This is a genomic window from Bremerella cremea (assembly GCF_039541315.1).
Classification (GTDB): Bacteria; Planctomycetota; Planctomycetia; order Pirellulales; family Pirellulaceae; genus Bremerella; species Bremerella cremea.
On sequence record NZ_BAABFZ010000003.1, the window covers coordinates 2,131,449 to 2,189,119 of the forward strand.

At 57.1% G+C, this 57,671-nt stretch carries 42 protein-coding genes and 2 pseudogenes (1 of these 44 only partly in view); 22 read left to right on the top strand and 22 right to left on the bottom strand.

Translation table 11 applies throughout. The features are described from left to right. Positions 1 to 150: 150 nt before the first annotated feature. Positions 151 to 5,115 (bottom strand): PVC-type heme-binding CxxCH protein, encoded by a 4,965-nt coding sequence (locus ABD890_RS10860; RefSeq protein WP_345088684.1) that lies wholly within the window; start codon positions 5,113 to 5,115, stop codon positions 151 to 153. Between the two features lie 348 nt (positions 5,116 to 5,463). Next, on the bottom strand, positions 5,464 to 7,164 hold the full coding sequence (locus tag ABD890_RS10865) for an outer membrane protein assembly factor BamB family protein (protein WP_345088686.1): 1,701 nt from the start codon (positions 7,162 to 7,164) through the stop codon (positions 5,464 to 5,466). Positions 7,165 to 7,590: 426 nt separating this feature from the next. On the opposite strand from ABD890_RS10865, the gene ABD890_RS10870 reads away from it, so the two are divergent. The 5 genes from ABD890_RS10870 to ABD890_RS10890 all read left to right on the top strand — a co-directional run bounded on the left by ABD890_RS10870 (position 7,591) and on the right by ABD890_RS10890 (position 15,559). Continuing rightward, positions 7,591 to 11,601 (top strand): hypothetical protein, encoded by a 4,011-nt coding sequence (locus tag ABD890_RS10870; RefSeq protein ID WP_345088688.1) that lies wholly within the window; start codon positions 7,591 to 7,593, stop codon positions 11,599 to 11,601. Positions 11,602 to 11,670: 69 nt separating this feature from the next. Beyond that, positions 11,671 to 12,453 carry a segregation and condensation protein A gene (locus ABD890_RS10875; protein WP_345088690.1) on the top strand — a complete coding sequence of 261 codons (783 nt, stop codon included), beginning with the start codon at positions 11,671 to 11,673 and terminating at the stop codon, positions 12,451 to 12,453. 126 nt (positions 12,454 to 12,579) lie between these two features. Next, positions 12,580 to 13,419: an MBL fold metallo-hydrolase gene (locus tag ABD890_RS10880; protein WP_345088692.1), complete on the top strand. Its 840-nt coding sequence runs from the start codon at positions 12,580 to 12,582 to the stop codon at positions 13,417 to 13,419. A gap of 9 nt (positions 13,420 to 13,428) precedes the next feature. Then, a complete protein-coding gene (hemW, locus tag ABD890_RS10885) occupies positions 13,429 to 14,556 on the top strand; it encodes a radical SAM family heme chaperone HemW (protein ID WP_345088694.1) in 1,128 nt (375 codons plus the stop codon). A 373-nt stretch (positions 14,557 to 14,929) separates the two neighbouring features. After that, positions 14,930 to 15,559, top strand: coding sequence for a pentapeptide repeat-containing protein (locus ABD890_RS10890; RefSeq protein WP_345088695.1), 630 nt, complete (start codon positions 14,930 to 14,932; stop codon positions 15,557 to 15,559). Between the two features lie 15 nt (positions 15,560 to 15,574). On the opposite strand, the gene ABD890_RS10895 is transcribed toward ABD890_RS10890, so the two are convergent. The 8 genes from ABD890_RS10895 to ABD890_RS10930 all read right to left on the bottom strand — a co-directional run bounded on the left by ABD890_RS10895 (position 15,575) and on the right by ABD890_RS10930 (position 27,548). Continuing rightward, positions 15,575 to 17,011 carry a DUF1501 domain-containing protein gene (locus ABD890_RS10895; protein ID WP_345088696.1) on the bottom strand — a complete coding sequence of 479 codons (1,437 nt, stop codon included), beginning with the start codon at positions 17,009 to 17,011 and terminating at the stop codon, positions 15,575 to 15,577. Between the two features lie 4 nt (positions 17,012 to 17,015). After that, positions 17,016 to 20,120 carry a DUF1553 domain-containing protein gene (locus ABD890_RS10900; protein WP_345088698.1) on the bottom strand — a complete coding sequence of 1,035 codons (3,105 nt, stop codon included), beginning with the start codon at positions 20,118 to 20,120 and terminating at the stop codon, positions 17,016 to 17,018. 203 nt (positions 20,121 to 20,323) lie between these two features. Continuing rightward, the gene (locus tag ABD890_RS10905; RefSeq protein WP_345088700.1) at positions 20,324 to 21,679 is read right to left on the bottom strand and encodes a DUF1552 domain-containing protein; all 1,356 of its coding nucleotides are present in this window, start codon (positions 21,677 to 21,679) and stop codon (positions 20,324 to 20,326) included. 15 nt (positions 21,680 to 21,694) lie between these two features. Then, a complete protein-coding gene (locus tag ABD890_RS10910) occupies positions 21,695 to 24,010 on the bottom strand; it encodes a DUF1592 domain-containing protein (RefSeq protein WP_345088702.1) in 2,316 nt (771 codons plus the stop codon). Positions 24,011 to 24,357: 347 nt separating this feature from the next. Further along, positions 24,358 to 25,647 carry a beta-ketoacyl-[acyl-carrier-protein] synthase family protein gene (locus ABD890_RS10915; protein WP_345088704.1) on the bottom strand — a complete coding sequence of 430 codons (1,290 nt, stop codon included), beginning with the start codon at positions 25,645 to 25,647 and terminating at the stop codon, positions 24,358 to 24,360. Between the two features lie 285 nt (positions 25,648 to 25,932). Further along, complete coding sequence (locus ABD890_RS10920) at positions 25,933 to 26,478, bottom strand: 3-hydroxyacyl-ACP dehydratase FabZ family protein (protein ID WP_345088706.1); 546 nt, start codon at positions 26,476 to 26,478, stop codon at positions 25,933 to 25,935. A 100-nt stretch (positions 26,479 to 26,578) separates the two neighbouring features. Beyond that, positions 26,579 to 26,965, bottom strand: coding sequence for an acyl carrier protein (locus ABD890_RS10925; RefSeq protein ID WP_345088708.1), 387 nt, complete (start codon positions 26,963 to 26,965; stop codon positions 26,579 to 26,581). Positions 26,966 to 27,068: 103 nt separating this feature from the next. After that, positions 27,069 to 27,548, bottom strand: coding sequence for a 3-hydroxyacyl-ACP dehydratase FabZ family protein (locus ABD890_RS10930; RefSeq protein ID WP_345088709.1), 480 nt, complete (start codon positions 27,546 to 27,548; stop codon positions 27,069 to 27,071). Between the two features lie 388 nt (positions 27,549 to 27,936). Between ABD890_RS10930 and nadA the strand changes: the two genes are divergently transcribed. The 5 genes and pseudogenes from nadA to ABD890_RS10955 all read left to right on the top strand — a co-directional run bounded on the left by nadA (position 27,937) and on the right by ABD890_RS10955 (position 32,564). Continuing rightward, positions 27,937 to 29,073, top strand: a complete 1,137-nt coding sequence (gene nadA / locus ABD890_RS10935) for a quinolinate synthase NadA (RefSeq protein ID WP_345088711.1) — start codon at positions 27,937 to 27,939, stop codon at positions 29,071 to 29,073. A 275-nt stretch (positions 29,074 to 29,348) separates the two neighbouring features. Continuing rightward, the gene (locus tag ABD890_RS10940; protein ID WP_345088713.1) at positions 29,349 to 30,284 is read left to right on the top strand and encodes a hypothetical protein; all 936 of its coding nucleotides are present in this window, start codon (positions 29,349 to 29,351) and stop codon (positions 30,282 to 30,284) included. A 117-nt stretch (positions 30,285 to 30,401) separates the two neighbouring features. After that, positions 30,402 to 30,656: a 50S ribosomal protein L27 gene (rpmA, locus tag ABD890_RS10945; protein WP_345088715.1), complete on the top strand. Its 255-nt coding sequence runs from the start codon at positions 30,402 to 30,404 to the stop codon at positions 30,654 to 30,656. Between the two features lie 127 nt (positions 30,657 to 30,783). Further along, positions 30,784 to 31,785 (top strand): annotated as a pseudogene (obgE, locus tag ABD890_RS10950) (GTPase ObgE); the annotation flags it as partial. An 8-nt stretch (positions 31,786 to 31,793) separates the two neighbouring features. Next, positions 31,794 to 32,564, top strand: coding sequence for a type III pantothenate kinase (locus tag ABD890_RS10955; RefSeq protein WP_345088717.1), 771 nt, complete (start codon positions 31,794 to 31,796; stop codon positions 32,562 to 32,564). A 25-nt stretch (positions 32,565 to 32,589) separates the two neighbouring features. Here ABD890_RS10955 and ABD890_RS10960 read toward each other — a convergent pair whose 3' ends face one another. From ABD890_RS10960 to ABD890_RS10980, 6 genes and pseudogenes are all read right to left on the bottom strand, one after another. After that, on the bottom strand, positions 32,590 to 33,492 hold the full coding sequence (locus ABD890_RS10960; RefSeq protein WP_345088719.1) for an NAD-dependent epimerase/dehydratase family protein: 903 nt from the start codon (positions 33,490 to 33,492) through the stop codon (positions 32,590 to 32,592). Continuing rightward, complete coding sequence (gene gmd, locus ABD890_RS10965; RefSeq protein WP_345088721.1) at positions 33,489 to 34,475, bottom strand: GDP-mannose 4,6-dehydratase; 987 nt, start codon at positions 34,473 to 34,475, stop codon at positions 33,489 to 33,491. Before gmd ends, ABD890_RS10960 begins: the two co-directional genes overlap by 4 nt. A 5-nt stretch (positions 34,476 to 34,480) precedes the next feature. Continuing rightward, positions 34,481 to 37,282, bottom strand: coding sequence for a DNA gyrase subunit A (gyrA, locus tag ABD890_RS10970; protein WP_373355724.1), 2,802 nt, complete (start codon positions 37,280 to 37,282; stop codon positions 34,481 to 34,483). Positions 37,283 to 37,658: 376 nt separating this feature from the next. Then, on the bottom strand, positions 37,659 to 37,883 hold the full coding sequence (locus ABD890_RS10975) for a DUF6924 domain-containing protein (protein ID WP_345088723.1): 225 nt from the start codon (positions 37,881 to 37,883) through the stop codon (positions 37,659 to 37,661). A gap of 49 nt (positions 37,884 to 37,932) precedes the next feature. Continuing rightward, positions 37,933 to 38,049, bottom strand: a pseudogene (locus ABD890_RS25515) (DUF6924 domain-containing protein); the annotation flags it as partial. A 373-nt stretch (positions 38,050 to 38,422) separates the two neighbouring features. Beyond that, positions 38,423 to 39,163: a CPBP family intramembrane glutamic endopeptidase gene (locus tag ABD890_RS10980; protein ID WP_345088725.1), complete on the bottom strand. Its 741-nt coding sequence runs from the start codon at positions 39,161 to 39,163 to the stop codon at positions 38,423 to 38,425. Positions 39,164 to 39,325: 162 nt separating this feature from the next. Here ABD890_RS10980 and ABD890_RS10985 point away from each other — a divergent pair, with 162 nt between their 5' ends. The 4 genes from ABD890_RS10985 (at position 39,326) to ABD890_RS11000 (ending at position 42,406) form a co-directional block, all read left to right on the top strand. After that, entirely contained in the window at positions 39,326 to 40,000 is a 675-nt protein-coding gene (locus tag ABD890_RS10985) for an endonuclease III domain-containing protein (RefSeq protein WP_345088727.1), read from the top strand. A gap of 116 nt (positions 40,001 to 40,116) precedes the next feature. After that, positions 40,117 to 40,365, top strand: a complete 249-nt coding sequence (locus ABD890_RS10990; protein ID WP_345088729.1) for a hypothetical protein — start codon at positions 40,117 to 40,119, stop codon at positions 40,363 to 40,365. Between the two features lie 217 nt (positions 40,366 to 40,582). Further along, positions 40,583 to 40,870 (top strand): co-chaperone GroES, encoded by a 288-nt coding sequence (locus tag ABD890_RS10995; RefSeq protein WP_345088731.1) that lies wholly within the window; start codon positions 40,583 to 40,585, stop codon positions 40,868 to 40,870. A 408-nt stretch (positions 40,871 to 41,278) separates the two neighbouring features. Then, a complete protein-coding gene (locus ABD890_RS11000; RefSeq protein WP_345088733.1) occupies positions 41,279 to 42,406 on the top strand; it encodes a prenyltransferase/squalene oxidase repeat-containing protein in 1,128 nt (375 codons plus the stop codon). An 83-nt stretch (positions 42,407 to 42,489) separates the two neighbouring features. Here ABD890_RS11000 and ABD890_RS11005 read toward each other — a convergent pair whose 3' ends face one another. From ABD890_RS11005 to ABD890_RS11020, 4 genes are all read right to left on the bottom strand, one after another. Then, entirely contained in the window at positions 42,490 to 43,275 is a 786-nt protein-coding gene (locus ABD890_RS11005; RefSeq protein ID WP_345088735.1) for a class I SAM-dependent methyltransferase, read from the bottom strand. 82 nt (positions 43,276 to 43,357) lie between these two features. Further along, positions 43,358 to 44,917, bottom strand: a complete 1,560-nt coding sequence (locus ABD890_RS11010; protein WP_345088737.1) for an ABC transporter permease/substrate-binding protein — start codon at positions 44,915 to 44,917, stop codon at positions 43,358 to 43,360. A gap of 56 nt (positions 44,918 to 44,973) precedes the next feature. Then, complete coding sequence (locus tag ABD890_RS11015; RefSeq protein WP_345088739.1) at positions 44,974 to 45,735, bottom strand: ATP-binding cassette domain-containing protein; 762 nt, start codon at positions 45,733 to 45,735, stop codon at positions 44,974 to 44,976. A gap of 109 nt (positions 45,736 to 45,844) precedes the next feature. Further along, positions 45,845 to 47,260, bottom strand: coding sequence for a DUF2254 domain-containing protein (locus ABD890_RS11020; protein WP_345088741.1), 1,416 nt, complete (start codon positions 47,258 to 47,260; stop codon positions 45,845 to 45,847). A 414-nt stretch (positions 47,261 to 47,674) separates the two neighbouring features. Between ABD890_RS11020 and ABD890_RS11025 the strand changes: the two genes are divergently transcribed. From ABD890_RS11025 to ABD890_RS11050, 6 genes are all read left to right on the top strand, one after another. After that, positions 47,675 to 48,001 carry an ArsR/SmtB family transcription factor gene (locus ABD890_RS11025; protein ID WP_345088743.1) on the top strand — a complete coding sequence of 109 codons (327 nt, stop codon included), beginning with the start codon at positions 47,675 to 47,677 and terminating at the stop codon, positions 47,999 to 48,001. Positions 48,002 to 48,157: 156 nt separating this feature from the next. Continuing rightward, entirely contained in the window at positions 48,158 to 49,090 is a 933-nt protein-coding gene (locus ABD890_RS11030) for an SRPBCC family protein (RefSeq protein WP_345088745.1), read from the top strand. Between the two features lie 59 nt (positions 49,091 to 49,149). Then, positions 49,150 to 50,523 (top strand): sodium:calcium antiporter, encoded by a 1,374-nt coding sequence (locus tag ABD890_RS11035; protein ID WP_345088747.1) that lies wholly within the window; start codon positions 49,150 to 49,152, stop codon positions 50,521 to 50,523. A gap of 178 nt (positions 50,524 to 50,701) precedes the next feature. Continuing rightward, a complete protein-coding gene (locus ABD890_RS11040; protein WP_345088749.1) occupies positions 50,702 to 51,145 on the top strand; it encodes a tellurite resistance TerB family protein in 444 nt (147 codons plus the stop codon). A gap of 62 nt (positions 51,146 to 51,207) precedes the next feature. After that, entirely contained in the window at positions 51,208 to 51,654 is a 447-nt protein-coding gene (locus ABD890_RS11045) for a tellurite resistance TerB family protein (protein WP_345088751.1), read from the top strand. Between the two features lie 123 nt (positions 51,655 to 51,777). Then, on the top strand, positions 51,778 to 53,379 hold the full coding sequence (locus tag ABD890_RS11050; protein ID WP_345088753.1) for a glycoside hydrolase family 140 protein: 1,602 nt from the start codon (positions 51,778 to 51,780) through the stop codon (positions 53,377 to 53,379). A 4-nt stretch (positions 53,380 to 53,383) separates the two neighbouring features. Here the strand turns inward: ABD890_RS11050 and ABD890_RS11055 are convergent, their stop codons facing one another. Next, the gene (locus ABD890_RS11055) at positions 53,384 to 53,740 is read right to left on the bottom strand and encodes a YciI family protein (RefSeq protein WP_345088755.1); all 357 of its coding nucleotides are present in this window, start codon (positions 53,738 to 53,740) and stop codon (positions 53,384 to 53,386) included. 287 nt (positions 53,741 to 54,027) lie between these two features. Here ABD890_RS11055 and ABD890_RS11060 point away from each other — a divergent pair, with 287 nt between their 5' ends. Then, complete coding sequence (locus tag ABD890_RS11060) at positions 54,028 to 55,542, top strand: sulfatase family protein (RefSeq protein ID WP_373355718.1); 1,515 nt, start codon at positions 54,028 to 54,030, stop codon at positions 55,540 to 55,542. Positions 55,543 to 55,602: 60 nt separating this feature from the next. On the opposite strand, the gene ABD890_RS11065 is transcribed toward ABD890_RS11060, so the two are convergent. Next, positions 55,603 to 56,925, bottom strand: coding sequence for a flavin-containing monooxygenase (locus ABD890_RS11065; protein WP_345088757.1), 1,323 nt, complete (start codon positions 56,923 to 56,925; stop codon positions 55,603 to 55,605). A 518-nt stretch (positions 56,926 to 57,443) separates the two neighbouring features. Here ABD890_RS11065 and ABD890_RS11070 point away from each other — a divergent pair. Continuing rightward, a protein-coding gene (locus ABD890_RS11070) for a hypothetical protein (protein ID WP_345088759.1) crosses the window boundary here: on the top strand, positions 57,444 to 57,671 show its beginning. Its footprint extends 879 nt past the window's final position; 228 of the gene's 1,107 nt are visible here — the first part of the coding sequence; it begins with the start codon at positions 57,444 to 57,446; its stop codon lies beyond the right edge, outside the window.

Genomic DNA, 57,671 nt, shown 5'->3' on the forward strand with positions numbered 1-57,671 from the left:
ATTGTAGGTCGCAATTACCGGAGGGGCGAAGCACCAGAATGTAGAAAATTCCGCAGAATCGACAGAAAGCCAACAAAAAAGGCCGCCTGAACGTCGAAGTTCAAGCGGCCTGAGAATTGGATCTGCCATCGGAGAGGGGCGAGCAGATCGCTATTTTTTCAGCGTCGAAAGGTATTCGACGACGTCGACCAGTTCCTCAACGGTCATCAGTTTCTGCAGGTCGTTGGGCATGACCGAGAGCGAAAGTTTGCGGATCTCTTCGACTTCGTTCTTCGGAATCGTACGAGCCAGACCTTCCGCGTTGGTGATCGTGATTGCTTCGTCCGTTTCGCTCGTTTTCAAACCGGTCACCGCGGTACCACTGTCGGTCAGAACCGCCCAGTTCTCGTAGTTGTGGCTGATACTGGCACTGGGGTAAAGGATGGCCTCGTACATCGCTTCACGGCTCAGCTTCGAGCCGATTTCGCTCAGGTTCGGACCGACTTCCTTCCCTTCTTTCTGCACTATATGGCACTTGTTACAGGTACCAACCGTAGTGAAGATCTTCTTGCCATTCTCGACTGATCCGTGCATACGAACCAAGGCTTCCATCGGCGGCAATTGCTGATTGCCCTTGGATGGTGGCTGCGGGAAGACCTCGTTCGCCTGGCGACGGACGTCTTCCCACACGGCGACCTTCAGGGGAGACGCAGCGGCCTGCATCAGTTCCTCATCGAGCTTGCCTGCTTTGGCCATCTCGAGAAGCTGTCGAGCCGACTTCTGGTTGTTCGCCAACCCCTTTACGGCCGCACGACGCACTTGCAGGTCTTGCGAGGCATCGTTCAGCATGCGATTCAACCAGGCGTTGGCCTGACCGGTGCTGCTGTTCGAGATCGCCGTGGTCAGGGCCAACTTCTCTTCTGGCTTGCCTTCCTTCAGAACGGAAGCCAGAAGTTGATTCTGGCCACGTCGCAGCAGAACGCCGACGGCAGCGACGCCCGTATCCGATTGTGGCTCGACCAGCGCGGCTTGCAGCAAGTCGGCGTAGTGATTCTCGAGTTGGAAGCGATCGACAAGTTCGATGTACATCGGCGTACCAGCCAGCTTCTGCAAAGCCTTTTCCATCGAGGCCACCGTCTGGGCGTTGCCACGATCGAGCTTTCGCAAACGCTTGACCGATTCGGCAATGATCATCGTTTCGGCGGCATCGTGACGGGTATTGGCGAATGCCAACTGAGCCACGGCCGAGTCGACGCCATCCTTATTCGGCTGGAAGTCGAACGCGCGGAAGTATCGCGCCAGTCCATCGACGGGGTTGCTGGTGTCTTCGATCAGCTTCGCCAACAGTTCCGGCGTTTGTGCGGCACGGCTTCGCCAGACAATATCCTTGGTTGCCGGAGAGCTGAGGTCTCCGTTCACCTTGCTCAGGTAAGCAGCCAGACGCGAATCCCAGTGCAGATCGGCACCGATGCCCAAGGCTTCGAGGTACCAGCGATCTTTGCCGTCGTGCTGCTGAGCCAGTTCGGCCCACTGCTGCGAAGCGAGGTCGCTGCCATCGAAACGAAGCTCGATCGCGGCCGAACGACGCACCTGAGGGGATGGATCGCGAAGGACCTTGGCGACCACTTCGGTCGCGGGCAGCTTCAATTCGTGAGCCAGTCGCAGACCCACGATACGCAGGTCGGCGTCATCCGCCGATAGTGCCTGGTCGACGATTTGTTGCCCCTTCCCAGGAATCAACCCGAGCAGCCACAGCAGGCGGGCCTGGTATCGCGGATCGTCGGAAGCTTTGTAAGCGGCCTGAAGTGCGGCATCGGCAGCGGCACCTTGGTTGTGCAGGTTTGTCCATGCCATGTAGCGAACCGAGAGGCAAGGATTCTTGAGGGCTTCGATGCAGCCTTTGGTCGTGGTGAAGTCGAACTTCGGCACGTTGTACTTCGATCCTTCCGGAGCGACGCGGAACAAACGGCCCCGATCGAGATCGCGCTGACCATGACCGCCGACGCCTGGATCGTACCAGTCGCTGACGAAGATTGAACCATCCGGAGCAACGCAAACGTCGGCCGGACGGAACCAGTTGTCACGAGCCCCCTTCAGAATGTCGACCGATTCGGCCGAGTAGCCGGCACCATCGTTCTGAACCGGATAGGCGCGCACGATGCTTGGACCAGCATCGCAGTGGATGACCTGATTCTGGAACACCTTCGGCAGCAACGTGCCTTCGTAAACGCAGATACCGGTTGGCGAACCAGCGCCGGTTTGCAGCAGGTTCGGCACGACGCCGGGATCGTTCAAGTGCCAATGGCGAAGCGGGATCTCTTCTTCCATGTTCGTTCGTGGATCACGCCAACCGGCACCGGTCATCTGATCGCGATAGCCGAAGTTGCCGTACTGCATGACGTAGTTGATGCGGACGCCGCGGTTACCATCGTCGTCGTTATCGCTTTGCCACAAGGTGCCGAATGAGTCGACCGTCACTTCGTAGTTGTTGCGGAAGTTGTGCCCCAACACCTCGAAGTCGCTACCATCGAGATTGCAGCGGAATGGCATCCCACCGAAGTAAGGCTGACCATTGTCAACGACTTTGTTGCCGGCCAGATCGACGACCACTTCGCCGTTGGCATCGTGCACGTGCTGACCGGTATTACCGACGTTCCAGTACAGCTTGCCATCGGGGCCGAACAGGAAACTGTGGGCCGAGTGATCGTGCTGTGGTTGGCCGGTCTTGGTGAACAGCATCTCTTTTTTGTCTGGTGTGTCGTCGCCATTTTCGTCGGTGAACACGATCACGTTCGGAGCAGCCGAAACGATCACCTTGTTCCCCAGCACGCAGACCCCCATGGCCGAGTCGATGTCGCGCCCCTGATAGAAGACCTTGCTCTTCTCGGCGACGCCGTCACCATCTTCGTCTTCGAGGATCAGGATGCGATCCCCTTCTTTCCGCGAACCGTTGTTGCCGCGGTAGTTCATCACGTCGCAGACCCAAATGCGGCCGCGGTGGTCGATGTCGATATTGGTCAGGCTCTTCAGCTCTGGCTCGGCAGCGACCAGCGTGGCCTGCAGTCCAGGATAAACGTCCAAGTTGCCAACCGCAGATTCCGGACTACGTGATGCGTCGGAAGCGGATTGCGAAACATTGCCGGGGTCCTGCGTATAGACCGCGAACTGCACCGACGTATCGCTGCCACCATTTTGATTGGTGCCACCGTTGTCCAAACCACCGATGGCGGAGAACTTGGAATAACCTTCAGGGATGTCGAACTCGATGACCGAGTTGGCATGCGTCCCGAAGCCGTTTTCGTACTGCTTGTTGTTGACCATCAACGGCTGACCGTTGACGTTACGGTTCTTCTTCACGCCTTGCCAGTCGGTGCTGGCCTTGTTCCACTTCAGATCGGTCAGCGAAAGTTCCCCCTTCGAGCCTTCCAGCTTCGGGTTGATCCAGTCGGCCCAGTCGCAGCTGAAACCATTGCCACCGTCGGTGACGACCAGGTACAGCTTCTTCGCCCCTTGCAGGTCGACACGAATGTCGACCTGATGATTCGGGGTCGCCGAGGTGATCACAGGGCTTCGAAAGAGAGGCTTAACGTTACTGGAAACCTTCTTTGGTTCTGGCTTCTTCTTCGGCTGTGGCTTTGGCTCTGGAATCAGGCCTTCCATGTCGTCGCGCGTCAGCGAGTCCGATTCGACCCCCTTGGCAGGGACTTCTTCGTGGCTGATCCAGACGATCGCGTTGAGCACCACCTTGCGGAAGTTCGGGTCGGCCCAGTTCCAGTGATAGTGACCACCGGTGAAACCGAAACCGCGTCCGCCATCTTCGCGTTCCGATGCCCAAGCAACGTGCTGCGGTTGCCCCTTCATGGCACGCACATGTGGGTTGCCACTATGAGGACCATCGGGGCGGCTGAGGGTGCTTTCGGGTGGAATGGCAGTCAGGATCGGCGTGACCCCTTCCATGTCTTCACGAAAGCGCATGTTGTAGTACCACTCGTCATTGATGTCGAATGGCAGCACCCCGTTGGTCACGGGGTGCTGAGGAATCTGCGTGAAGGAAGCGGTCCAGTGTGGATTGACGCTCCAGTGCGTTTCAAAGTAGCCGCCGATCCAGTCGACGAACTTGTCGCCTGGCTTTCCCTTCGGGGTTTCCACCCCGTAGTGAATGCAAGCCAGGCCGACACCGTTGTCCATCAGCTTCTGGAATTCGTCGAGGTGGGCGTTGAGTAGATGACGTTCGCCACCATCGCAATAGACCACCACGGCATCGGCGTTGTCGAAAGCGGTGGGATCGTCTGGCCAGCCACCCTTGTAGATCGAGGCTTCAAACTGGGGCATGTTTTCGGTCAGCGCCAACATCAGCAGGCGGCAACCGGCGACGTGTTCATGATCGCCCCAAGCGTGGCTCGGGGTGCCTGGCACGAAGACAACCTTCTTCTTGCCATCTTCCATCGGAAGACGCTTGAGCTGGATGTCTTTGAACTGCACCTTCATCGGTGGACCGGCGTGCAACTGCAGAGCCAGGATACCGCTGGTTCGCGAATCCTTTTCTCCTTCGTCGATCACTTCCGAGGTCACGTTGCCGTTGATCTTGTGGATCAGGTGGTTGCCCTTGGCAATGATGTGGTACTCGTTCCAGTCATCCTTGTTGATCTTGGCTTGCAGGTCGGCCGACTGGGCGAAGCGTTCCGCCTTGTAAGGACCTTTGCCATCGGTGACGGTGGCCTTCTCGCCACGCTGGGCCAGAATACCGCGGCCACGTTCTTCGTAGTTGATACCGCTGTAGGTATCGCCACTGTCGATGTCGGCCTGGTAGCCTTTCGCGACGTGGTTACCCAGGTCGGTCGAACGATACTGGATGCCTGAGTTGCCGCCCATGATGCGGTACTTCAGCTTCAGCTCGAAGTTGTCGACTTTGCCCTGATCCCAGATCAGGAACGTGTTGCCCTTGGTTGGATTGTCCGGCGTGGTCGTTCCGGTGATCGCACCGTCTTCAACACTCCAGAACTTGTCGATACCACTCCAACCGTTGAGTGTCTTTCCATCGAAGATCGGCTTGAAGCCATCGTCTTCTGCCATCGCCAATCCGGCCGAGGCGACAAACAGATAACCGGCAAAGAGCCATGCCAAATGCTTGGTCATGTGATTCAAATCTCCTGCAAGGTGAGGTAGTTGCGGATGCGTGCGAATTGCCAACCGCGCGCAGTCTACGAGAAGCTTGATGAGGAATTTGGATTCGTCAGGCTGGCACCAAGTCGCTTGGGGATTCGCGACTTCGTGAACGACGAACGTACGGCTGGTTAGGGGTAGTTTAGCCCGGAACTCCCCTGAATTGCACTAACCTAAGTTGATTAATCCGTCCATTTTTGCCGAATGGTCAAGGACAATCTGGCGGTGAAGGGCAATTAGTTTTCCCTTCCGCAAAAGAAAAGGCCTTGTGTCCGTAACGAACGCAAGGCCTTTCAGAGTGACTTAGAAATCTCGGCGCGATTAGCTTCCGAACGGATCGCTCATACCAGCTCCCTCGTCGGAACCTCCGCCGAACGGATCGGATCCGCCGCCACCAAATGGATCGGAGTTGCCGCCGCTCGAACCACCGCCGAATGGGTCGGAGCTTCCGCCGCCAAACGGATCGCTCGAGCCACCACCGCCGCCGGAGCCGCCGAATGGATCGGCTGCGTTACCTCCACCACTGGAGCCTCCGAATGGGTCGGCCGTGCCGCCTCCGCCACCTGCGGGTGCGAATGGATCAACAACACCGCCACCACCAGCTGCCGGTGGAGCAAATGGGTCGACTGCTGGCTTGGCCGGGGCACCCTTGTCCCCTTCCTTGCCATCGCCCGCTTCGCCTTCTTCAGGCTTGGCAGGTGCTTTCACCTTCACGTGAACCATCGGGTATGGATCGGCAGCCGAGCGAAGCACCACCATGCGCCCCGTTGTTGTACCGAGGATGATCCGGTCGGTCTGGGAATTGGTATAGAAGAAGTCGTAACCACCCAGGTCAAGACCGCCAACACGGGCACCCGATTTAATATCGAGCACGACCAGGTTCTTGTTTTCGTCCAGGCAGTAGACGTACTGATCGTTGGCCGAGAGGAACTTGTCGACCCGCGGAACGAACCATTTCACATCCCCTTCTTCCAAGCCAAGCTTGTAGATCCCGCCTCGCTGCAGCGTAACGTAGACGCCATCATCGATTGCGATCGCCGAGCTGTTGATTGGCAGCCCGCACGAGAATCGCCACTGGATCGTCCCGTCGGTCGAGTAGATACAGTAGACGTAACCGGTTTCGGTCGTGAAGAACAAACGGAGTGGACCTTGGCTGCTGGGTGGAGCCAGGATCTCGCCGCTCGATTCGATTCGATAACGAACCAGCGGCCGATCGGCATAGCCGACATAGAAGTAGTTCCGGTCGGTAGCCCAGGCCACCGAAGTAGGCGTAGCCACCATCGGCTTCACAATGCGGCCAATCGACTTGTAGCGTGGCGTCAAACGAGGACCACCGTCGAAGTTGTAGGCGACCACGGTGCCATCGAGCAGCGGAATGTAAACGAACTCGTCACCCACCACAGGCCCGGCAATCGGCACGCCTTCGATCGGCTTGGTCCATTTGACTTCGCCGTTACCGCGGAAGAGGCAGTTCAGTTTGAAGTTGTTGATGACGAACACATACTTGTCGTTCGCGGCCGGAGCTGGCTGCGGAAAGCCTGGGCGACCATAGCTTTTGGTCCAGTCGAGCTTGCCGGTGCGGCCATTGACAGCCATCAGCGTGCCGGCGCTGCTTTGTGCCAGGAAGGTAACTTCCGGGATTTCCAGTCGATTGATGACTGGTTCGCCTTTACGGGTATCGAGCCGGGCCACGAACTGTTCGGCCTTCTTCTTGGCGCCTTCTTCCCCCAGCGGCTGGCCGAGCGTACCAAGCTCGTTAGCGCTGAATGTCGTCGTGCGGCCGGCGTGTTCAACCTCGAAGACCACCAAAGGGTCCCTCAAGCTAACCACCTGGCGGAAAGAATCGAGCTTCGAGCGCTCCGGATCAATGGGCAGTTGCCCAGACCACAGTTTCTCGAGACCAATCCGTTCCAGTTCGATCGGCGAGAAAATCCGCGGCCCCAACTGGGCCATAGCAGGAGTGGCGGCCATCATCACGACAGTAAAGATGGCAATCCGCGAAACGCATTTCTGAATTTGCATAGTTGGTCGTGCTTCCTTCAACTGGCACCCCAAACGGCCCAGCGTTCTCTGTGGAAACTACATCGGACAAGAACCTCCGCTGCGTGGGCAACGGCGGTCGTAGCGACAAGATTTAGGACAAGGAACGCCAAAAACAGCATCCCCTTCAAGCATAACACTCGATTGGGAAATACCTTGCCGAGTTTTTCATCTTAATTCAGAAGGACGAAAGGCGTCACGTTTTCGGCCCGGTTTTCACCAAATCCTCGTTTTTCAACGATTCCTGGGGCTGTTCATCGCCTAGACCCCAGCACAACTCCCCTCTACGATGAACTTCTACGGGAGAATCGACCACTCCAACGAGGGGTTCGACGATTCTTGTCCAGCTCCCGTTATCAGAGCTTTCTGAGATTTTTGGCGTCTTCTTTCTCTCGCAGCGGATGGTTCATGGGTGATCGAATAGAAGAGAATGGCTTGCTCGAGAAGATTCTCGGCTACTTCAATTTCTCTTCCGGAGACTACGACGCTCGTTTTGCCGCCGCAATGGACCAGCTTTTCCGGCATTTGCACGACGGATCGGCTGACACTCCTTATTGGCAGTGGGAAAAGGCTGGCGACACCCTGAAAGAGGGGCTCGAGCGACTTAAAGCGACTTCGGCCGCTCTCAAGCAAAGCGAACAAGCCGAAACCGCCCTGCGATATGTCTTCGAGGTGGTCCTGCCTGGCTACCTCGAATTCCATCACGACCTGCTCTTCCATCAGAGCGGCGGCAGTTTGTTCTCGCCTTACTTCGTCGTCCGAGCCACCCAGGCCGTTCTGACCCAATCGGCGGATTGGGAAAACGAGCCGCGGGTGCTGAAGAATTGCCTGCATCAGCTCAACGATTACATCGGACATCGCCCGGTCCCGGCTCTCGAAACGCGCAAGACCGAGCCCTACCCGCACGAATACTGCCGTCCGATCCCGATCTGGGTACGGGGAGCCGGTGCCTGCCTGGGCCGCCATCAAGAGATCGTCGAGAAGACGCTCGAGCTGCTGCAGGCCACCGACGCCGATATCTTGCAAGATGCGGGGTTCGATCCCGAGAACCTTGACGAACTGGCCATCGACCCGCGAGCTTACGATTTCGAGCACCCGGTCAACAAGCGACCGAACTATCAGTTTGGTCAGTGGGATCCAGACCACATCGACCTGAACGGCAACTACAGCCGGTTCGTCGTCCAGCAAGTCACGCTCGAAGCCCTGACCGATCGCGTCGATCGTAATCCGCCGGAAGATCTCTCGCACGAAGACCTTGTTTACGAGGCAGCCGCGGTGTTGGCTGGTGTCGTGCTGATGGGAGCCGGCATCTCCGGCAGTGGTCCTGGTGCCTACGATTCCGAGATGACCCTCTCGAAATTGGTTCCGGTGATCGCCAACTACCGAGATCGCTTCTACAACCAATTGCTCGATAGCTGCCCCGAGTCGATGTCGGTTCGCTTGAACGAAGAATCGATCCAGCGTCGGCAACCGTTCGGTGCCGCTCGCCAGCATCTCAATGGCTACCTGAGCAATCGCCGTGCAAAGCAACTGGCGCACGTTCGGCTAGCGTTGATCTACTCAAGGATGGGCTACCCTGACGCGGCCGGGCAACAGGTCGATATCGTGCCGACGGCTTCCGCGCGGATGCAATGCCGCATCGAGTGCTTCATCACGCTGGCCCATCAGGCAATGCGTCGAGGCGACTTGAACGAGACGATCGAATACATCCACAAGATCGTCGACCGTTTGCATCGGGCGATCGAATGTGGCGCGATTGTCGATCCTTGGAATATCCTTGGCTTCGACGGGCAGTTCAGTTTGTTTCCGGCCTACGAGAACAGCGTCCGCGATCATCGCGTCGACGACCTGGCCCGGATGATCGAACAGATTTTCGACCTGATGTCACAGGCCCTCAGTGAAGCGGCCGTTCGCGATGACGAAGCGGTCCGATCGAAAACAGCTTGGGCCTTCGAAGAGTTCTCGATGTGGTGGCATCAGTTCGCCACGCACGAACTTTCCAGTGTCGACAGCCCCAGCGGAGACGAAGCGTTCGCCGCGGCTCGTCGCGTGGCCGATGCCTTGCGGCTATGGCACAAAGTGGGTGCCGAAGCAGGCGACGTCGCTTTCTGGTCGCCACATGCCGAGATGTTCGATTCGCCGAAGGCGTATGGCCTGGTGATTCAAGCGTTGCTCGAACGAAACGACTTCGTCACGACGATGGCGCTGCTGATGCATTGGCTGGAACAAGCCGACGAGATCCCGCTGCATCATCTCGATACGTCCTACTTTGCGATGGCGACGCAGTGGATCCTTGCTTATCAAAAGCACCGCGAATCGCTTCCCAACACGGAAGAGAATCAGCAAGCGACCTGGCAAATGATCCGACGGTTCGTCGACTTTCAGGAAGCGAACGCCGGGGCCTATAACCAGGTACCAGGCTGGTTCTCGCAGCGCACCAAGAAGGGCCAGTTTGACGAAGAGCTCGACGCCTTGTTCCAAGGACAAGAACCCGGCGACGAAGACGACATCTTTCAGGCAGCCTACGAGGATGTCACCTTCACCGACAGCACCGACGACGGCAACGAAGGTGCTATCTTCGACGGTGGCAGCAGTTCGTCCGACAGCAGCGAAGACCTGCAGATCGAATCGCGCCGCATCAACATGCACATCTCGTTTCTGAGCTGTGTTGCCCAGCAGTGGCAGATGGCCGCCTTCCAGGCCATGCGAACCACCGGCGATCCGGCCGTGATCGAGAAGCTGTTGCAGTGGCGTGAACAAGCCATCAGCAACTATCGCGAACTGCTGGAACTGCTTCTGGTTGTGAACCAACACAAGCTGAGCGATATCAGCGGCAACCATCAAGAGATGGTCGAATACGACCGGCAACGCGCCGTGAAAGAATTCGTCCTGGAACGAATCATCACGACCACGGTCAGCACCGCTTCGGCCGCGAGAATACTTTCGTCCGCCGTCGCCGCCGTGGCCCCAGAACATAAGCAGTCGCTCGAGAACCTCGAGAAAGAAATCGGTGCTGAGCAGACCTTGGCTGTCGATCTGTTCGCCGCGATCCTCGCCGGCGATACCGATGCGGTTCAAGAACACTTTCCACCACTGCTCAACACGCTGAAAGACAAACCGCTCCTTTACGTGCCGATTGCCAAGCGTGGCGGTCCGCTGCGGATTGTCTCGACCCGCGTTCGCCAGTCGACCATTCGCGAGTTGCTGCATTGGTTGCCACGCGTCGGCCAATACGACCTGTCGCGGCAACTGCTCGACACGGCCCGCAAGATGGAAAACGACAACCCGATCGGTCCGGGGGCGATCACCGAATTCGATGCTTTGTTCGAGACCGGTTTCCTGGCGATCATCGACGCTGTGGTTGCTTCGTCGGAAAGCTGGGAAGTCGCGAAAGAGGGTGGCCAGGAACTCGACAACGCATTGGTCGAATGCCTGGAGCATGTGACGCAGAACTTGCTGATCGTCTGGCTCAATCACAGCCGAACATTGCGATTGTCGGCCGTCGAGAAGTTTGCCGACCCGAACCAATGGAAGCTGGTTCAAGCGTTTATCCAGCGTTATGGTGGCGATCTCTTCACGCAGCACTTCTTTAACCGAGGCAACATTCGCAGCATTCTGCATGGCGGAGTCGAGACCTGGATCGAGAAGGTTCGCCAGCAATGGCCGGAAGATCATTGGCCCCTGTTCATCCAGGCGATGGGCACGAACATCAATCGCACCGAGTCGATTGCCTGCTTCAGCATGGTGATTGAAGCGGTCCTCGAGAACTTCCCTGAGTATCGCGACTACAACAGCACCACCACGCAAAGCGATCGCGGCGAATACTTGTACATGTTCCTCGACTTCCTGCGACTGCGAACGGCCTACGACCGCGTGTCGTGGAACTTGAAGCCGATTGTCATGACGCACGAAGTGCTGGTGCGGACCGGGCACGCTGAAGCAGCCCAGATGTGGCGCAAAGCGCTCGCCGACCGCATCGAGGACGAAGCGGAGAAGTACGTTCGTCGTCTGCGGGAACTGCAGCGCGAATATGCCATGCAGATGCCGACCGTCGCCGACCGCATTAAAGAACGGTTCGTTCGTCCGCTGGCCGTCGATCGGATTTGCTCGCTCGTTTCCCAGGCGATGGTCCACATGGGCAGTGACGATGCCAACGTCGCCTTCAAGCTGCTTTACGACGAAGCCGAAGCTCTGGTCGAAGAACCCAGCGGCGTGGGGCTTGATATCCCCACCTGGCTGAAGGCCTTGGACGAAGAAGTGACCAAAGTCGAGCTCGACGCTAGCTTCTCCAGCGACAATGAATCGTGGCAACCTAGCGAAGCTATTCCGCTGAGAAAACTCTCGCTGGAAGAAGTTCACGACCAAATCGACGGCTGGACCACCCATTTCCCTTCCGGTGGGGACGACGAGGAGGAATAATTAATTCCACCTCCCCCGTCCGGACTTACCGCCGGGGATCTTACGTCGACGACAGACAAGGTACACCTGATGAACTTTCGAGTTGAAATCCCGATCTATCGCGGGCCACTCGATCTGCTTCTGTACCTGGTCCGTAAGCACGAGCTCGATATCGTCGACATCCCGATCGCTCAGGTTACCCAGCAGTACCTGCAATACCTGGAGATCTTGAAGGCGCTGGACGTGAACAGTGTGGCCGACTTTCTGGAGATGGCCAGTACGCTGATCGAGATCAAATCGAAGCTGGTCCTGCCGCAAGTTGAAGACGCCGACGAAGAAGAAATCGACGACCCGCGCGAACAGCTCGTCGAACGTCTCCTGGAATACAAACGCTTTAAAGACGCCGCCAGCTTGCTCGAAGACCAGGGCCGCAACTGGCAACGCCGCTTTACCCGTGTCGCCGACGACTTACCTCCCCGCAAAGTCGACATGGCCGACCAGCCGATCAACGAGGTCGAACTATGGGACCTGGTGAGCGCGCTCAATCGCTTGCTGCGCGATAACAAGGCGCAGCAGCCGACCAACATTGTGTACGACGACACCCCGATTCGCGTCCACATGAAGTACCTCCATCAGCGGATCGTCGACGAGGGGAAGGTACGTTTTCATACTCTTTTTCCGCCAGATGCCCAGAAGACTCGCATCATTGGCATCTTCCTCGCCCTACTGGAACTGATTCGGCACTATAATACGCTGGCCCACCAGGACGAGGACGACCAAGACATCTGGATCACCGCCGGCGAAGGGTTCCAGAACGAAGTCCAGTTCGAAGACGTCGACGAATACAACTCGGGAAAGCTGACCACCGACTGAACCTTTCCTGACCGATGCGGGTCCCACGTTTCCGGCGGCATTAGCTCGCTGGCACACAAACTTCGCCACGAGATCGGCTTGCCTGTCGTCAAGTGATTTGCCAACCACCGATACCCTTTTGACATCATGCTAGACAACGCCCCGCTGCGGAAACTCGAATTCAACGGACTGACGATCGAAGGGTATTCCCGCGCGGCCGTGCAAACCTATTGGCGAATCCCAGAGATGAAGCTCGGCTTCGATCTCGGCCTGCAGCCCTGGGATTTCATGGGTACCGCCACCTGGTTCATCTCGCACACGCATCTCGATCACATCGCCGCGTTGCCCGTTTATGTCTCACGGCGACGACTGATGAAAATGCCTCCTCCGGTGATCTACATGCCCGAGGTCGCCATCAATCCGGCGCTGCAGGTACTCAAGGCGTTCAGCCGACTCGACCGCGGCAAGATGCCATGCACGCTCGAACCTGTCGTGCCAGGGCAAGAGATCGAGCTCTCGCGCGAACTGGTCGTCAACGTTTACGCGACCAAGCACACGATTCCTTCGGTCGGCTACATCGTTTCGCAGCGACGACGCAAACTGAAACCAGAATTTCAAAGCCTGCCCGGCGATCAGATCCGCGACCTGCGACTTTCCGGGACGGAAGTCACCGAAGAGCATCGCCATCCGCTGCTGGCCTACCTGGGCGACAGCCGGGCCGAAGCGATGGACGACGCTCCAGAGTTCTACGAAGCCGACATCCTGATCATGGAGATGACCTTCGTCGCGCCAGATCATCGCAAGGAAAAGATCCACAAGATGGGTCACATCCATCTCGACGACGTCGTGGCCCGGCAAGATCGCTTCAAGAATCAGAAGGTGATCGCCTCGCACTTCAGTACCCGGTACAACAACCACCAGATCCAAGAGCACGTCAAGTCGAAGCTGCCCGGCATGCTGGATGGCCGACTTCACTTGTGGCTCTGATGTCGTGCCATGCTTGAAGCTCCTCGCAGTGCGTACCTTCACGTCCCTTTCTGCACACATCGCTGCGGCTACTGCAACTTCACGGTCGTCGCCGGTCGCGATGACCTGACAGGGGCTTACCTTGACGCGATCGAGGCTGAACTTCAGCAGCTGGGCCAACCACACCAAGTCGACACCATCTTTCTCGGTGGCGGCACGCCGACCCATCTCTCGCTGCCAGAACTGTCGCGGCTTTTAAACCTGGCCCGGCAATGGTTTCCGCTGGCGGAAGGCGCCGAGCTGAGTGTTGAAGCGAACCCGATCGACATCACTGCCGAGAAGGTTCAACTGCTGCATGACGCCGGCGTGAACCGCGTGAGCCTCGGCGTGCAGTCGTTTCACGATGCCAAGCTCAAACTGCTCGAGCGCGATCATAATCGTGCCATCGTCGAGCGTGCCGCCAACTTGCTGCTGGCCAAGATCCCGAACATCGGGATGGATCTGATCTTCGCCGCTCCGAATGAAACGCTGGCCGAGTGGGAGAACGATCTGCAGTCCGCCATCGCACTGGGTGCCCCGCACGTTTCGACCTATGGCCTAACGTTCGAGAAAGGGACCACCTTTTGGAGTCGCCGCGAACATCAGCAGCTTCACGAAGCGGACGAAGAACTGCAGCGCGACATGTACCTGGCCGCGATCGAACACCTTACCACCGCCGGGCGACGCCACTATGAGGTCTCGAACTTCGCGCTTCCCGGTTTCGAGAGCCGCCACAATCAGCAGTATTGGCTCGGCAAGCGATACTTCGCCGCTGGCCCGGGTGCATCGCGTCATATCGGGATGCAGCGCGAGACCAATCACCGCAGCACGACCACCTATATCCGGCGGATGCGACAAGGCCACTCTCCCGTGGCAGAGCAGGAAACGCTGACGGATGAAATGAAAGCGCGCGAACGACTCGTGTTCGGTCTAAGGATGATCGATGGCGTGCACATTCCCACCTTCCAGCAGGATACCGGGATGACTCCGTGGGAGTTGTGCGGAAGGGAAATCGACCAGTTTTTGGCCATCGGCCTCTTAATCCATGACCGTGAGCGATTAAAGTTAACGCGCGAAGGTCTACTAGTAAGTGATTCGATATCAATCGAACTCTTATAAGGGCACCCCATCTCTAGAGTGTCCCTCTGCTCGACGATTCACCGTAATTCCCGCGGAACGAGCGTTCGCTACAAACCGCACCCTACTAACGATCCGATGACATTAATTATTCCTTTGTCATATTTTGTTCTTTGTGACGAAGAACAAAGTGGGTAGAGTGAGAAAAGGTGATGCGAAAAGATTTTCGATCTTCGCCAGAACTCTCCTGCCACATTCCTATTCAACCAGAAGAGCCCTCGACGCAAGACACGTCTGCCGGCTTTTCATCTACGGGACATACAAGACGAGGCGTCGATTTACGTCGGAAGAGCGAGTGTTCTTCTTGACGTGACACCCCCAATCCTTGGCCAGTTTCATTTCTGGGAGTGACGCCATGATTCAGATCAAGCATCTCGCTACCGGCGAAGTTCTGTATGAAGTTGATGCAGACTCGCTGGCAGGTGCCAAGCTCGTGGGTAAAAACCTGGCTGGTGCCGACCTGTCTCGATTAGTTCTTCGCGGCTGCGTTTTCGACAGCGACAATCTCGACGAAGCCTCGTTCGAGAAGTCCGACCTGGAAGGCGCCACCTTCATGGGTGCCAGCGTCAAGCATGCCTGTTTCGACGGAGCCAACATGACTGGCGTCGTGATGACCGACGCCATCTTAAACGACTCGTCGATGCAGAACGTCAACTTGACCAAAGCCAATCTTCGCTATGCCAAGCTGCACAATTGCAACCTGAGCGGCGCTCGACTTGTCGAAGCCGACCTCAGCATGTGCGATTTGCGATGCGACATGCCAAAGGCCAACCTGACGCGAACCGATTTGCGCGGGTCCAATCTAGAGCGAGCCGACCTTTCGCACGCAAAGGTCGACGAAGCCAACTTCACCGATGCTACCATGACCGACGCTCATCTGGATGGCTGTTACCTGGAACGGGCCATCAATGCATGTGCCAAGCATCGCCCCTTCAAGGCGAAGCCGCACGTCGTGAAGCGTCCGTGGTGGATGGTGTGGGCCTAGCGGCTGCGAAGTCGCTTAACTAAGAACCTTCCGCACCACGTTGCCATGCACGTCGGTTAACCGGAAGTCGCGTCCTTGGAAGCGATAGGTGAAGCGTTTGTGATCGATTCCCAACAGATGTAGTAGCGTCGCATTGAGGTCATGCACGTGGACCGGGTCTTCGGTGATGTTGTAACCCAGTTCATCGGTCGTACCGAGCTCGTAACCAGCCTTCACGCCGCCGCCAGCCAACCACATGGTGAAGCAGCGGCTGTGATGATCTCGCCCGTAGTCGTCGCGTTCGATGCTTCCTTGCGCGAAGGCAGTTCGCCCGAATTCGCCACCCCAAACGATTAAGGTTTCTTCCAGCAGCCCTAAGCGGGCCAGGTCGTTCACCAATGCGGCCGAGGCCTGATCGGTGTCGCGGCATTGGAGGGTCAGCTCGCTGTTCAAGCTACGATGCTGATCCCACCCGCGATGCATCAACTGAATGAAACGCACGCCCCGTTCTGCCAGCCTTCGCGCCAGCAAGCAGTTGGCTGCGTAGCTTCCAGGACGACGTGCATCTTCTCCATACGCTTGAAAGATCGACTCTGGTTCGCTCGTCATATCCGTAAGGCCAGGGATCGACATCTGCATGCGATACGCCATCTCGTATTGAGCAATCCGGCTTTCGATTTCCGGATCACCTACGAGTTGCGATTGCTGCTGATTCAAGACTGCCAGCGTATCGAGTGCTTGCCGACGGTCCTTCGCCGAAATGCCGCCAGGATTGTTGAGGTACAGCACCGGGTCGCCATTGCTGCGGAAGCGAACGCCTTGATACCGCGAGGGCAGGAAACCGCTCGACCACAGACGGTCGAACACCGGCTGTTGATTCAGCTTGGCACTTCCCTGCGAAACCAGCACGACGAAGGCCGGCAGCTCTTCATTTTCGCTTCCCAGTCCGTAGCTCAACCAACTTCCCAGGCTCGGCCGACCTGGCAGTTGGTGTCCGGTCATCAGCAGCGACGTGCCAGGATCATGATTGATTGCGTCGGTGTGCATCGAACGAATTCGGCACATCTGGTCGGCGATTCCCGCCTGATGCGGCACAAGCTCGCTAAACCACATTCCTGCTTTGCCATGCCGACTGAAGGCGAACTTGGTCGGCGTGAGCGGCAACGAATCTTGATCCTTGGTCATCGTCGTCAGACGCTGTCCCATGCGGATCGATTCAGGAATCTCTTCTCCTTGCAGTCGCTCGAGCTCTGGCTTGTAGTCGAACAGATCGTGCTGCGAAGGAGCCCCCGACTGGCAAAGGTAGATGACACGCTTCACCTTCGGCGGAAAGTGCGGCAACTCCCCTTCACTTCCCCAGACCTTGGCCGTGGTCAGCGCGTGCAGGGCCAACGCTCCGACCGACACGCCTGCGGAACCGAGGAATGTTCGTCGTGTTTGTCGATCTGCCAGCTTCTGCAATTCGTGCTGCACTGCGTTACGGTGTGGTCACCGCCTCGTCGAGGTTCAAGATCGTATGGCACACGACCGTCATCGCCGCCAGTTCCGGCGACGGTTCGACGTGCGTCTCTCCTTCCGATAAAAGATCCTTCACCGCTTGCTCGTCGCGAGCAAAGCGAGCCAGTTCGCGGCGATGCAACTGAACCAGTAGCGTTAGCTCTTCGCGAGTAATCGGTCGTGAAACCACCCGCAGAAACGCTTCTTCAATCGCCGGATCACGCTCGAAACGCTGACCCTGCAGCACCTCGCTGGCCAGCACTTTCGCCGCCTCCACGAAGGTGACATCGTTCAGCAGCACCAGGGCCTGCATCGGCGTGTTAGTTCGGCTGCGCTGCGCCACGCAAATCTCTCGATTGGGTGCGTCGAACGCCGACATATTCGGCGGCGGGCTCGATCGCTTCCAATAGGTATACAAGCTTCGGCGATAGAGCCGTTCGCCATGCTCCTGATCGTAGGCCTGGGCCGAAAACTGCTGCCCGGTCGAGATCTCTTCCCACAAGCCAGACGGCTGATAGGGCTTCACGCTGGGGCCACCAACCGTGCGGACCAACAAGCCACTAGCCGCCAATGCCTGGTCACGGATTTCTTCCGCCGTCAGCCGCAAGCGAGGCCCTCGCGTCAGCAGCCGATTGTCGGGGTCTTCACGATACGCTTCTTCGCCAACGTGACTCGATTGCCGATAGGTGTTGCTGGAAACGATCAGGTTCTGCAGACGCTTCAAATCCCAGCCACTGGCGATTAAGTCGTTGGCCAGGTAGTCGAGCAGCTCTGGATGGCTCGGCAACTCGCCACGGGTACCGAAGTCTTCGACCGTCTTTACGAGCCCGGTGCCGAAGTAGTGTGCCCAATAGCGATTCACAATCACGCGTGCGGTCAGCGGGTTCTTCTCGTGGACCAACCAGTGTGCCAGTTGCAGGCGATCGTTCTGCCCTTTGGCAGCCGCGTTGAAGAGCTGCGTTGGCACCATTGGCTCGACCACGTCGCCCAATTGATCCCACGCACCTCGTACGCGGATATGCGAAGTCCGCGGATCGGTCTGCTCGAGCATGACCATCGTTTCGGGATACTCCGCCTCGAGCCGTTCAATCTCGTAGCCACGGTCGGCGATCACTTTTTCGAGACGGACGAATTCCGCTTCGGTCTCTTGCAGGTAATAACGCTTCAGTCGCGAGGTCTCTTCAGCGGAGCGTTGCCGGGGCGGGATCGCCAGCAACTGGGCAATCGGATTTCCCCCCGCTAGAACGGCGACTTCTTCGTCCGACCAGCGACGCCCATCGATCCGCACTTGATCGATTAGTCCCCGTGCGGCCAGCAAGGCTTCGCTTGGCTCTGGCGGTTCGCGAACCGCTTCAACCGACGCTTCTTCGATCTCGGTTTCAGGCTTCAGCACGAGTCGTTTACCACGAACCCAAATTGCCGAGTCGGCCGGGCTCGTTGGGTCAATCGTTACCGCGACATGCTGCCATAAGTTCGTTTCCCACTGCGTCGTCTTCGCATGCCAACGTCGGACATCTCCTTGGGGCGAAGTCTGCACCAGATCGAAGTCGCCACCGGTCTGATTCAGCTCCACCTTCGATCCATCGGCCAACTGGGCCGCATAAAGCGTTTGCGGGCGATCAATCGTGGGATAAAGCCAGACACTCAGCGAGATCACCCCAGGCTTCTTCCGCTTCAATGCGAGATGCAGATTGCCATTGCCGAGCAACGCCTGCTCGACCTTGCCTGGTACCAGGATTGCTTCTCCTTCCAGCGAGATAACGTCGGAATCGATCGGCAGTTGATCGAAGCCACACTTAGCCAATAACTGCGATTCTTCCACCAAGGCCGCACGCCCTTCGCGACGGGCCGAATCTTCCCACGCAGGCATGTTGACATACTCGTCCGCAAGCATTCCAGCGATCGCCGCTTGAGCTTGCTCGCGGTCCGCTTTCAACTGAGTAAGCTGACGACGTTGAGCTTTGGTCGGGCTCTTAATCACTGGCACCGCGTTGCCGAGCGCACCATCGAGACCTTTCTCGTCGACGTTATCGAAGTAGGCGGCCATCTGATAGAAGTCGCGCTGCGAGATCGGATCGTACTTGTGATCGTGGCACTGCGCACACGCGAGCGTCATGCCAAGCCAGACGGTGCCGGTCGTGTTGACGCGATCGACCACGTAGGCATGCCGGTACTCTTCATCGAAGGCGCCGTTCTCGTCGTTGACCGGTGTGTTGCGATGAAAGCCAGTCGCGGTCAATTGATCGATCGTCGGGTCGGGCAGCAGATCGCCTGCCAGTTGATCGATGGTGAACTGATCGAACGGCATGTTCTCGTTGAGCGCTTCGATCACCCACTCGCGGTAACGCCACATATCGCGGTGGCTATCGATGCTGTATCCATGCGTGTCGGCGTAGCGTCCCAGGTCGAGCCACTCGCGGGCGAAGTGCTCGCCATAGGCAGGCGACGCGAGGAGCCGTTGAATCACCTTGCTCTCCGCTTTCGGAGAATCGTCAGCCAGGTAGCGTTCGATTTCTTTCGGAGTCGGCGGCAAGCCGGTGAGATCGAAGGTGACGCGTCGCAGCCATTGGTGACGCGAGGCAGGCTCGGCCGGTTGCAAACCATTGGCTTCCATTTTGGCGAGCGTGAAGAAGTCGATCGCGTTGGCTGGCCAGTCGGCCTGACGTACTTCCGGCAGATCGGGTTTTTCGATCGGCTGCAGCGACCAGAGATCCTCCCACGGGGCATCCAGTTCAATCCATCGCCGCAGCGTACCAATCTCGGCGAGCGTTGGCTGATGCTCGGCAGTGGGAGGCGGCATGCGGAAGTCAGGGTCGCTCGATACCAGCCGTCGATAAAGTTCGCTGTCGCGAGGTTTGCCAGGGACGACGTGTTCCATGGCACTGCCTCGTTGATCGAGTCGTAAATCAGCCTGGCGTGTCGCCGCATCGGGGCCGTGGCATTGGTAACATTGCTGAGCCAAGATTGGCTGAACCTCAGCCGCAAAGTCGATCGGTGGGTCTTCCGCAGGCAGCGCAGCAGTAATCGTCAGCGCGCAGAAGATCGCTGCGAAAAAACGAACTGCCCTGAGAAAATCTCTTTGCAAGTGGCCGCCGCCGGGAATGAAGGAATGAAGCTTCTATTCCATCATATACGCCGGGTTGGAACCGGGTCCAAGCGTCCTATTCCAGGAACCAGGAAGAGATGCCACTACGACAGGTCGTAGCGATTAAAGAGGCTGAAATGCCCCCACTGTCTGGCCCGTCGTCGCGACGTTCGCCAGACAGTTAGCTTGGCCTGGGACGGAAACTACCCCAAAGTGGTCACGCGACCATTCGAGTCGCTGAACTTGTCGGCATCGATTCCCATCACTTCGAGCATCGTCACATACAAGTTGCAAAGCGGCGTTTTGTCTGCCACGCGCAGGTGACGCCCTGGCTTGAAGGCTCCGCCGCCGCGGCCCGCCATCAAGATCGGCAAGTCGTCGTGATTGTGGCGGTTGCCGTCCGACAGGCCGCTGCCATACAGCAACATGCAGTTGTCCAGCAGCGTGCCGTCCCCTTCTTTCACTCCCCGCATCTTCGTCAGCAAGTAGTCGAACTGCTTGGTATGGAAACCATTGATCCGGGCAATTCGCTTTTGCTTTTCGTTGTCGTTCTGGTGATGCGACAGGTCGTGGTGACCATCGCTCACACCGACTTGCGGGTAAGGACGATTGCTACTGGCGTTGCTCATCATGAAGGTGGCGATACGTGTCGAATCGGTCTGGAAGGCCAGCACGATCATGTCGAGCATCAGGCGGCAATGTTCTTCGAACTCTGCCGGAACACCCTGCGGACGGGCGTAGTCGGGCATCTCCACCTCTTGCCCTTCCAGCTTAATGCTGTGAGCCACGCGTCGTTCGACATCGCGGACACTGTGCAAGTACTCGTCCATCTTCCGTCGATCGACTTCACCCAGCCGCTGCTGCAATCGCTTGGCATCGTTCATCACGAAGTCGAGCACGCTCTTTTTGCGACGATTGCGGATCGATTGGTTCTCTGCTTCTTCCTGGAAGTTGCCGTTGCCGAACAAGCGATCGAACAAGGCCTGAGGATTGACCTCCTTCGTGACGAAGTTGGTATCACTTCGCCAACTGAGATTCGACGAATAGACGCAGCTATAGCCGGTGTCGCAGCTGCCTGACTGGGCACTCGGTTCGAGCCCCAGTTCCAGCGAAGGAAACTTCGTCAGATGCGACAAGTGATTAGCGGCGTACTGATCGACCGAGATCCCATTACGGATATCGGCTCCGTCGGTCTTGTGCGGATGCGCTCCGGTCAGGAACGAAGCGACACTGCGGGCATGGTCACCACCGCCATCCCCTAGCGCCCAACCGTTGTGCAGCTCGAAGCCAGAGATCGGCATGATCTCGCTGCGATGCTTGGCAAGGTGCGAAAGGGTCGGCGTCAGCTCTTTCAGCTCGCCTTCGTACTTCGGTTGCCAGTCAGGCATATGCATGCCGTTGGGCACGTAGAAAAAGCCCATGCGCACAGGCGGTTTGATTTCCGTGGAATCGACCTTTGCGGCGCGTGCCTCGGGGCAGACGCTTTCCAGCCATGGCATCGCCATCGCGGTCCCCAGGCCTCGCAAGATCGTTCGTCGACTGAGCATTGTACTGGACATCGTCAGTTCCTCCTTTTAGCCGCCACGTTTCTGGAACGGCTCGCTATGGACGATCGCGCGAATCATGGCCGAGAACTTGTCGTTGTTGTTGGCCATTTCACCTTGAACCTGCTGAATCGCACATTCGTCGTAATATTCCACGCCTCGCCCCAGGGCGTAGGTCATGGTCTTGCTGATCAGGTTATGGATGAATTCATCCTTCTTGTCTTCCAGTAGCAGACGCTTCAAACCGTCTGCTCCGGCAAACTTCGTCCCGCCGGGCATCTCGCCACTGGCGTCGATTTCAAAGCCCTCGTCTTTCGTTCGCCACTGACCGATCGCATCGTAGTTCTCCAGCGAGAACCCAATCGGATCCATCTTGGCATGGCACGAAGCGCACGCGGCATTTTCGCGGTGCATCTTCATTCGCTCGCGAAGACTACCGGTTAGCTTCTTTTGCGACTCGAGCGAAGGAACGTTCGCCGGGGCTTCCGGTGGAGGCGTTCCCAGGACGTTGTCGAGAATCCACTTCCCACGCCTCACAGGGCTGGTTCGCGTTGGGTTCGAGGTCACCGTCAGCACGCTGGCCTGAGTCAGGATGCCGCCCCGCTTGTTGTCGTTGAGTTCGACGCGGCGGAAGTGGTCTCCCTCGACACCTTGGATGCCGTAATGCTTCGCCAGTCGCCCGTTTAAAAACGTGTAGTTGGCTTGCAACAGATCGAGAACGTTCCGGTCTTCGTCGACGATCGACTGGAAGAACATTTCCGTTTCGGTACGCATGTCGGCCGCCAACTTGTGGTCGAAGCCATGGAAGCGTTCGCGGTCAGGCTGAACGATGTCGAGCTTTCGCATCTCGAGCCACTGCCCGGCGAAGTTCTCGGTAAGCTGCTTCGCCTTAGGGTCAGCCAGCATACGGGTGACCTGGACGTCGAGGTTCTGTCGCAACGTTCCTTTCCAGGCCTGTTGCAGCAGATCTTCGTCAGGCATCGTGCTCCACAGGAAGTAGCTCAAGCGCGTTGCCAACTGATAGTCGTCCAGGGCATGCGTTCCTTCCTGAGTGTCTTCTTCCACTTTGAACAGGAAGTTCGGCGAGCACAGAATGCCGACCACAACTTCGCGAATGGCTCCCTCGTAGTTGAGACCATCTTCCTTGGCCATGCCGTACAGAATCATCAGACGTTCCATCTCGCCGTTGGTCACTGGGCGACGGAAGGCTCGCGATGCGAACCGAGCGATCACCTGCTGGGCGGCCTGAAGTTCGTCGAGTCCCTGCTCGCCAGGTCGCACGAAGATGATTCGCTTGTGCGACTCGGGATAGCGGGCGTCGAGATTGCTGTCGGGGCCACGGAGTTCGATGCGGTTGATGAACAAGTTTCGATCGCGACGACGTGGATCAGGATTACCGGGATCGTAGTGGTCGTTCAAGAACGCGACTTCCAGCGGCAGCTTCCCCTTCGGCACCCGCATCTTGATTTCCATGGGGTGGCTATCCGGCGTGGTGTTTTCAATGGCGAAGGTCTTCGATGTCTTGCCTCCGATCCGAACACCCATCTTTGCTGGCTCGTTGCCTGCCTGGCTGGCGTAGGCGTAGATGGCGACCGTGTAGCTGCCTGGCTCGACATCGAGTTCGTAGCTGCCGGTGTTGTTCGATGGGAAGGTCAGGTTCCGACCGGAAGGATTTCCCTCCTTCAGCTTGAATTGAGCCAATGGCAAGTCGTGCTTTGGCACCAGTTGCTCGCGATCGGTGATGATGGCGCGGGTCGCGATCTCGTCGGCGGCTTCATAGAACTTCTCGAACAGCAGCGGCGAGGTCGACAGGACATCGCCAATGTTGTCGAAACCGTAGCCGACATCATCCGCGGGAAACGATTGGGTTGCCTGGTAATCGATTCCCACCAGATCGCGGATCGTGTTTTGGTATTCGACACGGTTCAACCGACGAATGGTCTCGCGGCCTGGATTGGCAGGGCTACTGCAGTCGATGCTCGACAACGCATCCTGAACCCAGGTCAAAACCGACTGTAGTTCTTCGACAGCTGGCTGGTCGTAGTCGCGCGGAGGCATGGTTCCGTTCACCAACATGTCGAGTACGGAGGACCATTTTTTTCGGCCGATGGTGGTGACGTCTTCCAGCGAGCGGAATTTTTCCAGATCGAGCCCGGCCTCAGGCGTCGCGCCAGAGTGACAGTCCATGCAGTAGCTCTGCATAAAGGGAACGATCTTCTTGGAATAGTCCGCGTCCATTTCGGCGCGTTTCGCCGCGTGAAGCTGCGACACGAAGAGCGTGCAGACCAGGGATAAACCGAGTATGAGGACACCACTTGCGCGGCATCCGAAGATAGGCCGGAGCATGATGAAACTCCTCTTAGGGAAGATGGGGTGCAATAAAGGCGGGCATAAGGGATGGATAGACGGTGGATTATATAAATCCATCGTCGATAGGTCTATGGAAATCGCAGCCCGGAACCATGCGTTCGCCTTGCGGCTTTCCGCACCAAAAGAAGAGGAACCGAATAATTTGGCTAGACACCCCTCTAGCGAAGCATTTACCCGCAGAAGAGAGGTAAACCTGAGAATCTGGGTGGCAATTCTGAAGACACTATGAGCCCACCCGTGCGAGAGGCCGAAATCGACAAAAAAAGACCGCAGGTCGTTGCCAACCTGCGGCCTTTTTTAAGTTGTCTGCTTCGCGGGAAGCTTTAGCCGTTGAAGCGGCTCAAAGCGAGGGTGATGTTCTGACCACCGAAGCCGAAGCTGTTGTTCAGAGCAATGTCGACCTTGGCTTCCCGAGCGACGTTCGGGACGTAGTCGAGATCGCAATTGTCGTCTGGGTTTTCGTAGTTGATGGTCGGCGGTAATACGTTGTCGCGGATGGCCATCAAGCAGACAATCGCCTCGGTCACGCCAGCCGCCGCGATGAGATGCCCCATCATGCTCTTGGTGCTCGAGACCGGGATCTTCTTGGCTAGTTCGCCGAATGCTTCTTTGCAGCACAGCGTTTCGACCTTGTCGTTCACCGTGGTGCTGGTGCCGTGAGCGTTGACGTAGTTGACCTGCTCTGGCGTGATGCCGGCGTCGGCCATCGCCATCTTCATACAGGCAATACCACCGCGGCCTTCCGGATGGGTGTCGGTGATACGGAACGCATCGGCGGTTGTACCGTATCCGATGATTTCGCCGTAGATAGTCGCTCCACGAGCCTTGGCATGCTCCAGTTCTTCGAGCACGACCATCGAGGCCCCTTCGCCCAGCACGAAGCCGTCGCGTTCGCGATCGAACGGACGCGAAGCCCGCGTTGGTTCGTCGTTGCGAGTCGACAGTGCGGTCAGCAGGTTGAAGCCGGTGACGCCGAACGGATGGATCATGCTATGGGCACCGCCCGAGAGCATGACGTCAACGGTACCACGCTTGATTAGTTCGCGAGCTTCGCCAATGGCCTGGCTGGAAGCGGCACATGCGGTCAAGCAGTTAAGGTTCGGACCTTGAGCGTTGAACAGCGATGCGAGGTGACCGCATGGCATGCTCGGGTCTTGTTCCATTTCGCGGCGAGGATCGAGCGTGGCCAGCCCCTTCTTGATGAAGGCCGACTTGTCCCAGTCGCCATTACCGCTGCTGATGGCAGCCACCACCATGTTGGTGAATGTGTGGAAGTCCTGGTCCCCTTCACCGCAGCCGAGGTAAACGCCAAAGCGGGTCGGATCTTTGATGGAATCCATCACGCCGGAGGCTTCCACGGCCTGCTTGGCGGCACCAATGGCGAACCGGGTATGGCGTCCCGATTTCTCCCAGTCGGCGATCTTCTCGCCACACTTCGAGACATCCCAGTCTTTGACCTCGGCCGAGATCTTGGTGGGGAAGTTCGAGGCATCGAAGACGGTTGTGTAACCAACGCCCGAGGCACCCTCTTTCAGGCCTTTCCAGACCGTTTCCACATCGTGTCCCATGGGATTGACCATGCCGACACCGGTGACAACGACTCGCCTAGTCATAGAAGATTCTCTCCGCGCTGGAAGCAAAGTTGGCGACCAGAAGTGGCCAGCCAAGCTGAAAATACGATTTTAACGTGCCCCAAGGGGCCAAAGGTCGCGTCCCTGCGAAAGGGTTCGATAGCGGGAATCCAATAGCCGCCAGCGATGTTCATTCTACTAAGCGTGATCGGCAATTTTACCCTGGGACGTTTGGTCGAAACGGGTAGCGATTGGCGATCTTGGTGCGTGCCATCGAGGACCTTACGGAAATCGAACTGCCGTAAGTCTTTCCGTCGTAGTGGTAAGCTACGAGGCGGAAGGATTTTTGGTGAGCTCGTTTTCGGCTTGAATCATATACTCGGGGGGCTGCAACGGGGAGCCATCCTTCGCTTTGCCGACCTTATACAGTCCGAGCAATCGCAGCATCGATAGCAGGTCGGCCGGGAAGAACAGGTCGCGATCCTGGTCTTTATCGTTGAGATGGGCAAAGAACATTTCGACTTCCGCGTGCAACGTTTCGCCCACATGGCTGGTTGCCGAGACGTAGGCCCCGTTCTCGCGGATATCGTTCATGGTGACGCTGTAGGTCAACTGATCGCCGGGGTGGGCCGTGGTATGGAAGGTTGCCTTGGCGACCTTTGCCAGCACGACACGTTCGCGGAAATCGTAGACTTCGCCAGCCAGCAAGCCACCGGTCTGGGCGATGCCTTCAATCACGAGCGAATGAGGCATAACCGGCAGATAGGGAAAGTGGTCGTGAAGGTGGTCTTCGGCTAACGAGACACACTTGACCGACTTGGCCGACTTGCCGCTTTCGAACTCAATGAACTTGTCGATCCAAAACCAGCGCATCCCGACGGTCCCTTCGACGATTATTAAAGGGCACAATGGCAAATCGGTCCGCCTCTGCGATGCCGAGTGCGGACCGAATTGAACGTCTGTGCCAGGTAACTTAGGCCAGCTTCGACTTAACGTAGCTGCACATATCGTTGACGGTCAGCAGATTGCCGAAGTCGGTAACAACCGGGTTTGCTTCGAACTTGCTGAGGTCAGCGAAAGGCATACGCTTCTTCAGTTCGGCCAGACCTTCTGGAGTCACCTTACCGTCCTGGACGTATTCGGCGTTGGTCAGAATGTCTTCTGGGAACAGTTCGTCACGTGGGATCGTGATGCCAAAAGCCTTTTCCAGGCGGAACACGATATCCAGGAAGTCGATCGACTCGGCACCCAGATCGCCGACCATGGTGGCCTCCGGTACCACTTCTTCCTCGTCAACGCCCAGGGCGTCTACCAAGGCTTCGCGGACCTTTTCAAAAACTTCGTCATCCGAGGGTGCCATAATTTCTTGCTCTCCGACTAGGAAAAGACAGGCTTATAAACTGCGTGAAAAACGTTCCCCAACGCGGGAATTTGCGGCCGCACCGCGCGACAGCGACGACTGCTTACACCGATGCTTGTTGGCGATTGAGCAGTTCGTATTGTAGCTTCAATACACGGATCGCATTCAGATCCGTTACATTCGGCTCGTCGGTACCCGACGAGTTGGAACTCTCTAGTACGATGCGGGAACTGACGGCAACGTTGCCTGCCACTTCGCCCGAAACTTTGAGCGACGCCAGGTTGCCATCCATCTTGATCAGTTCAGCTTTGACGACCAGCATTTCGCCCGGTTCGACAAAGTTGCCATACTTCACGTTCCGTGCTTCTTTCAACACGGTCGTGCTATGGCTGAAGTTGTTCGTTACGCGAACCAACCAGGCCCCGGTTTGCGTCATTGCTTCAAGCATCAACACACCCGGCATCACCGGAAAACGGGGAAAGTGATCCTGGAGGTACTCTTCGGCCAACGTCAGGCATTTAATAGCCGAAATTCGCTCGCCCGGGTGAATCTCCGAGATTTGATCGATCAGACAGAACTTCATCTCAGCTCACTAGCGACTCGAATTTTCAAAATGCACTAAGGGACTTGCCGGCGCGAAATTAAAGCTTAGCAGTATACCTAGCCAATCTCACCCTCACAAGTTCACAACCGGCGAGCGTTCAGCGGTTTTCGGCTAGGAAATGGCCTGCCCAGGTTCTTCCTAACCTAAGAAATTAACACAACTTACGAAAGACCTCTTCCGATAGATGGCTCAGATTACCTGCGACCAGCCGGGAATATAAGGTCTCCCGGGCTGTTGTCGTGGGTGGGTCAACTTCCCGTTCGGGTCTATAATGCATCGTTGTATCGGCCCGCTTTTTTGCCTGAAGCTAGCCCCTGCCATTCGACTTAACCCTGGCTGCCAGCACCCGGCACCTGCGAGAATCATCATGTCGACCGTTTCCCTGGGATCTTTCGATTTCGCCCCTTACCGATCCCTTTCCAACGAAGAACTGACGCAGCGAATCCAGAAGGTTCGCGACGAGATGGGAAGCCGTTTGCTGATCTTGGGTCACCATTATCAGCAGGACGAGGTGATTGAACTGTCGGACCTTCGCGGCGACAGCTACCAGCTCAGCAAGATGGCGGCCGAGAGCAGCGATTGCCGCTACATCGTCTTCTGCGGCGTCCACTTCATGGCCGAAACCGCCGATATTTTGGCCAACCGCCCCGAGAAGATCAGCGAACGAGACGGCCAGCGGGTCACGGTAGTTCTGCCCGACATGGCCGCCGGATGCTCGATGGCCGACATGGCAGCGATCGAACAGGTCGAAAATGCCTGGGACGACCTAGGCGAAGTGATCGACACAAACGACATCACACCCGTCACTTACATCAATTCGGCAGCCAGTTTGAAGTCGTTCGTTGGCAAGCATGGCGGGATCGTCTGCACGTCCAGCAACGCTGACAAAGCCTTGAAATGGGCGTTCAACCGCACCAGCCGGGTCCTCTTCTTCCCCGATCAGCACCTTGGCCGCAACACGGCCCTGACCATGGGCGTGACCGAAGAGCAGATGCCGGTCTGGAACCCTTACGCTGCCGAACTGGGGGGTAACAGCGAAGCCCAACTGAAGGAGAGCAAAGTGATCCTTTGGCAGGGACATTGCAGCGTTCACCAGATGTTCAAGCGAGAGCATGTCGATGCTTTCCGCCAGAATCACCCTGGCATCCAGATCCTCGTTCACCCCGAATGCATGCGGGAAGTGAACGAAATCGCCGACGTTTCGGGCTCGACTGGCAAGATCATCGAGACCGTTCGTAAGGCTCCGGCCGGCACCAAATGGGCGATCGGAACTGAATTGCACCTGGTGAATCGGCTGAAGAAAGAGCATCCCGAGCAGGAAATTCACTTCCTGAGCCCGGTCGTCTGCATGTGTGCCACGATGTACCGCATCGACCTGGCTCACCTTTGCTGGACGCTCGAAAACATCGCCGCCGGCACGCCAGTCAACGAAATTCGGGTCGACGACGAGACCGCCAAGTGGTCGCGGGTCGCTTTGGAGCGAATGCTGGAAGTCTCGGCATAATCGCTGCGACCCCATTTTCCCGCCTCGATCCTGTCCGAACGTCGTACCTCGGAAGGACCGTTCTGGGAATAGCTAACCCTAAAAGCTCCAAAAACTTGACGCTTGTTAAATTGGGCAACTATATTAGTCTGTGAGATAATTTCGGCCGGCCCTCCCAGGCTGCAGCCGTGGCTTCGCTTTTCCCATCTCCCAGGCCTTTCCGCATGACTCTTGGCATCCTTCGCATTACGTTTTTGCTCGCTGTAACGATGACGTTCGCATCGTTGGAGTTGCCATTGTCCCACGCCATCGCCGCCGCGCCGGAAGAAGCTCCGGATGCCGCGGACCAGACGATTCGCCTAGCTCAGGTCAATCCGCCGAACCGTAAGTTCGTGGAAGGCGTTCTGACCACCATTCCGATGAAGTTCAGTGCCGAGGACACCTTCACTACCCCAGCCGAATATCGCGATATTCTCGAAGGAATCCCGAATCTCGACTGGAAGCCGAACTTCATGGCGGAAACGCGTACGCTGAAGTCGATGGCTTCGGACGTGATCTACCGCCGTGACATCTGGGGCCTCGAATTCTCGTTCAAGCCACTGCGCATGATCGAAGTCGGCATTCCTCAGCCAAGTGGCAAGCTGCAGAAGAAGCTGATCTGGTACATGGTCTATAAGGTCACCAACCATGGTGAACCACTGCGGCACGTGCCAGTCAAAGATCAGTTCGACAATGTGAAATACGAAGTTCAGCAGATCGAAGGCCTGCCTTCGGCTCCGGTTCGCTTCTTCCCTCGATTTGTCTTGTCGACGCAAGACACCAAAGAGAAGAAAGAGTACCTTGACCGCATCCTGCCAGCGGCGGCCGAAAAGATTGCCGAACGAGAAACGGGCGGTAGCAAGCTGTACAACACGGTCGAAATCAGCCGTTTCGACATCCCGGTGACGACCGAAGACAAAGACAACAGCATCTGGGGGGTGGTTACTTGGGAAGATATCGACCCAGAAACCGACTTCTTCAGCATCTACGTCGACGGCCTGACCAATGCCTTCCGCTGGAAGGACAAGGACGAGCAGGTGGATCCGACGGCCAACCCGCTTTCTTACCGCCAGTACGAGCAAAAAACGCTGAAGCTCAACTTCTGGCGTCCTGGTGACCGCTTGGACGAGAACGAAGAGGAAATCCGGTTCGGAGCGCCTGGGGAGGTTGACTTCGAGTGGATCTTCCGCTAAAAAACTAGTTTCCCCTAGGCCCATTATCCGTATCTGGGTAAAGGCCAGTCCAAGTCAATAAGCTATCGCCGCATCTTTGCTTGCGGCCTCGATAAAATACCATCAGGAGCAGATGTCATGGCCCATAAGAAAGGTCAAGGTTCTAGCCGCAACGGTCGCGATTCTAACCCGCAGTACCGCGGCGTGAAGAAGTACGGCGGTCAGTCGGTTACCGCTGGTAGCATTCTGGTTCGCCAGTTGGGCACCAAATTCCGCCCTGGCAAGAACGTTGGCATGGGCAAGGACTTCACCCTGTTCGCTTTGACCGACGGTACGGTCTTGTTCGATCAGGGCAGCCGCCGCGTGAACATCGTCGTGGCAGAAGCCAACTAAGCGAGTCGGGCCTTCCCCTGCGGGAAGCGTCGGTAAATGATTCGCCATAGAGAAAACAGAATGGGGATGGTCAGTAGGCCATCCCTATTTTTATTCGTAGCAAGCCAATCTTAAGCAGCATCCAATCATGTTCGTCGATCGGGTACAAATCGAAGTCGAGGCCGGAGCCGGAGGCAATGGCTGCTCCAGCTTTCGCCGCGAGCGATACATTCCCAAAGGTGGTCCCGATGGTGGCGACGGGGGTGACGGCGGAAGCATCATCCTGATGGCCGAAGAAGGGGTCAATAGCCTCGTTCAACTCGCCCATCAGCATCATTGGCGCGGCAACCGCGGTAGCCATGGCAGCGGTGCGAATCGTACCGGACGCAAAGGCGAAGACGTCGTGATCAAGGTTCCGCCGGGCACGGTCGTGATCGATGCCAAAGAGAACTTCGTCCTCAAAGACCTGGCCAAGAACGGCGATCAACTGATCGCGGCTCGTGGCGGCAAAGGTGGACGCGGCAACCAAAGCTTCAAGACCTCGACCAATCGTGCCCCGCGCGAATGCCAGCCAGGCGACCCTGGCGAAAAGCGTTTGCTGATCCTCGAACTGAAGTCGATCGCCGACGTTGGCCTGATTGGCAAACCTAACGCCGGCAAGAGCACCCTGCTCTCGCGTCTGTCGCGGGCCCGTCCCGAGATTGCCGACTATCCGTTCACGACCAAGTTCCCCAACCTCGGCCAGGTTCAACTCGATATCGATACCGAGTTCGTTCTGGCAGACATCCCTGGATTGATTGAAGGGGCTGCTGAAGGCGTCGGCCTGGGGCACGAGTTTCTGCGTCACGTCGAACGCGCCGGCTTGCTCGTTCACCTCGTCGAGCCAGCCCCGATGGATGGCACCGATCCGATCGAGAACTACACGGCAATTCGCCACGAGTTGGAAGCGTACAATCCACAACTGGCGGCCCGTCCGGAAGTGGTTTGCGTGACCAAGGCGGAACTGCCCGAAGCGGAAGAAGCCCACGCCAAGCTGCAAGCGTTGATTGGCCACGACATCTTCCTGATCTCCGCCGTGACCGGGCAAGGTTTGAATCAAATGGTCCGCCACGTTGCGACCCAATTGGAGGTCGCCAAGAACGAATCGGAGGGAGCGTAATGCCGGTTGAGTCTTTCATCACCGTCGACGTTGGGAATACCCGCGTTCACTTCGCTCGCTTCGAAAACTTCAAAGCGGACGAAGCCACGGCTCCCGTTTCAACGTTTTCGTACTCGGCTTACTCTTCCGATATCCAGGGACTGCGTGACTGGCTCGTCGAGCGTGCCCTGCCCTGGTTTGTGGTCAGCGTTCATCGCTCGGCCCTTGCTTCGCTGGAAGCGTTCTCGAAAATCGAACCGCGCGTGAGCGGCTTCACCTCGTTCACGCATTCGCAGCTTCCTATTAGCATTACGCTCGAAGCGCCTGAGAAGATCGGGCTCGATCGGCTCGCCGCCGCGATCGCCGCGAATCATCTTCGCGAAAAAGACCGCCCCGCCATCGTGGTCGATGCCGGCACAGCGATCACGGTCGATGCGGTTTCCGCTGAAGGAGCATTTGTCGGAGGCGCGATCCTGCCAGGCATGCGAACCAGTGCCAAGGCATTGGCCGAACAAACCGACGCGCTTCCCCAGATCACGTTCGACCTGGAAGTGCAACCGACAGCCATCGGCAAGAACACGCTTGAGGCAATGCACAGCGGCTTGTTCTGGGGATCGGTCGGTGCGGTTCGCGAAGCGATCCGTCGCGTTTCCGCCGAGCTTGGCTCCGACAATTCACCGCAGATCTTCTTCAGTGGCGGCGATGTGAAGTACCTGGCACCCTGGATGGACATGTCGATCGAAACGGTCGACCACCTGGTCCACCGGGGCGTTGCCCTGGCCGCTCAATAGCGTTCAGGCGAAACACGACGACGAACTAACCAGCGACGTCGCGAAAAACATCTTCCACCGTCTGCCGTAGCGTGATCAGCTGCAGAGGCCCGATCGCGGCCGACAACTTCGTCACGTCGGCGATCGGTTGCTGGGAAGGCTCTGACTTTTCGCCGCTCACTTCGACCTGCTTGCCAGCGATCTCGCAGATCGTATTCCAGATATCGGCCGTCGTGATCGCTTGGCCACTTCCGACGTTGAAGGTTTCGCCCCAGGCCTGGTTTTCGATCAACAGACGATAGATTCGCACGACATCGCGTACATCGCTCAGGTCGAGCGAGGTCGCGAGCGAACGAACGACCTGGGGACTGTCGGCACCGGCAACCTTCTGGCACCACTCCGGCACCAGGTAGATCGGGCTTTGACCAGGACCGGTATGATTGAAGGCCCGACAGATGATTGCCTTCAGGCCCTGATCGATCCGATCGCGAACGACGTTTTCTGCCGCCCATTTGCTGTGAGCGTATCCGCCCATTGGCTTCAGTGTGTCGTCTTCCGCGGCCAAGGGCTGCTCAGGCGTTCGCGGGCCGTAGACTTTGCTGCTACTAACGAACAACATCTTCGGCTGCGATGGCAGAGCCAAAGCCAACTCGGCGACATGCCGTGTGCCAAGAATGTTGACCGCCTTGCACGTTTCGGTCGGCAAGTCGTCGCCGCAGCTACCAGGATGACTGATCGCGGCGAGATGATAGATCACGTCGGGATCGAATTCGGTGAGCGTTTTCAACAGCGAATCGGACGCAGGCTGAGCGATGTCCCACTTCAAGTTTTCCTGCGAATCGGACTGGCCACCGACGTACGTTCCACGGACCTCGTCACCGCTGGCACGCAGATGTGCCGCGAGATGCTGTCCGACAAAACCATGGATGCCGGTTACCAGTGCTCTCACGACTCCTCCTTGAGTAGCTTGATGTCTGCTTTAACTCGTTTCATATCGGCGTCGACCATCATGTGCACCAACTGCTCGAACGAAACCTTCGGTTCCCATCCGAGTTCGGCTTTGGCCTTGGCCGGATCGCCACAGAGGGTATTCACATCGGCCGGTCGATAGAACTTCTCGTCCACGACGACATACTTCTTCCAGTCGAGCTCGACGCGTTCGAAGGCCAGTCGACAGAACTCGCGAACGGTATGCTTCTGCCCGGTCGCCACGACGAAGTCATCCGGATGTTCGGCCTGCAGCATCAACCACATCGCTTCGACGTAGTCCCCCGCGAAACCCCAGTCACGTTCGGCATCGAGATTGCCCAAACGCAATTCGTTTTGCAAACCTTGGGCAATCCGCGCCACCGCGTACGTGATCTTACGCGTCACGAACTCGATCCCACGCAGGGGCGACTCGTGATTGAACAAGATCCCACTGCAGGCAAACAGATCGTAGCTTTCGCGATAGTTGACCGTCATCCAGTGGCCATACATTTTCGAGACGCCATACGGACTACGCGGCCAGAATGGCGTCGACTCGCGCTGCGGCTCTTCGTAGACCTTACCGAACATCTCGCTGCTGGAAGCCTGGTAGAAGCGAATAGTCGGATCGACCGTCCGCACTGCCTCCAGAATTCGCGTCACCCCCAGGGCAGTCACTTCGCCGGTGAGGATAGGCTGATCGAAGCTGGTCGGCACGAAGCTTTGTGCCGCCAGGTTATAGACCTCGGTCGGCTGCACCTTTTCGAGCAGCCGATTAAGGGCCATCTGATCGAGCAGGTCACCTTGATGCAGCTCGATCCTGTCGGTTAAATCGGCGATTCGCTCGAACGGCAACGTACTGCCTCGACGAACCATGCCATGCACCTGATACCCCTTTTGCAAAAGAAACTTTGCGAGGTAGGCTCCGTCCTGTCCGGTAATCCCGGTGATCAGTGCAGTACGCATTCGATTTACTCTTCGCCGCTATCTTCGGCGTTGGTGTCTTCTGCGGCGGGTGCTTCGTCGCCGGCTGGCGAGTCGTCGCTAACCGGGGCTTCTCCTTCGGCGACTGGCGAAGCAGGCGATGGCGATTCTTCCGTTTCCACGGCTTCGTCGTCCCCTTCTTCCTTCGGCACACGAACCACAGCGGCAAGCGTATCCCCTTCGTCGAGCGACATGATCCGCACGCCCTGGGTGTTACGACCAACCATGCTGATCTCGGAGGCGGCGATCCGCTGCAGTTTGCCGCGGGCCGTCATCACCAGAATCTCGTCGCTGTCGTCGACGCGAGCTACCGCAACCACTTTCCCGTTTCGGGCAGTCGTCTTGATATCTCGCAGGCCCTTACCACCACGCTTCTGCGTGCGGTAACGAGCACCGCTGGAGGTCGATTCTTCTTCCGAAGCAGGTTCGTCCGAAGCACCTTCCGTGTCGGCATCGTCTTCTTCGACCGCCATACCAGGACCGAAGTTAGTACGCTTGCCGTAACCATGCTCACAGACGGTCAGCAGCTGGGCTTCCGGATCGGCAACCACCATCCCGACCAGGTTGTCCCCCTTGGAAAGGTTGATCCCCTTCACACCGCTCGAATTACGTCCCATCGCACGGGCATCGTCTTCGCGGAATCGAATGGCCATCCCCTGTTCGGTCGACAGAACCAGTTCGTCGCCTGGCTTCGTGATCGCCACGTCGATCAGCTCGTCGTCTTCCTTCAGCTTGATGGCAATGATGCCGTTCTTCTTCGGGCGGCTGTACGCTTCCAGATTGGTCTTCTTCACCAGGCCCTTGCGGGTCGCCATCACCAGGTAGTGGTCTGGCATGTCGAAATCGCGAACGGCGCGGCAGTCGGCGATCTTTTCCCCATCTTCCAACTGAAGCAGGTTGACCACCGCGCGGCCACGGCTGTCGCGGGCCAGGTTCGGCAGGTCGTAAACCTTCTGCCAGTGAACCTTCCCCTTGGTGGTGAAGAAGAGCACGTAGGCGTGGGTCGAAGCGACGAACAAGTGCTGGATTGGATCTTCTTCTTCGCTCTTGGCTCCCTTGATGCCCTTGCCGCCACGGCGTTGGGCTTTGTAGATGCTGGCTGGGGTTCGCTTGATGTAACCCTTGGTGCTGATCGAGACCACCATCGTTTCTTCTTCGATGAGGTCTTCCAGATCGATGTTGCCGATCTCTTCGTGCGAGATTTCGGTGCGGCGGTCGTCGCCGAACCGACGATCGATCTCTTCCATCTGCTCGCGGATGATCGCCAGAATGTTGGCTTCGTCCGACAAAATGCGGAGGTATTCCGAGATTTCGTCGAGCAGCTTCGAGTGTTCGTTGCCAAGCTTTTCCTGCTCGAGATTCACCAACTGACCCAGCGTCATTCGCAAGATCGCGTCGGTCTGCACCGAGGTCAAGTGGTACACGTCCGACTCGCCCCGTTCCTGCTGGAACAAGGCAAAGCCTCGCTCGCCCAAGGCACGGGCCATCATCGATGCGGGGCACTCGACACCCATCAAGCGAGTCTTCGCTTCGGCCTGGGTGGACGACGAACGAATGATGCGGATGATTTCGTCGATGTCGGCCAGGGCCAGCAGCAAACCTTCGATGGTGTGCTTACGCTGACGAGCTTTGGCCAACAGGAACTGCGTCCGGCGGCGAATAACCACCACGCGATGGCGGATGAACTCTTCGATCATTTCCTTGATCGACATCGTTCGCGGCTTGCCATCGACCAGGGCCAACAGGATGATCGAGAAGGTGTCCTGAATCGGCGAGAACTGATACAGCTGGTTCAACACGACATCGGGGTCGGCGTCACGCTTCAACTCGATCACGATGCGGACAGGTTCCTGCAGGTCGGAAAGGTTGCTGACCGAGCGAATCCCCTGGACGCGACCTTCGTTGACCAGCGCAGCGATCTTCTCTTCGACGCGGTCACGCGTCTGCTGGAATGGAATGTCGTGGATGATGATCTTCGCGCCGCTCTTGGCGTATTCGATCGTCGTGTGCGAGCGAACCACGATCGTGCTGCGGCCAGTCTTGTAACCCTGGCGAATGCCAGCGCGGCCGCAGATGATCCCGCCGGTCGGGAAGTCGGGGCCTTTGACGATATCCAACACCTCTTCGATGCTGGCGGCAGGATCGTCGATCAGCAGGATGACTGCCTGGCAAATCTCGCGGAGGTTGTTCGGCGGGATCGAGGTGGCCATACCGACGGCGATACCGTTGGCACCGTTGACCAGCAGGTTCGGAAACTTGCTCGGCAACACGGTCGGTTCGCTACGCGATTCGTCGTAGGTCGGCACAAAGTCGACCGTGTCGAGCTTCAGATCTTCCAGCAGCAGACTGGCGAAGTTCGACATGCGAGCTTCGGTATATCGCATAGCAGCCGGTGGCAGACCGGCGATCGAACCGAAGTTTCCCTGTTTGTCGACCAGCACGTAACGCATGTTCCATTCCTGGGCCATACGGACGAGCGTTGGATAGATGACCGATTCACCGTGAGGGTGATAGTTACCCGAAGTGTCACCAGAGATCTTGGCACACTTCACTCGGGAAGCACCCGGGGTGAGGTTGAGGTCGTTCATCGCTACCAGAATGCGCCGTTGCGACGGCTTGAGCCCGTCACGAACATCAGGCAGAGCGCGGCTGACGATCACGCTCATGGCGTAAGTGAGGTAGCTCTCCTTGAGCTCGTCCTCGATCGACATTGTGAATAGCCGAGTGGGGTCTTCCGGCGCCCCGCCATCGGCTCCATTACCGTTTGCGTTATTCCCGTCCGTTGCCAAGTGAGCGTCCTTTCGGAGGTTATCCTTCGCCGCGGGGATAAGCGTCCCGGAGCGATCGTCAATCTGCTGTGTCTAAGGGTGCCCAAAAGAGGCAAAAACGTCGAGAAAACGGCCGTTTCCCCAAGGCTTTCTGGCCTCGATGATTGCACGCCATAATGTACCAAATTCGGCTGCGCGAAACTACTAGGGGGCCCGCATTGCCCGGAAGCTCTAAGTGCTTGAGAATTGGCAGTTTACGAACGCATTTTTCCAAGCTGATAGCGAGCTTGCACGAAGCGGTCGAATTGCCAGAAAAAAGCCGCTGTCGGATGGCCGCCAGACGCTCCGTAAACGAGCTCAATTCGCCTCTTGCTTCCCGGCCAACTACCTCGCGGATCTAGCTCGCCCCGCGAAGGATTCCGTCGTCGTCGCATTCGCTGGCGAACTCTTCCCAGTCCATGTTGGCGATCAATAGATTGCTCTCGACCGCCCACATCTCAGAAGGGACCACGCGAAAGCTTCGCCCTGGCTGCTCGTAAGCATCCACCACCACGATCGGCCGCTCTTCGCTTCGCATGGTCTGGGCGTCGACCACGAAGAAGAACCCCTCTGGCATCAGCATTCAGCTGCAACAGCCTATCAATGGTTACCCCGGCGAGTGACGGGTCTTCGATCCAATACAGGTACGGTACGAAGCCCTCGTCACTGGGAGCCTGTAACTGCTGCACAAGCGCAGCCCAAGCCTCGTCGGAAGCGAAATCGGTTCGATAAATGGGCGTATCGTCCACGAGAAACCCAGGTGCCTTACCAAGAAGAGCATCCCGTCAATCGAGACTGGCTGGCCACATTGTGCCCCGCCCCAGACAGCGATTCCACTTTTTTCCAACAATTCAGGCAACCGTCTGCCGAGATGGGCGAAAACCTGAAAGACTCGACGGGGAAACGGGTCCAACGCTCGCGGCCGCGAGAATATACATTTTGGGGGCAGATCGAGTGGTGACGTCCGCGTCGCAGCAGCCTCTCGATCTGAATGCCGGCCTTCCTCTCGAGGAAGACCACAGGCAGCCGGCACCGCTTCGACCGCAGCCATATCTTACCGCTTCAGGGTCGGTACGGATGTGCGCTGCGGTCGAGGTGATTCTTGCGAGACAGACTCGCCCCCTAAGAGAACGCGACCAGCACGTCGTACATGGCATGCGAACCGGCTGCGATGCCGAAGCCGCGCAGGGCGAAGATCGATGCGAAGATCAGGCCGGCCGAGAGCCGGAACAAAAACGTATAGCCATCAATCGGATCGCCGCCTGGGACGAACAGATTGTAGTGGGCCGCGGCGAAGATCAAGCTGCTGATCAACATCGCCGCGAACGTTGCGATCACCTTCGGAAAGGCGAAGCCCTGGATGAAGACGATCAGCACCGGAATCAGCATCAAGCGAAAGAGTAACTCTTCATAAATACCTGCCCCGAAATAGGCGACGACCTGCTTTGTGGTGACGTCGACCTCAGGCCCGGTACTTGCTGCGACAATCTGCATCTGCATGACCGACGCTTGAAAATGAGCGAGGCACAGCAGAAACAGCCCTAGCACCATCGATTCGGCCGCCATCAAAGGCAGGTTGGTTGGCCGCAGTTGCCAGGGATAGTGTTTCAGGTGATGCCAGGCCAGCAAGATACCGATGGTCAGCACCGGCAGCAGAAAATATTGGCCGAGTCCTAGCAGTTCCAAGAATTGCCGCAGCCAGACGTCGACGCCGTTCCGGATGGCACCAGGCCCAAGCAGCAAGATCCCTGCTTCGTAGATTGCCAACATCGGCAACACGAAAACCAGGCTGGTCAAAGGCCGTGAGGTGGCCTGCCAGTAGTTGATCTCAGGGATTTCAGGTTCCACTTCCGCTACGGACATGAACGCAATCTTTAGCTGGCGAACTTCGACATGAAGAGCGTTTCCACATAATTCGGGTCGGTCGAAGTGCCAGCAGCACTTGATTCATCACAACCTGACTGGAACAACTGTTACGACCGGATATGCCCTTCCCCGACCCTGCTTTGCCTCAGGAACCGATCGTTGACCGACTCGAACGTCTCGCTGAACACCGTCTTCGAGAAGCTGCTGGAATTTTATGGACCACAAAACTGGTGGCCAGGAGACTCGCCGCTGGAGATCATGATCGGGGCGGTCCTGACGCAGAATACCTCGTGGAAGAACGTCGAGAAAGCGATCGCCAACCTGAAAGAAGCCGACCTGCTGCATCTGGGTCGCCTGCACGAGACCCGTCCGGAAGAACTGGCCGAGATCATTCGCCCGTCCGGCTACTATCGTTTGAAAGCGAAGCGGCTGGCCAATCTGATCGATCACGTAATGACCCGCTACGACGGTGATCTGAAATGGATGTTTTCGCACGATCTCGCCACGCTGCGGGAAGAACTGCTGGGTATCAACGGCATCGGTCCAGAAACGGCCGATTCGATCCTGCTTTATGCCGGCAACCTGCGAACGTTCGTGGTCGATGCCTACACGGCTCGCGTTTTGAAGCGGCATGGCTGGATCGACTGGGAGGCCGACTACCATCAGATTCAGGACCACTTTGTCAGCGAGGTCCCTGCGGAAGTCGAGCACTACAACGAGTTCCACGCCTTGATTGTCCGGGTCGGCAACCAGTTTTGCAGCAAAAAGCCGAAGTGCGAGGGCTGCCCGCTACAGTGTTATTTACCGGAATCAGGCATTAGCGAGCCGTTCTAGAAAATTTCCGGTAACTACCAGAAAAACATTTGCGTCCCGGCCTGGAAACGAGATGATGATTATCTCCCTCTTTTGGATAATCCTTGTCACTCTCCGCGAGCATAGGAAACGGTTGGATGAACCAGTCGTCGACGCCTCAAGTACCGTTCTGGGCCCATCTTCTGTGTGGCTGGCCCTTGTTTTTGGTGGCCGTTGGTGGAGCGGTTGGGGGCGGACTAGGTGGCTTGGCCTATGGCATCAGCATCTCGATCTTCAAAACGAATGTCCCGATGCCGGTGAAGATTATCGCCCCCGTCTTCATTGGAATGGCCGCGGTTGTGCTTTACTTTGTGATCGCGGTTGCCATCTTCACTGCCATCCAATAGCCATACTTGCCTTACGGAACGACCAGCAGTTATTGGCAACAATTTTTGCCGGTTCTCCCTAAACCGCACGACCCTCCCCCTTAACGGGCCGTTTGGCGGCATTCCGTCAATCGCCACTTCTTGAAAGTGACGCATCGGCGTGTCAGAATCATTCCTTGCGGAATGTGAACTTCCCTGGAAGTATCCCCTTTTGATTTGTGCCGGAGCTGAAGCAAGTATGAAAGTTGTTCCCCTGGGAGCCAATGTGGTCGTGCGGCGGATGGAATCGGAAGAAACCACAGCCGGCGGCATCGTCTTGCCCGGCAGCGCTCAAGAGAAACCGAAACAAGGTCGTGTGCTGAGCGTCGGCGACGGCCACGTTTTGAAAGACGGCACCAAGTCTGCCCTCTGCGTCAAAGAAGGGGATCAGATCTTCTTCAGCAGCTGGGCTGGTACGGAAATCAAAGTTGAAGGGGAAGAATTGCTGATCATGGCCGAAAGCGACATCCTCGCGATCCGGGCCTAACCCCTGCCGGACGACTTAGTTTTTAACTCTCTGGCCGGCGATATTCGGTTCGTGCGGCCTTTGCGGCCCCTCTTTCTCGGGGCCTCGCTTCCCATTTTCGGTTCCCCTTCCGGCGGAAGTGCTACGCTTTACAGCGTTATCGTTGCCGATTTCATGGTGGCGGTGCATGGCTCGATTGGTGCAGCCGGTTTACAATAAAGCGTCTTATGCTTGGTTTCACGGCGAACATCGTAGTTCGTCCGGGGCTTCGCAACGGTGCCACAGGGATCGCATTTCTGACTGCCGATTCCTCGCGCGGTCTGATTCTGCTTTATTCAAAGCGGCTACGAGCACCTAGCAATCCGCCCGATGACGCCTGGCTTCGTCATCCGCGTTGACTTGTTTTCCTTGAGATGAGGTTTTTCTTTCATGTCTCAATTGCTCGTGAACCCTATCCGTTACTTCATGGCTGCCTGCCTGGTCGCCTCGCTGCTGATTACGCCAGCGATCGTTCGTGCTGCCGATAGCTCGGACTACGACAAGGCAGTCGAAAAGGGTGTGACCTTCCTGGCCAACCAGGGCCAGGCCGAAGATGGCACTTTCAGCGGCAACACCGGTATCGGTGTGACTGCGATCTGCACGCTGGGCATGCTGGAACATGGCCGCACGACGCTTGATCCTTCCATCAAAAAGGCATTGGCCGCGATGGAAAAGCACGTCAAGCCAGACGGCGGTATCTATGTCGAAGGTACCCGTCACCGTAACTACGAAACTTGCTTGTGCATGTTGGCCTTCAGTGCCGCCAACAAAGATGGCCAATACGACAAGCTGCTGGCCAACGGTCAGAAGTTTTTGAAAGGCCTGCAGTGGGACCAGGAAGAAGGCAAGAGCGAAGACGATCCGTACTTCGGCGGTGCCGGCTACGGTGGTCACTCGCGACCTGATATGTCGAACACCACCTTCCTGATGGAAGCCTTGAAGGCGAGTGGTGCCAGCGAAGATGATCCTGCCATTCAGAAGGCGCTAATCTTCGTCAGCCGCTGCCAGAACCTGGAATCGCCACACAACCAGTTCGAGTTCGCTCCGAAGAACCCGGATGGTGGCTTCTATTACACGATCGCCGCTGGTGGTAACAGCCAGGCCGGTCCAACCGACAACGGTGGCCTCCGCAGCTATGGCTCGATGACCTATGCCGGTCTGAAGAGCATGATCTACGCCGGCGTCGACAAAGACGATCAGCGCGTGAAGGCAGCCGTCGCCTGGCTCGGTAAGAACTACGACACCAAGCAAAACCCAGGCATGGGTGACACCGGTTTGTACTACTACTATCAAACGGTGGCCAAGGCTTTGGATGCCTACGGCGACGACACCTTCGTCGGCGAAGATGGCACCAAGCACGACTGGCGTAAGGAATTCACCGAAGAGCTGATCAGCCGTCAGCAGTCCAACGGTAGCTGGGTCAACGAAAAGGCCGAACGCTGGATGGAAGGTGACCCGAACCTGGTGACCGGTTACAGCTTGCTGGCTCTGTCGTACTTGAAGAAAGACGATAAGTAAGCCACGTTATTTGCAGCAAAAACAAAAGCCACCGCGATACGTCGCGGTGGCTTTTTCATGCGCGGATAGATCGGCGTTGCGCGCTAAGCCTTCTTCTGCAGTACGAAGACGGCGTCGCTGATCTCGTGATCGAAAGGAACCGGATCTTCGATGTCGTACCAGAAGTCGTACACTTCGCGGATCTGCAGTTCCGGTACTTTGCGAAGCAAGCTCCGAAACTCTTCGCCGGTGTACAAGCGATACGGATATTCGGTCTTCAGTCGCAATACCTCGTCCCCTTTGCGGATGTGCAAATTGAACCGCAAGACCTCGCGGCGCTCTTGCCGACTGAAACGAACGACCTTCAACGTCGTGGTCACCTTCGTCTTGCCATGCTGGGCAGTCCAACGTTCGTGGCACTCGGGGTCGGCATTCAAGGGAATGATGTGGAACCCCAGAATGTAGAGTCCGCCAGGTCGCAGAGCCGCAACCACACTTCGCAGATGAAGGAGTGCTTCCTTCTCGCTCACCAGGTGCCGGAAGGTATTGAAGGTGCAAAGCGCCGCGTCGAGCGGCTCTTCGACGTCGAATTGAGCCATGTCGGCCATCATCACCTCGGCATCGAGGCTGCGGCGATCAAGTCGCTTTCGCAGATATTTGAGCGAGGCTTCGTTGTTGTCGAGCCCGACCATCTCGAATCCGCGAGCCGCCATCTCGACAACGTTTCTTCCGCCGCCGCAGCCCAGGTCCAACACGCGGCGAATTGGCCCATCGCCGAAGCGTTCGAATGCGGCCTCGAAGAAGTCGCATTCGGTTGGAGTTTCATCCCGGAACGAAAGATCCCAATACTGGGGATAATCGTAGCAATCGACGGCAGTGGAGTATGGCACCGGGACGTTCTCGTTCGGTTAGCGGCGGCCCCATGAGGGGAATCTTGCCATTGTGACCCGATTCAGTCCTGGTGCCTAGCAGCTAATTGACGGGGGGATCGAGGGTGGCGGCCGCCTCGGCGACCGATTTCTCTTGCAAGTCGACCATTCCATTAGCTTTCCGCATTTCGGGCGTCGAAATCGTATTTACCATTTTTCGCAATTTATCGATGGCCGCTCGATCTTTGGCCAGTCTTTCCGATACCAGCAAGACCGCATCGTAGGGGGGCAAAACGAAGCGTGGGTCCTCCAGCTCGACGAACTCGCCCGAGCCCAGACGGCCATCGGTACGGTAAGCCACAATCACGTCGGCCTCGCCCCGGCTGAGGGCTCCGTACATCAAAGCGGCGTCCATCGACTTTGTCTTGCCGAACTGCAAACCGTACTCGGTTTGCACGTTCTTCCATTCCGGCCGCGACCAGAATTCGATCTCGCAGGCAGCCGTCAGCTCATTGGCATGCGGCACCAGGTCGGCGATCGATCGGATTCCCATCTCGTCGGCCTGCTCCTTTCGCATGGCGAAGACATAATCGTTGCGGAACCCAAGCGGCCCCAGCGTCAGGATTCCCTGCTCTTTCAGATGCGTTCCGATGTCGATCATCATCTCGGCCGACGAAACGTTGTCAGACCGCTCCATCTCGTTCGCCCACAGGGTGCCGCTGTAATCGACGTAGCAATCGATCTCGCCACGCTTGAGCGACTGCAGCACCACATTCGATCCGAGACCTGCTTTCACTTCGGTCTCGCGATTCTCTTCCTGCAGTACCTCACGCAGATGGTCGATCAGAATGTACTGTTCGGTGAAAGGCTTCCCGCCGATGACATACGGTTTGTCTTGTTGGAACGCTTCGGCCGCGACCATCTCAGGAACCGGCGTGATCGTTTTCTCTTGGTGCATGGCTCGCAACAGCAACGGGCTGACCGCGATCGCCGCCATGCCAGCGATCGAACCGAAAGCCCACATGCGGCTACGTTTCTTCGAGGCGACTTCCAAACCACCCAGCAGCATATCAAGCAGCAATGCCAACGCGGCCGAGCAAACGCAACCAACCATCAGCGCGGCCGAGTTGCTTGTCTGCAAACCGGCGAAGATGTAATCCCCCAAGCTCGTTGCTCCGACCGGGTAAGCCAAGGTCGCGGCACCGACAACCCAGGCCGATGCTGTCCGAACGCCTGCCAGGATCGTCGGCGCAGCCAAGGGAAGCTCGACGATGCGTAGCTTCTGCCAGCGATTGAGCCCGATTCCATCGGCCGCTTCGATGCAGCCAGGGTCGACCGTTTTCATGCCGGCGATCGTGTTTCGCAAGATCGGGAGAATGCTATATAGCACCAGAGCAACCCATGCCGGCAACATTCCAGTTCGCTGGAAGGCAAAGACCATGATCGCCAGCAACGCCATGCCCGGGATTGTTTGAATGACGTTGGCAATCGTCACGGCGCCTCGCTCTGCCTTGGGACGGCGCGAGCAAAAGATCCCCAGTGGAATGCTGATCAACACGCCAGCCAACAGCGACGAGAACGCCAGGAAGACATGCCCGCCCAAACGATCTGGCAGCAGGCTGAGTTGATGGGGAATCCGAGACCAGAAGTCTGCGTCGAACATGGGAAGGACTCGCGAAGCAATGACGTAGGAGCGAGAGGAAGGGATGGGGCCTCAGGTTAGCTGCCTAGTTCGTGAACCAGCTGACCATGACGGCGAGGCGTTTCCAGCAGCCGGGCAACATAGTCGTCGCCAGGATCTTGCAGCAGTTCACGCGGGGTCCCAATGCGAAGCACTTCCCCCATGTTCATCACTGCGATCACGTCGGCCAGCAGTAAGGCCTCGGCCATATCGTGTGTCACGATCACCGCCGTCAAACCAAGCTGCCGCTGGATGCGTTGAAATTCGACTTGCAGGGTGTCGCGGGTCACCGGATCGAGCGCCCCAAACGGTTCGTCCAGCAGCATTACTTTCGGTTCGGCTGCCAAGGCTCGGGCAAAGCCGACTCGTTGACGCTGCCCGCCCGAAAGTTCACTCGGCAATCGCCTGGCAAAGGTCTCCGAGGGGAGGTCGACCATATCGAGCAGTTGGTTTGCCCGCTCGGTCCGCTCTTCGGCCGCGACTCCTTGCAGCTTAAGCAGCAGCGTCACGTTGTCGGCCACGGTCATGTGCGGCAGTAGTCCGATGCTTTGAAAGACGTAGCCGATTCGCCGGCGTAGCAGGGTCGGATCTTGCTGAGTGATGTCTTCGCCACCTACGAGAATCGAGCCTGAGGTTGGCTCGATCAGGCGATTGATCATCTTCACCGTGGTGCTCTTGCCGCTACCACTGCCCCCCAGCAATGCCAGAACCTTGCCGGCCGGGACTTCGAGCGAAACATTCTTGACGGCGAACGTTTTGCCGCCGTCCCAAGACTTACAGATATCGCGTAGTTCGATCATCGGCTTTTTCCTGCCTGGATGAGTTCTTTTCCGCCCACATCTATATGGCGAAAAAGCGAGATCGTTAGGACAGAAAGTTTTTCTGCCGCGATCCAAGTTGCCTAGCAGCCTACCCGATCACCTCGCCACTTGCCTCCCCTTCTTCCTCTGATTCCTCTTCGACACTTTCCTCGTTCGAAGCCTTTTCCTGCTTCGGCTGGCGATCGAGCCAAGTCTGAAGCTTGTCGGTCAGTCGCTGATATTGATCTCGAATCACCTTCAAGTCGGCCGGATGGTGAGCTTGCTCTTGCATCCCTTCGATCGTCAGCCGGGCTTGGTAGAGAACATCGTCGGCCTGGGAACGATCTTCCACGACATCGGCGATGCGATGATACCCTTCCATCAATCGCTGCGAGACCGCCACACTGCCGATTGCATAGCAGCGGATCTGATCGAAGGCGGCGTGCATCACGCCGGTGAACGTTTGCCGATCGACCACCAGTCGCAAGCTACCTTCGTCGTCGAAACGATTCGCACTCGGCATCCGCCGCTGAGCCAACTGGGCCAATGCGGAGGATAACCGGTCGATACAGTTGACCGCCGTATAGGGATCGTTGATGCCTGGGCTAAGCGCTCGCACCGCCATCTGGGCCAGTTCATGAACGGCACAGTTCACGTCCTGCCATGGCGTTCGATTGTTGCCAATGATGAAGGCTTCGTTGATCAGACTGCTAACCTTGTCGCGATCAAGGTCTCCTTTTGCCACGAGGCGAGCCATCGTTTCCCCGCGCGAGAGGAAGTCACCAGGACGTTTGGGAAGCTCGACGATTAAGTCATGCTTTTGGGCGAGACTCAGCAGCTGATCCGCTTCAATCCCTTGCACGTATCCTTCTGATTTTGCCGTGACACGTATTCCGTCTTGCAGTGACTGCTTCTCGGCATCGGTCAGGTCGCGTTGGTATTTCTCGTTATCGACCGAGCCATCGCCGACCATTTCGGGAAAGATTCGCTCGATCGAACGATTCAAATCGCTGGAAAGCGTGGCGACAATCTCAGGTGCCTGGGCGATCATCGCGACGTGATGGATGAAATACAGCAGCACGACCAGGCTCGTCAGGGCGAAGATAATCGCCGCCATGACCGAGAGGTGCGGAACGAACAGTTGGTCTTCCCCCAGCTTTCGGACCATCTTCAAGACCAACAAGCTGTAAACGGCCGTTCCCAGGAACATGCCGATGGTCCACTGGGTCGTGCGGTCGCCGAGGCGGCTTCGCAGGACACGCGATCCAAACTGCGAAGAAGTAATCGACAGCGTCACCATCTCCATGGAAAGCACCACACCGGCAACCGTGATCATGCCGCCAGCGATAGTGGACAGAACCGTTTGGGCACCATCGATCGTCGTCTCGAGCCAAAACGGACGATCCCAAGATTGTTTCACCGCGCTGTCGATCCAGAGCATTAAGATCGCTCCGATCACGCCACCGAACGTGCACAAAATAGGCACAAACCAGAGACTGTGCTGAGCGCGATTCCAAAGATTCAACAATTTTCCCGGTGCCATCATCGCAGTTGCCAATTCATTCAGGGTGCAAGCTGGCCAGAAGTTGGCCAATATCGGCCAGCCCCATCGGAGGCTTAGCCATCAACCGGCTTTCAATTCGATTTACAACGTTGTCCAGGCCAGCATTCATTATGGTGCAAAGGCTGCGCCATTCGCTTTAGTCTAACGACTCAACCTGGCATCGATGTCCCCCCACCTAAGCATGGTCAAATCGAGCTCAGATATCAAAAAAAGCCAGGACAATTAAGTGTTTTGCGTGTTCTCCACACAACCGACAGTGGTTTCCGCTGCTTGCCTAGCCTAGGTGGAGGGGACGCCATAGAATCTGCGGAACAATCACGGCTTACTCACGCCAGCAACTGAGTTCGCCAGTCCCTTGGGAAGCCGAAGACTGCTATGAAGAAACGATCTGACTATGAACTTTGCGCCGGGCGTCTGCGTGCTCTGGCCGATCCGGATCGCCTGAGAATTGTAGAGTGCTTGTTTGATGGTTCGATCAATGTTAGTGAACTGTCAGACCGATTGATGGAAGATATTGTCAAGGTTTCGCATCACCTGGGCGTCTTACGCCAGGCCGAAGTTGTCCAGTCCGAGAAGCAGGGCCGCTTCGTGATCTACTCGCTGCACCCGGATGTCAAGAAGGCGAAAAAGAACCGCACGAAAGAAGAACCGCGGATGATCAATCTCGGCTGTTGCACCGTCGATCTCGTCTGCTCGAAGTAGCCCTCCCCTGCTGCAGCCTCCCTTCTCGCTTCGGTCTTGAATTGCTTTGACTCGACCGGATCGGACTTTCATAATCGTGGCTTGCTTTTCCCCCAGGCCACCTGAGCCGCTTTGCCGGAATTTATCCGCCATGGCGGCATGTCCGCGAGAATCTGCATGCCACGTTTTCAAGTCGAGAAGTCGGTTGAAATTGCCGCGTCGCCAGAAGTTGTCTTCGAGAAAGTGGTTGATTTCCGAACCTGGACAACTTGGAGCCCATGGCTTTGCTCGGAACCGACCGCCAAGGTAACTGTCAGCGAGGTCTCGAATGCCCCTGGTTCGCTTTACCAATGGGAAGGAACCGTGGTCGGCGCCGGCGAGCTCGAGCATCTGCAGGTCGAACCCAACCGGCTGATCGAAGATGAAATCCGCTTCTCAAAGCCCTACAAGTCAAAGGCCAAGGTCGGCTTCGACTTCGCTCCGTCAGGACTGGGCACCAAAGTCACCTGGCGGATGAGTGGCAGCTTGCCCTGGTTTCTGTTCTGGATGACCGGCATGGTCAAAGGGGCGATCAGCATGGACTATGCCCGGGGACTGCGGATGCTGAAAGAATGGATCGAGACCGGATCGATCCAGACGCAAACCAACATCCTCGGCAACACAACGGTTGGCCCGATCGCCATGGCGGGCCTGCGCCGCCGCTGTGCGATCAGCGATATCGGCCCTTCGATGCAGGGCGCGATTGGCGAGATGATGGCGCTGTTTCAGCAGAACAACTTGCCAGTCGATGGCCAGATGATGGCGGCCTATCATAAGTTCGACATCGGCAAGCAAACGTGTGAATACACGGTCGGCCTGATGATCCCATCCGCCGATACCGCGGTGCCTGCTTCTCTGGAACGGTGGTCGACCCCGGAAACAAAGGCCTTTTGCGTAGAGCATGTCGGCGACTACAATCACCTGGGCAATGCCTGGAGCGCCGCCAATCAGCACGTTCGGTACCACAACTGGAAACTTGCCAGTTGCAGTGCTTTCGAAATCTACGAGAACGATCCCGAGCAGACGCCGGTTGATCAGCTACGCACCAAGATTTACCTGCCGTTGAAATAGTTAGCTTTCTTACCTCCCTCGCAACGAGCATCGCAACGAAGCGATCTCAGGAGTCTTGCATGAGTCAGGATGTCGATCAGAGTCCAGCCACAGGCGACAATGGCCCCGAATGGACCGCCATCGGAGTCACCGTTGCCGCGCTGGTGGCGTTGATTCTCTGCTCGCCTTGGGCTCTCAATGTTCCCCTCGCTTTCCTGATTCTGCAGGTCGTCGTGATCTCGATCGTCATCTGGCAGGCCTGCGATCCTTTCGCGGACGCTGCCCAGTGGGTCGGCGAAACGTTGCGAATTCCGGGTTCCGTCCGTGGCGCGACGCTCGATGCCGTGGCCAGCAGTATGCCGGAACTATTCAGCGGGATCTTCTTTGTCATCGTTGCGGTGATGAACACCAACGGAACCGCCAGCGAGATCGCCCAGACTGGGGCCGATGGCTACGGCAGTACCCTGGCGACATGTGCCGGCAGCGCCGTCTACAACATGATTCTGATTCCGGCTTTTTGCGGACTGGTGATTTCGGTCTATCGCAAGTCGCAGCCTTCCATCAATGTCGAACCCGAAGTCATCACCCGCGATGGCTTTTGGTTTTTGGCCTGCGAAGTGGTACTGATCCTGTTTCTGTTCAACGATCGTATGTATTGGTGGATGGGACTTGTGTTCCTGGGCATGTATGCCGCGTATATCGTCCACCTGTTTATTGATGCCAGGCGGTACCAGTATGCCCTGGATGCTATCCATGCCCATCTAGGCGAAGTTGGTCACCAGACGCCGACCGAACAAATCGTCGCCACGCTGAAGGCCGAAAAGATCCAGGCGACACACGCCCTAGTCGAGAAGATCAAAAGTGCGGCCGATGAAGATGAGGATGACGAAGCCGAATCGGCGGGAGCGTTCTATGGCATGTTCGAGATCCCGCTCAATGGTCTGACGGCGACACTGGTGCTGTTGGCGTGCACGGCCATCGCCGCTTTGTCTTGTTATTGGTTGGTGGAAGTAACCAACGAGACCGCTCACTATTTGAACGTCCCGGTCTTCTTTGTCGCGGTGATTCTCGCGGCGGCGGCATCCAGCGTGCCCGATACGTTTCTGTCGATTGGTGCCGCGATGCGTGGCGACGACTCTGGCGCGGTCTCGAATGTGTTCGGCTCGAACATCTTCGATATCTGCGTTTGCCTTTCGATTCCGCTGCTGGTCAACTCGTATCTCCTGGGCTGGCAACCGGTGTTGCTAATGAACGACGGCAAGCCGATCGAAGGCCTGGTCGACTTGCGGGTTCTATTGGCGACGTTGTCGGCGATCACCTTAATGATCCTGTGGCATCGTCATCAACTGACGCGTACTAAATCGATTATTCTGTGCCTGTTATACGGGTTGTTCATCGCCTATGCCGTGGCGGGTTCGTTCGGCTTCAGTTTGCTCGGACTTCTAGGCCTGTAAGGATTATTTTGCCATTAAAACTGGCCGAGAAAGTCGGCCAGTTTTTCTTAGGTATTGGGCACCATTCTATTGTAGGATGGCAACCGACGAATCGGTGCCCCCCGATCTATCTAGTCTGGTTGGCGTCGACTCTATCTACTGTCCTTTTCATTAGTTGTCGCTAAAGGGAATCCAGACGATGGGATTGCTCGACTCACTCTTCGGAGGAATGGAAGGTTCCTCCAAACTCACGCCCCAGGAATCGTTCGCCGGGATCTTGATGGGTGCCAGTGGTTGTGATGGCCACATTGCTGATGATGAAGTCAACGGTCTGATTACCTGCCTGGTACGCATGAAGCTGTACCAAAGGTACGACGGTCGTCAGTATGGCAAGACTCTGAACAAGCTGCATGGTTTCATGAAGAAGAAAGGAGTCGAAGCGTTAATCGACTCGTGTACCGAGACCTTGCCGAAAGACCTGGCCAAAGCCGCGTTCGCGAATGCTTGCGATATCGTGCTGGCCGACGGCGTTGTTGAAGCGGAAGAAAAAGTCTTCATCGAACGGCTTCGCGATAAGCTGCAGATCGATGCCAAAACCGCCAAGACAATCGCTGAAGTAATGGTCATCAAGAACAAAGGTTAACGGCTCGCCGGTACTCAAGCCTCTCACGCTTATCTCACCCTCAGACGATTGGGAATAGCCTCATGTCACTATTCGACGATGTATTGGATGACTCTTCGTTCGCTCCGGAACAGTTCGGTCCGCAGGAAGGTTTCGCTGGAACGCTTTTGGCTGCGTCGGCATGTGACGGCCATATCGCGGACGAAGAAGTCGGTACGCTGGTCACCACCTTGGGCCGGATGAAGATGTATCAGAACGTTCCGCCACACAAGTTCAACTCGATGATGGATCGCCTGCTAGGGATCCTCAAGCGAGGCGGCCCGGAAAAGCTGATCGCCAGCGCCATTCCGGCCGTTCCACCGGAACTGCGAGAAACGGTCTTCGCCAACTGCTGCGATATCGTTCTGGCCGACGGTGTGGTCGAAGCGGATGAAAAAGAATTCATTGATGACCTGATGATCAAGCTCGAACTCGACAATACGCGAGCCAAAACGATCGTTCAGGTTATGGTCTTCAAAAACCAGGGCTAGGCATCGCTCGCCTTCCCCAGCCAAACCAAGGGCCGTTCTGCCTTCGTCGGCAGGACGGTCCCCTTTCGTTCTGCTCGCAATCTTTTCTGCCTCCCCCTGACCACTCCAGTCGGAGTTTCCCCCATGCCCCGCTTTTCGCTCTTGCTCGCTGCTGCGCTGATCGCACACTTCCTCCAAGCCACCGTCGCCGCCGAATCGGTTGGCAAATGGAACCGCTGGGAACATGCCTTCGAGGCTGATCCGCAGACGCCGAATTCCGCAGAATTTCAGCTGCAGCTACTCAGTCCTTCCGGCAAGAAGGTTTCGCCGCGCATGTACTGGGATGGTGGCCAGACTTGGAGGGTACGGTTCATGCCAGACGAGCTTGGCATCTGGAAATATGCCATCCGGGGCCAGAAAGGACTGGCCGACCAACAAGGAAGCTTCGTCTGTATCACCAACACCGGGGACACGATTTTCGAACAACATGGGCCGATTCAGGTTTCCGACAACGGACGCTTTTTGCAACATGCCGACGGAACGCCATTCTTTTGGTTGGCCGATACGGCGTGGAACGGTGCCCTGCTGGCCACGGCGACCGATTGGGAAGTGTACCTGAACGATCGTCAGCAAAAGTCGTTCACCGCGATCCAAGTTGTCACCACGCCATGGCGTGCGGCCTATCACAACGCTGAAGGTCAGGTCGCCTATACCGGTCGCGAAACGATCGAGATTCATCCCGAGTTCTTCCAGAGAATCGATGCCCGCATCGACGCGATTAACGCCCACGATATGCTGGCGGTGCCTGTCATCCTGTGGGCCCTGGGGGAAGAAAGCTACACGCCTGGCAAGCTGCCGACCGACCAGGCCATTCGCCTCGCTCGCTACATCGAAGCACGTTACGGAGCGAATCATGTCGCCTGGTTCCTCGGTGGCGATGAGAACTACGGAGGCAACCGCGCCGAGCACTGGAAGAAGATCGGTCAGGCCGTCTTCGGCAATCGCCCCCATGCCCCTGCTACGCTGCATCAGCAAGGGATGCGTTGGGACATGGCAAGCTTCGCCGATCAGAAATGGCTCGACTTCTACATCTATCAAAGTGGCCACGGAGACAGCGACGGCGCACTGAAGTGGACCTATTCTGGACCACCAGCCAAGCAGTGGAACGAGTCGCCCCATCGCCCGATTATCAACTCGGAACCTTGCTACGAAGCTCACTTCGCCTATCAATCGAAGCAGCCTCATTCCGCCTACAACGTCCGTCGAGCTTGCTATTGGAGTTTGCTCAGCACGCCAACGGCAGGCGTCACGTACGGTGCCCATGGAATCTGGAGTTGGGAATCCAAACCAGGCACGCCGCTCAATCACAAGGGCTCCGGTCTGGCGAAGCCTTGGAATGAAGCGATGCAACTGCCCGGCAGCAACAGCATGCAGCACCTGGCGGAACTGTTCACGTCGCTCGACTGGTGGACGCTCGTTCCTGAAGACAAAGTGATCGCTGGCAGCTCGGCCAATGACACTCCTTCGCAGCACATCGCAGCCGCCGCCAGCGTCGACGGAGACCTGGCCGTGATCTATATGCCGACGGGCGGTTGGGTGAAGATCGATCGAACCAGGCTTGCCGCTGCCAGGCAGTTTGAATGGTTCAACCCTCGTATCGGCAACCGCACCGCGGCAGAGCTTTCCTCGAGCGGAACTTTTGCAGCACCAGACCAACAAGACTGGGTGCTAATCGCACGACCGTAAGCGATTAGCTGTCAGGCAAGCCTTCCAACTCGAAGAGCGGACGGATCTCGACCGTGCCACGTTTCGCCGATGGGAACCGTTGAGCGATCGCGATCGCTTCGTCGAGGTCGGGCACGTCGATCAGCACGTAGCCTCCCAACTGCTCCTTCGTCTCGGCAAATGGTCCGTCGCGGAATTCTGCCCGGCCGCTATGGGCTGTGACACTGGTCGCCGTGCTGATCGATAACAGCGGCGATGCTCCCAGGTACTGCCCCTTGGCGTGCAGTTCGTGGCAGATGTCCAGCGCGTACTTCATATGCTCTGGCATCTCTTCCGGCGTGAACGCTTCTTCGGCGTTGTACATCAGCAGAATGTATTTCATCAGGTGCATCCCGTATTTGTGAATGGGTTCTCTTAACCGGTAGTCGATCCAGGTCATGGCCAATCGACATTTATTTTGCATCCCGGTGGCAAATGAACCAATCACCGCCGAGAACTTGCGGAATTGACGCTACTATCGCGAGAGATCACAATGCAAAAGATCCGTTTTTCGCGGTTCTCGTGGACCATGCCCACCTTTCCATTGCTTTTTCCGCCTGGTCGCGTCAGGTTAGTTCCACCCCCTGACATTCCTGAATCGCGTCGCTCGACTCTCAAAGGATGCCTGCCATGCCTTGGTGCTTTCGCTCACCCTGTTCTCCTTCCCCCCGGGTCACCATGCTGGTCACCCTGACGCTGGTATGTGGCTTCACGCTTTCCGCGAATGCCGCTTCGCCTGATAAGCCAAACATCATTGTGATCATGGCCGACGATCTCGGTTATGGCGATGTCGGTTGCTACGGGGCCACCGGCGTCGAAACACCGCATATCGATGCCTTGGCGAACGATGGCTTGCGATTCACCAGCGGTTACTGCTCGACTTCGACCTGCACGCCAACGCGATTCGCGTTTCTGACCGGCATGTATGCTTTCCGCCAGAAAGGGACCGGCATCGCGCCACCCAACGCGACTTCGATTATCAAGCAGGAAACGGAAACGGTTCCGGAAGTGTTGCAGAAGGGTGGCTACAAGACGGCGGTGGTCGGCAAGTGGCATCTTGGCCTGGGCGAAGGGAAAGGCCCCGATTGGAATGGCGATCTGAAACCAGGTCCGCTCGAGCTCGGTTTCGACTACTGCTTCCTGCTGCCCACGACGAACGATCGTGTCCCGAGCGTTTACGTCGAGAACCATCGGGTTCGCGATCTCGATCCCAACGATCCGCTGTGGGTCGGCAACGAGAATCCCGACGGCCAGCCAACGGGTGTCACGGCCCGCGATACGCTGAAGCTTGACTGGAGTCACGGCCACAACAACACCATCCACAACGGTATCGGCCGCATCGGTTTCTTCTCCGGTGGTCACGCCGCGCGCTGGCGAGACGAAGACTTGGCCGACGAATGGGTGAAGAAGTCGACCGAGTGGATCCATGCCAACAAAGACGAGCCCTTCTTCCTGTTCTTTGCCGCGCACGACCTGCACGTGCCTCGGATGCCGCACGAACGTTTTCAGGGCAAGTCGTCGCTCGGCCTGCGTGGCGACGCGGTCGTTCAGCTCGACTGGTGCGTGGGGGAACTGGTCAAAACGCTCGACGAATTGAAGCTGACCGACAATACCCTGATCGTCTTCTGCAGCGACAACGGCCCGGTGCTGGACGATGGCTACAAAGACGAAGCGGTCGAAAAGCTGGGCGAACATAAGCCGGCCGGGCCATATCGTGGCGGCAAGTACACGCCGTTTGAAGGGGGCACACGCACACCCTTCATCGTGAAGTGGCCAAGCGTCGTGAAGCCTGGTCAGACCAGCGACAAGATGATCACCACCACCGATCTGGGTGCGACCTTCGCCGCGATTGTCGATCAGCCGGTTCCCCCAGGTGCCCTGCCCGACAGCCAGGACCTGAAAGAAACCTTGCTCGGTGAAGTCGATGCCAAGGGTCGCGAATACGTCGTCGAAGAATCGCCGCGTGGCATTGGCCTGCGGGTTGGCCAGTGGAAGCTGGTTCGCCAAGGTCGCGGGAAGAACGAAAAGACGACGCTGTACGATCTTTCGACCGATCCCGGCGAACAAACCGACATCGCCGCCAAGCATCCAGAGCAACTGGCCGAGTTACAAAAGTTGCTCGCCAAGATCGAAACCGCGAAGTAATCGCTACATCGCGAATCAACGAAGAGCCAGGACCGAGCGTCCTGGCTTTTTTATGCGCCGCTACGAAACGCGATCGAACTTACGGATCAGATCGGTCAGGATCTTTCGATACTCGAAGTAGTCGACTTCCAAGCGATGCCGCGCGGTGGCCAGGAAATGATTCCTTGACGGGATCCCAATACCATGCCCCTGCTTCTGCTGACGGAACCAATCCGCCCCAGGGGTCTTATCACGCCAGCTCTTCAGAAAGCGAGCGATCATCTGGGCCTGAAGATCGGTCAGCGGCCACTGCCCACTATTGGGCTGAATCATCCCCGCCACAAACAGGGAATCGTCGTGCGGATGGAAGGCATGCAGAAAGAACCGCGGCACACCGTTCTGCACGTTCAACAAGTCAGGCGACGCGAACGGGAAGACAAGCTGATAGCCGGTCGCACAGACAATCAGATCGAAAGCTTCGCGGCGGCCGTCGGTGAACTCGACCATCTCGCCATCGAGCCGGCGAATGTCGGGGAAGACGCCCAGCTTGCCGTGTCCGGCATAGTAAGGAAGCTGCGAGTTGATGATCGGATGCGTTTCAAACAGCTTATGATCGGGCGCCGGCAAGCCGTATCTCTGCGGCTTGCCGATGGTCCAATCGACCGCCAACTGGGCGACACGCTTCTGTAGCGAACGTGGGATGGGCCAACGTCGCAATCGATCGCCCACCACATCGGCTGGTTTTCCCCGGATAAACTTGGGGAAGAAATGGTAGCCACGCCGCATGCTGATCGCGGCCTGCTTTCCATGAATGGCCGCTTCGACCGCAATGTCGCAGCCGCTGTTCCCCGCGCCGACCACCAGCACACGCTTCCCTTCGAGCTGGCGATGATGCTTGTAATCGTGGGCGTGGATCAATTCTCCCGTGAAGTTTCCGGGAAGATCTGGCATCAGCGGTTGGGCGTGATGACCGTTCGCAATGACGACCGCGGCGAATTTTTCCTTCGTGTTTGAGGATCCATCCCCCCTCGCAAGTTCTGCTTCCCAGTGAGTCTCCTGCTTTTTTAGAGAAACAATGGAAGTTTTTATGCGAACAAAACGATCCAAATCAAAACGCTCTGCGTAAAAACGTAGATATGCCAGCACTTCGTGATGGCATGGGTACTCAGGGAAGCTTTCCGGCATTGGGAAGTCACTGAACTGAGTCATCCCCTTGGACGAGATCAGGTGCGTCGACTCGTAGACGCTGCTGTGCGGCGACGTGATGTCCCAATTGCCACCCACATTTGGGTTGCGATCGATCGCAACGGCATCGATGCCCATCTGGCGTAATGTCTTAAGAGACACCAATCCGGAGGGTCCAGCACCGATCACAAGTACTTGAAGGTCAGACCTGAATTCCATGGGCCAATTGTATCGAAAATTCCAGACCTGCGGGAAACCGCTTCCCTGCGCAATTTTTTATGCCATTAGGCAGTTGAGAATTCAAATAAGTTTTGCCTTAAAAAAAGGTGATCGCTGTTTAACCAGATCAACCTTCCCGGCCATTGTAGATATTTTACAGGAACACAATCGCGTACGCGGTGTTTCAAACTAGAATTAATTATTTTTTCAAAAACGAACCACGACCGTGTAACCAATTTACTTGCAGAGAGTTACGCTTATAAGCTATGCTTTCTGAGGTTACCGTATCAGATCGCGGGATGCCGCACCTAAAAATTGTGGTCTTTTTATGAAAACCGAACATAATTTGCTTTTTAGGTAGCGAAATGTATCCCGTGAAAGGTACTATAAAATTTCACGCGATATCGCTTCTAGAAGGAAGTCGGAACATCTTCGGAAACGATAAGCTTCGGCAGCCCCCATTACGCCGCCCCAACTAGACCCAAGTTGTTGGAAAAATTTTGAAGAGGCTATTTCACATGCGTTTTAACAAGATCACCTCTGCTGAAGACTTCCAGCTGATTAACAGCTTTGACGAAGTTAAGCGGCGGCTCCTTGAAGAAAAGAAATATTCGGATCGTCTGGATAAGCCATTGGCTTACTGGGCCCTTCCTAACGATCGCCGTCTGCCGCTGGCCTTCCTTGGCCGCACCATTGGCGATCTGCTGGCCACGCCGTTTGAAGAACTCTCGGCCACGCCTGGCATC

Coding starts and splice junctions, on each gene's coding strand:
- ABD890_RS10905 (WP_345088700.1), bottom strand. CDS start 21,679: ATGTCCAGTACAATGCTCAGTCGACGAACGATCTTGCGAGGCCTGGGG.
- ABD890_RS10955 (WP_345088717.1), top strand. CDS start 31,794: ATGCCGGTTGAGTCTTTCATCACCGTCGACGTTGGGAATACCCGCGTT.
- ABD890_RS11060 (WP_373355718.1), top strand. CDS start 54,028: ATGCCTTGGTGCTTTCGCTCACCCTGTTCTCCTTCCCCCCGGGTCACC.
- ABD890_RS11030 (WP_345088745.1), top strand. CDS start 48,158: ATGCCACGTTTTCAAGTCGAGAAGTCGGTTGAAATTGCCGCGTCGCCA.
- ABD890_RS11055 (WP_345088755.1), bottom strand. CDS start 53,740: ATGAAATACATTCTGCTGATGTACAACGCCGAAGAAGCGTTCACGCCG.
- ABD890_RS10870 (WP_345088688.1), top strand. CDS start 7,591: ATGGGTGATCGAATAGAAGAGAATGGCTTGCTCGAGAAGATTCTCGGC.
- gmd (WP_345088721.1), bottom strand. CDS start 34,475: ATGCGTACTGCACTGATCACCGGGATTACCGGACAGGACGGAGCCTAC.
- hemW (WP_345088694.1), top strand. CDS start 13,429: ATGCTTGAAGCTCCTCGCAGTGCGTACCTTCACGTCCCTTTCTGCACA.
- ABD890_RS10930 (WP_345088709.1), bottom strand. CDS start 27,548: ATGAAGTTCTGTCTGATCGATCAAATCTCGGAGATTCACCCGGGCGAG.
- ABD890_RS11040 (WP_345088749.1), top strand. CDS start 50,702: ATGGGATTGCTCGACTCACTCTTCGGAGGAATGGAAGGTTCCTCCAAA.
- ABD890_RS10910 (WP_345088702.1), bottom strand. CDS start 24,010: ATGCTCCGGCCTATCTTCGGATGCCGCGCAAGTGGTGTCCTCATACTC.
- nadA (WP_345088711.1), top strand. CDS start 27,937: ATGTCGACCGTTTCCCTGGGATCTTTCGATTTCGCCCCTTACCGATCC.
- ABD890_RS11010 (WP_345088737.1), bottom strand. CDS start 44,917: ATGTTCGACGCAGACTTCTGGTCTCGGATTCCCCATCAACTCAGCCTG.
- ABD890_RS10860 (WP_345088684.1), bottom strand. CDS start 5,115: ATGACCAAGCATTTGGCATGGCTCTTTGCCGGTTATCTGTTTGTCGCC.
- ABD890_RS10890 (WP_345088695.1), top strand. CDS start 14,930: ATGATTCAGATCAAGCATCTCGCTACCGGCGAAGTTCTGTATGAAGTT.
- ABD890_RS11000 (WP_345088733.1), top strand. CDS start 41,279: ATGTCTCAATTGCTCGTGAACCCTATCCGTTACTTCATGGCTGCCTGC.
- ABD890_RS11035 (WP_345088747.1), top strand. CDS start 49,150: ATGAGTCAGGATGTCGATCAGAGTCCAGCCACAGGCGACAATGGCCCC.
- ABD890_RS10875 (WP_345088690.1), top strand. CDS start 11,671: ATGAACTTTCGAGTTGAAATCCCGATCTATCGCGGGCCACTCGATCTG.
- ABD890_RS11050 (WP_345088753.1), top strand. CDS start 51,778: ATGCCCCGCTTTTCGCTCTTGCTCGCTGCTGCGCTGATCGCACACTTC.
- ABD890_RS10975 (WP_345088723.1), bottom strand. CDS start 37,883: ATGCTGATGCCAGAGGGGTTCTTCTTCGTGGTCGACGCCCAGACCATG.
- ABD890_RS10915 (WP_345088704.1), bottom strand. CDS start 25,647: ATGACTAGGCGAGTCGTTGTCACCGGTGTCGGCATGGTCAATCCCATG.
- ABD890_RS11025 (WP_345088743.1), top strand. CDS start 47,675: ATGAAGAAACGATCTGACTATGAACTTTGCGCCGGGCGTCTGCGTGCT.
- ABD890_RS10990 (WP_345088729.1), top strand. CDS start 40,117: ATGAACCAGTCGTCGACGCCTCAAGTACCGTTCTGGGCCCATCTTCTG.
- ABD890_RS10995 (WP_345088731.1), top strand. CDS start 40,583: ATGAAAGTTGTTCCCCTGGGAGCCAATGTGGTCGTGCGGCGGATGGAA.
- ABD890_RS11045 (WP_345088751.1), top strand. CDS start 51,208: ATGTCACTATTCGACGATGTATTGGATGACTCTTCGTTCGCTCCGGAA.
- ABD890_RS10865 (WP_345088686.1), bottom strand. CDS start 7,164: ATGCAAATTCAGAAATGCGTTTCGCGGATTGCCATCTTTACTGTCGTG.
- ABD890_RS10920 (WP_345088706.1), bottom strand. CDS start 26,478: ATGCGCTGGTTTTGGATCGACAAGTTCATTGAGTTCGAAAGCGGCAAG.
- rpmA (WP_345088715.1), top strand. CDS start 30,402: ATGGCCCATAAGAAAGGTCAAGGTTCTAGCCGCAACGGTCGCGATTCT.
- ABD890_RS10980 (WP_345088725.1), bottom strand. CDS start 39,163: ATGTCCGTAGCGGAAGTGGAACCTGAAATCCCTGAGATCAACTACTGG.
- ABD890_RS11015 (WP_345088739.1), bottom strand. CDS start 45,735: ATGATCGAACTACGCGATATCTGTAAGTCTTGGGACGGCGGCAAAACG.
- ABD890_RS11065 (WP_345088757.1), bottom strand. CDS start 56,925: ATGGAATTCAGGTCTGACCTTCAAGTACTTGTGATCGGTGCTGGACCC.
- ABD890_RS10925 (WP_345088708.1), bottom strand. CDS start 26,965: ATGGCACCCTCGGATGACGAAGTTTTTGAAAAGGTCCGCGAAGCCTTG.
- ABD890_RS10880 (WP_345088692.1), top strand. CDS start 12,580: ATGCTAGACAACGCCCCGCTGCGGAAACTCGAATTCAACGGACTGACG.